The organism is Veillonella sp. KGMB01456, assembly GCF_023051165.1.
Lineage (GTDB): Bacteria > Bacillota > Negativicutes > Veillonellales > Veillonellaceae > Veillonella_A.
This window is the reverse complement of the sequence record NZ_JALKIG010000017.1, coordinates 1-41,698: the sequence shown is the minus strand read 5'-3', so window position 1 is coordinate 41,698 and position 41,698 is coordinate 1. Positions and strand designations below refer to the sequence as shown.

At 42.1% G+C, this 41,698-nt stretch carries 51 protein-coding genes and 3 tRNA genes; 52 read left to right on the top strand and 2 right to left on the bottom strand.

Going from position 1 to position 41,698, the window contains the following annotated elements:
- Positions 1-164: 164 nt before the first annotated feature.
- Positions 165-548 (bottom strand): helix-turn-helix domain-containing protein, encoded by a 384-nt coding sequence (locus tag MXE28_RS06580; RefSeq protein WP_006555808.1) that lies wholly within the window; start codon positions 546-548, stop codon positions 165-167.
- A gap of 161 nt (positions 549-709) precedes the next feature.
- Here MXE28_RS06580 and MXE28_RS06575 point away from each other — a divergent pair, with 161 nt between their 5' ends.
- The 45 genes from MXE28_RS06575 (at position 710) to MXE28_RS06355 (ending at position 35,445) form a co-directional block, all read left to right on the top strand.
- Entirely contained in the window at positions 710-910 is a 201-nt protein-coding gene (locus tag MXE28_RS06575; protein ID WP_006555809.1) for a helix-turn-helix transcriptional regulator, read from the top strand.
- Positions 911-943: 33 nt separating this feature from the next.
- Positions 944-1,678: a phage antirepressor KilAC domain-containing protein gene (locus MXE28_RS06570; protein ID WP_156704239.1), complete on the top strand. Its 735-nt coding sequence runs from the start codon at positions 944-946 to the stop codon at positions 1,676-1,678.
- Between the two features lie 4 nt (positions 1,679-1,682).
- A complete protein-coding gene (locus tag MXE28_RS06565) occupies positions 1,683-1,856 on the top strand; it encodes a hypothetical protein (RefSeq protein ID WP_006555812.1) in 174 nt (57 codons plus the stop codon).
- Between the two features lie 407 nt (positions 1,857-2,263).
- The gene (locus tag MXE28_RS06560) at positions 2,264-2,599 is read left to right on the top strand and encodes a hypothetical protein (protein WP_156704240.1); all 336 of its coding nucleotides are present in this window, start codon (positions 2,264-2,266) and stop codon (positions 2,597-2,599) included.
- Between the two features lie 12 nt (positions 2,600-2,611).
- On the top strand, positions 2,612-2,833 hold the full coding sequence (locus MXE28_RS06555; RefSeq protein WP_247239977.1) for a hypothetical protein: 222 nt from the start codon (positions 2,612-2,614) through the stop codon (positions 2,831-2,833).
- Positions 2,834-3,016: 183 nt separating this feature from the next.
- On the top strand, positions 3,017-3,256 hold the full coding sequence (locus MXE28_RS06550) for a hypothetical protein (RefSeq protein WP_156704244.1): 240 nt from the start codon (positions 3,017-3,019) through the stop codon (positions 3,254-3,256).
- A gap of 12 nt (positions 3,257-3,268) precedes the next feature.
- A complete protein-coding gene (locus MXE28_RS06545) occupies positions 3,269-3,514 on the top strand; it encodes a hypothetical protein (RefSeq protein ID WP_021841367.1) in 246 nt (81 codons plus the stop codon).
- A complete protein-coding gene (locus tag MXE28_RS06540; protein ID WP_021841366.1) occupies positions 3,511-3,837 on the top strand; it encodes a hypothetical protein in 327 nt (108 codons plus the stop codon). Before MXE28_RS06545 ends, MXE28_RS06540 begins: the two co-directional genes overlap by 4 nt.
- A gap of 489 nt (positions 3,838-4,326) precedes the next feature.
- On the top strand, positions 4,327-4,839 hold the full coding sequence (locus MXE28_RS06535; RefSeq protein ID WP_021841364.1) for a hypothetical protein: 513 nt from the start codon (positions 4,327-4,329) through the stop codon (positions 4,837-4,839).
- The gene (locus tag MXE28_RS06530) at positions 4,832-5,983 is read left to right on the top strand and encodes a DUF2800 domain-containing protein (protein WP_021841363.1); all 1,152 of its coding nucleotides are present in this window, start codon (positions 4,832-4,834) and stop codon (positions 5,981-5,983) included. The genes MXE28_RS06535 and MXE28_RS06530 overlap by 8 nt, the downstream gene beginning before the upstream one ends.
- Positions 5,984-5,999: 16 nt before the next feature.
- Positions 6,000-6,560 carry a DUF2815 family protein gene (locus tag MXE28_RS06525; RefSeq protein WP_021841362.1) on the top strand — a complete coding sequence of 187 codons (561 nt, stop codon included), beginning with the start codon at positions 6,000-6,002 and terminating at the stop codon, positions 6,558-6,560.
- A gap of 11 nt (positions 6,561-6,571) precedes the next feature.
- Complete coding sequence (locus MXE28_RS06520; protein WP_247239976.1) at positions 6,572-8,512, top strand: DNA polymerase; 1,941 nt, start codon at positions 6,572-6,574, stop codon at positions 8,510-8,512.
- A gap of 14 nt (positions 8,513-8,526) precedes the next feature.
- Positions 8,527-8,865, top strand: coding sequence for a hypothetical protein (locus MXE28_RS06515; RefSeq protein WP_021841360.1), 339 nt, complete (start codon positions 8,527-8,529; stop codon positions 8,863-8,865).
- A 281-nt stretch (positions 8,866-9,146) separates the two neighbouring features.
- Positions 9,147-10,544, top strand: a complete 1,398-nt coding sequence (locus tag MXE28_RS06510) for a PcfJ domain-containing protein (RefSeq protein WP_247239975.1) — start codon at positions 9,147-9,149, stop codon at positions 10,542-10,544.
- On the top strand, positions 10,541-12,958 hold the full coding sequence (locus MXE28_RS06505; protein WP_247239974.1) for a virulence-associated E family protein: 2,418 nt from the start codon (positions 10,541-10,543) through the stop codon (positions 12,956-12,958). Before MXE28_RS06510 ends, MXE28_RS06505 begins: the two co-directional genes overlap by 4 nt.
- Before the next feature lie 361 nt (positions 12,959-13,319).
- The gene (locus MXE28_RS06500; RefSeq protein WP_226974073.1) at positions 13,320-13,604 is read left to right on the top strand and encodes a VRR-NUC domain-containing protein; all 285 of its coding nucleotides are present in this window, start codon (positions 13,320-13,322) and stop codon (positions 13,602-13,604) included.
- On the top strand, positions 13,601-14,986 hold the full coding sequence (locus MXE28_RS06495) for a DEAD/DEAH box helicase (RefSeq protein ID WP_156704262.1): 1,386 nt from the start codon (positions 13,601-13,603) through the stop codon (positions 14,984-14,986). Before MXE28_RS06500 ends, MXE28_RS06495 begins: the two co-directional genes overlap by 4 nt.
- Positions 14,983-15,453 carry a hypothetical protein gene (locus MXE28_RS06490; protein WP_156704264.1) on the top strand — a complete coding sequence of 157 codons (471 nt, stop codon included), beginning with the start codon at positions 14,983-14,985 and terminating at the stop codon, positions 15,451-15,453. Before MXE28_RS06495 ends, MXE28_RS06490 begins: the two co-directional genes overlap by 4 nt.
- Positions 15,454-15,630: 177 nt before the next feature.
- The gene (locus MXE28_RS06485) at positions 15,631-16,071 is read left to right on the top strand and encodes a hypothetical protein (protein WP_156704266.1); all 441 of its coding nucleotides are present in this window, start codon (positions 15,631-15,633) and stop codon (positions 16,069-16,071) included.
- Positions 16,072-16,216: 145 nt separating this feature from the next.
- Positions 16,217-16,305 (top strand) — tRNA-Ser (locus tag MXE28_RS06480).
- Between the two features lie 3 nt (positions 16,306-16,308).
- A tRNA-Asn gene (locus MXE28_RS06475) sits at positions 16,309-16,383 on the top strand.
- A gap of 3 nt (positions 16,384-16,386) precedes the next feature.
- Positions 16,387-16,461, top strand: a tRNA-Ile gene (locus tag MXE28_RS06470).
- 99 nt (positions 16,462-16,560) lie between these two features.
- Entirely contained in the window at positions 16,561-16,995 is a 435-nt protein-coding gene (locus MXE28_RS06465) for a terminase small subunit (protein WP_156704268.1), read from the top strand.
- On the top strand, positions 16,988-18,268 hold the full coding sequence (locus tag MXE28_RS06460; RefSeq protein ID WP_156704270.1) for a PBSX family phage terminase large subunit: 1,281 nt from the start codon (positions 16,988-16,990) through the stop codon (positions 18,266-18,268). The genes MXE28_RS06465 and MXE28_RS06460 overlap by 8 nt, the downstream gene beginning before the upstream one ends.
- Complete coding sequence (locus MXE28_RS06455; protein ID WP_156704272.1) at positions 18,249-19,652, top strand: phage portal protein; 1,404 nt, start codon at positions 18,249-18,251, stop codon at positions 19,650-19,652. The genes MXE28_RS06460 and MXE28_RS06455 overlap by 20 nt, the downstream gene beginning before the upstream one ends.
- A complete protein-coding gene (locus MXE28_RS06450) occupies positions 19,639-19,896 on the top strand; it encodes a hypothetical protein (protein WP_156704274.1) in 258 nt (85 codons plus the stop codon). Before MXE28_RS06455 ends, MXE28_RS06450 begins: the two co-directional genes overlap by 14 nt.
- Positions 19,897-19,960: 64 nt before the next feature.
- On the top strand, positions 19,961-20,587 hold the full coding sequence (locus MXE28_RS06445) for a phage scaffolding protein (RefSeq protein ID WP_156704276.1): 627 nt from the start codon (positions 19,961-19,963) through the stop codon (positions 20,585-20,587).
- Positions 20,588-20,597: 10 nt separating this feature from the next.
- The gene (locus MXE28_RS06440) at positions 20,598-21,563 is read left to right on the top strand and encodes a major capsid protein (protein WP_247239973.1); all 966 of its coding nucleotides are present in this window, start codon (positions 20,598-20,600) and stop codon (positions 21,561-21,563) included.
- A gap of 12 nt (positions 21,564-21,575) precedes the next feature.
- On the top strand, positions 21,576-23,045 hold the full coding sequence (locus tag MXE28_RS06435) for a minor capsid protein (protein ID WP_247239972.1): 1,470 nt from the start codon (positions 21,576-21,578) through the stop codon (positions 23,043-23,045).
- Positions 23,032-23,289 carry a hypothetical protein gene (locus MXE28_RS06430; RefSeq protein ID WP_247239971.1) on the top strand — a complete coding sequence of 86 codons (258 nt, stop codon included), beginning with the start codon at positions 23,032-23,034 and terminating at the stop codon, positions 23,287-23,289. Before MXE28_RS06435 ends, MXE28_RS06430 begins: the two co-directional genes overlap by 14 nt.
- Positions 23,290-23,340: 51 nt before the next feature.
- Positions 23,341-23,715, top strand: a complete 375-nt coding sequence (locus MXE28_RS06425) for a hypothetical protein (RefSeq protein ID WP_247239970.1) — start codon at positions 23,341-23,343, stop codon at positions 23,713-23,715.
- Positions 23,708-24,067, top strand: coding sequence for a hypothetical protein (locus tag MXE28_RS06420; protein WP_156704280.1), 360 nt, complete (start codon positions 23,708-23,710; stop codon positions 24,065-24,067). The genes MXE28_RS06425 and MXE28_RS06420 overlap by 8 nt, the downstream gene beginning before the upstream one ends.
- Entirely contained in the window at positions 24,068-24,424 is a 357-nt protein-coding gene (locus MXE28_RS06415; RefSeq protein WP_021841343.1) for an HK97 gp10 family phage protein, read from the top strand. It abuts the gene before it with no gap.
- Positions 24,417-24,866, top strand: a complete 450-nt coding sequence (locus tag MXE28_RS06410; RefSeq protein ID WP_021841342.1) for a DUF6838 family protein — start codon at positions 24,417-24,419, stop codon at positions 24,864-24,866. Before MXE28_RS06415 ends, MXE28_RS06410 begins: the two co-directional genes overlap by 8 nt.
- A 1-nt stretch (position 24,867) precedes the next feature.
- Positions 24,868-26,013, top strand: coding sequence for a phage tail sheath subtilisin-like domain-containing protein (locus MXE28_RS06405; protein WP_247239969.1), 1,146 nt, complete (start codon positions 24,868-24,870; stop codon positions 26,011-26,013).
- Between the two features lie 20 nt (positions 26,014-26,033).
- On the top strand, positions 26,034-26,489 hold the full coding sequence (locus tag MXE28_RS06400) for a phage tail tube protein (protein WP_021841340.1): 456 nt from the start codon (positions 26,034-26,036) through the stop codon (positions 26,487-26,489).
- 12 nt (positions 26,490-26,501) lie between these two features.
- Complete coding sequence (locus MXE28_RS06395) at positions 26,502-26,864, top strand: hypothetical protein (RefSeq protein ID WP_247239968.1); 363 nt, start codon at positions 26,502-26,504, stop codon at positions 26,862-26,864.
- A 184-nt stretch (positions 26,865-27,048) separates the two neighbouring features.
- Positions 27,049-29,940, top strand: a complete 2,892-nt coding sequence (locus tag MXE28_RS06390) for a phage tail tape measure protein (RefSeq protein ID WP_247239967.1) — start codon at positions 27,049-27,051, stop codon at positions 29,938-29,940.
- A gap of 74 nt (positions 29,941-30,014) precedes the next feature.
- Positions 30,015-30,635: a hypothetical protein gene (locus MXE28_RS06385; RefSeq protein ID WP_247239966.1), complete on the top strand. Its 621-nt coding sequence runs from the start codon at positions 30,015-30,017 to the stop codon at positions 30,633-30,635.
- 2 nt (positions 30,636-30,637) lie between these two features.
- Complete coding sequence (locus MXE28_RS06380; protein WP_247239965.1) at positions 30,638-31,630, top strand: hypothetical protein; 993 nt, start codon at positions 30,638-30,640, stop codon at positions 31,628-31,630.
- A complete protein-coding gene (locus MXE28_RS06375) occupies positions 31,630-32,064 on the top strand; it encodes a DUF2577 family protein (protein ID WP_021841335.1) in 435 nt (144 codons plus the stop codon). Before MXE28_RS06380 ends, MXE28_RS06375 begins: the two co-directional genes overlap by 1 nt.
- Complete coding sequence (locus MXE28_RS06370; RefSeq protein ID WP_021841334.1) at positions 32,061-32,489, top strand: DUF2634 domain-containing protein; 429 nt, start codon at positions 32,061-32,063, stop codon at positions 32,487-32,489. Before MXE28_RS06375 ends, MXE28_RS06370 begins: the two co-directional genes overlap by 4 nt.
- A complete protein-coding gene (locus MXE28_RS06365) occupies positions 32,482-33,495 on the top strand; it encodes a baseplate J/gp47 family protein (protein WP_021841333.1) in 1,014 nt (337 codons plus the stop codon). The genes MXE28_RS06370 and MXE28_RS06365 overlap by 8 nt, the downstream gene beginning before the upstream one ends.
- The gene (locus tag MXE28_RS06360; RefSeq protein ID WP_247239964.1) at positions 33,492-34,127 is read left to right on the top strand and encodes a putative phage tail protein; all 636 of its coding nucleotides are present in this window, start codon (positions 33,492-33,494) and stop codon (positions 34,125-34,127) included. Before MXE28_RS06365 ends, MXE28_RS06360 begins: the two co-directional genes overlap by 4 nt.
- On the top strand, positions 34,114-35,445 hold the full coding sequence (locus MXE28_RS06355) for a hypothetical protein (protein ID WP_247239963.1): 1,332 nt from the start codon (positions 34,114-34,116) through the stop codon (positions 35,443-35,445). The genes MXE28_RS06360 and MXE28_RS06355 overlap by 14 nt, the downstream gene beginning before the upstream one ends.
- 403 nt (positions 35,446-35,848) lie before the next feature.
- Here the strand turns inward: MXE28_RS06355 and MXE28_RS06350 are convergent, their stop codons facing one another.
- Complete coding sequence (locus MXE28_RS06350) at positions 35,849-36,859, bottom strand: tyrosine-type recombinase/integrase (RefSeq protein WP_156704293.1); 1,011 nt, start codon at positions 36,857-36,859, stop codon at positions 35,849-35,851.
- A gap of 41 nt (positions 36,860-36,900) precedes the next feature.
- Here MXE28_RS06350 and MXE28_RS06345 point away from each other — a divergent pair, with 41 nt between their 5' ends.
- The 7 genes from MXE28_RS06345 to MXE28_RS06315 all read left to right on the top strand — a co-directional run bounded on the left by MXE28_RS06345 (position 36,901) and on the right by MXE28_RS06315 (position 41,523).
- Positions 36,901-37,326, top strand: a complete 426-nt coding sequence (locus MXE28_RS06345) for a hypothetical protein (RefSeq protein ID WP_156704295.1) — start codon at positions 36,901-36,903, stop codon at positions 37,324-37,326.
- A 2-nt stretch (positions 37,327-37,328) separates the two neighbouring features.
- Entirely contained in the window at positions 37,329-37,478 is a 150-nt protein-coding gene (locus tag MXE28_RS06340) for a hypothetical protein (RefSeq protein ID WP_021841328.1), read from the top strand.
- The gene (locus tag MXE28_RS06335) at positions 37,475-38,005 is read left to right on the top strand and encodes a phage holin family protein (protein WP_021841327.1); all 531 of its coding nucleotides are present in this window, start codon (positions 37,475-37,477) and stop codon (positions 38,003-38,005) included. The genes MXE28_RS06340 and MXE28_RS06335 overlap by 4 nt, the downstream gene beginning before the upstream one ends.
- Positions 38,006-38,015: 10 nt before the next feature.
- A complete protein-coding gene (locus MXE28_RS06330) occupies positions 38,016-38,537 on the top strand; it encodes an N-acetylmuramoyl-L-alanine amidase (RefSeq protein WP_021841326.1) in 522 nt (173 codons plus the stop codon).
- Between the two features lie 48 nt (positions 38,538-38,585).
- Positions 38,586-39,146, top strand: a complete 561-nt coding sequence (locus MXE28_RS06325; protein ID WP_247239962.1) for a hypothetical protein — start codon at positions 38,586-38,588, stop codon at positions 39,144-39,146.
- Between the two features lie 455 nt (positions 39,147-39,601).
- Positions 39,602-39,802 (top strand): helix-turn-helix domain-containing protein, encoded by a 201-nt coding sequence (locus MXE28_RS06320; RefSeq protein WP_021841324.1) that lies wholly within the window; start codon positions 39,602-39,604, stop codon positions 39,800-39,802.
- A 281-nt stretch (positions 39,803-40,083) separates the two neighbouring features.
- Positions 40,084-41,523 (top strand): WG repeat-containing protein, encoded by a 1,440-nt coding sequence (locus MXE28_RS06315; RefSeq protein WP_247239961.1) that lies wholly within the window; start codon positions 40,084-40,086, stop codon positions 41,521-41,523.
- Positions 41,524-41,698 lie beyond the last annotated feature (175 nt).

Genomic DNA, 41,698 nt, shown 5'->3' with positions numbered 1-41,698 from the left:
GAAGTTAAGAAGTTAGTGGATTTACAAAGTGTTCAATTTGATATTGCAATTTAGCCTTATAAATATTAAATATGTCGATAGGGTATTCACGTATATCTAAATCGGACAGTAATTCATAAGCTTTTTTCTTAGCATACTCGTACCGAGGGCGCCTAGGGAGAGGTTTAAATGCTCTTATCATTTTCTTCCTTTTTTTCTAATCCTTTTACTAATGCTTCAAGTTGGCTCAGTATTAACTCCTGATCTTGTTTAGGTAGTGTGCCAGCCCTAGCTAATATAGGCATAGAATTTGTTTCTTTTATAAATTCTAATGCCTTCTTTTCATCAGCATTCAAAGTTAAAGGAGTATCTTCTTCTGTTAGTCCCATAAGATAAGACGGCTTTACATTAAACAGTTGAGCTAACAGAGCAATTTTATCTCGTCGCATATTAGCAATTTCTCCTGATTCCCAACGAGATACAGTAGCGACATTCACTCCTACAAAATTAGCGACTTCTTGCAATGTTAAGCCCTTATTAAGCCTTAATTTTTTTATTACATTTTCCATAGCTCACCCTCCTTTTAAACTTATTATATACATAACTTTGCGTAAATGCAATATTTTTGATGAAAAATTTTATTTTTTTTGCATTTACGATTGACAATTTGCGTAAATGCGTATAAAATTAAAATGTAATTTGCGTATATGCAAAAAAGGAGGTGATTAATATGAATAAAAATTTACTTAAATATCATATCGCCAAAAATGATATGTCTTTAGAACAATTTTCTAAGGTATTAGGAATAAATGTTTCTACCTTATCTAGAAAATTAAATGGTGAAAGCGATTTTACTCGAAATGAAATAGTATTGATTAAGATCGCCCTTAAATTGTCGGCCGATGACATTGATACTATTTTTTTTATTTAAAAATTTGCGTAAACGCAAAAAAGGAGGAATCTTATGAATGAATTAATACCAATTAAAGTTAAGTCTGATGATAGTCAATTTATTAGTGGCCGTGATTTGCATATGTTCTTGGAAATTGGAACACAATACACAAAATGGTTTGAAAGAATGTGTGAATACGGTTTTAGTGAAAATGATGATTTCAGAACTGTTAGTCAAAAAAGACTAACAGCTCAAGGTAACGAATCTACCTTTTTAGATCACGAACTGACTATTGAGATGGCTAAACAATTGTGTATGTTAGCTCGAAATGATAAAGGCAAGCAAGCACGAGAGTATTTTATTCAAATTGAACGGGATTGGAATAGTCCAGAAAAAGTCATGGGGCGAGCGTTAAAAATTGCGGACAGAACAATCCAAAATCAAAAATTAGTGATTGCTCAGCAGTCTCAACAGTTATCTGAATTACAACCTAAAGCCACTTATTACGATTTAATTCTTCAAAATGACAGTTTACTGAGCGTAACTCAAATCGCGAAAGATTATGGTATGAGTGCTAAGAAATTGAACCGGTTATTAGAAGAAGAAAAAGTCCAATATAAACAAAGTGGACAATGGTTTTTGTATCAAAAATATGCCGATAAAGGGTATACCAGTAGCAAAACAACTGTGTTAGATGCAGATCGTTCGGTAATGCATACTTACTGGACGCAACAAGGAAGATTGTTCATTTATAGTTTATTGAAAAATAAAGGGCATTTACCTTTAATTGAACAAATGGGGAGATAAAATCATGAAAATAAACATTATTGCCAATACTGATTCTTTTAGAGATGCATACCTTTTCGTCAAAGGTACTAAACAATTAGAAAAAGCAGCGGGCATATCCTGTACTCTCACGATAGTAGCCAATACACAGGATATGATTAAGCCGATAGCAAAGACGGAGGGACTAAAAAATGATTAAGCCAATCACACAATTTTTTAAACTGCTTTATCAAGCACTATCCGGACGGGACTACGATACTGGGAAGAGACGAGAAACTGCTGAGGAACACTTACGGGATGCCCGGATTATATCACGAATTAACATCGTGATTATTTGGTTGGCCGTCCTTGTTACGATTTGTAATATAACTATATTTTTACTAAGGTGGTTCGGCCAAAGGTAAAAGAATTGAGAGAGGTAGTGAACAATGCCGACAAATGAAATGGAGCTGGAGTTATTGGAACAACTTCCGGACCACCAACGTATTAGATTATTAGAGGAACGGGTGATTGACTTAGAGCAAACTTTGTTAGAGATAAGGGATAACCTTATACTATGTAATTCACTCAATGCAGATGTTACAAAAGGAAAGGAGGAAACGTGAAATGACAATACAAGAGCTTGTTTATAACGTGTACCGGGATACGGACGTATACAAAAATACCGAAGTATCGGAGCTGCTTAACATCTCTTCAGCACAGGTCCGTATCGCTAAATCAAAATTAGCCCGGAAGGGACTTATATCGGTCGAACCGTGCGGTGGCGAAGTGAAGATACTCAAGCCGTTCCGGGAAGATATCATAGCACCTGAACCAACTTTTAAAGCTGCCATTTACAAAGAAATGCTGGAGCTTTATTTGGAAGATTTCCGGAACCAAGACACCTTTAGAGATCGTGTACTGGTTGGCCAAGAGATTCGCATGATTTTAAAACAGATTTAAGGAGGTAATAGTATGAGTGACAAGACTCTAAAAGTAAGTGAAGCTGCGGAATTAATGGGTGTAACCGAACAGTTTATCCGTGCGGCTCTAAAACGCGATAAGTTCCCTCTATGGGGAAAAGCTGTACGCATGAAAGAAGGCGGAAAGTGCTATCGCTACATTATCTTAAAGGAACCATTTATGAAGTACATTAAAGGTGATTGGGATGCGACGGAAGTCAACGCAGAAGGCTAATAAGGAAGTAGCACCAGCCTATCCGGTAAAAGCTATCGACACACCTATGCGAAAAGTATGCCACCAGTGCGGTAGAGAAATCACACATAGGCCTAATCGCTTGATGTACGACAGTAGCTATGGCGTCATGACTGTATGTGATGTGTGCTGGGCTGCTAATTTAAGGCAAAAGAGGAGGTTATCATGAGTAAAATTGTTACCCGCTTTTTACTAATCCGTGATGGTGATGAAGTAAAGCGACAGATTGAAGAGCAGTACGGTTCGGTAAATAAGTTTTGCGATGAACGTGGAGTTATTCGGAGAACATTAAATAAGGCATTGGCCGGTGAAGGTATCATGTTTGGGCCGGCTACTAAGATTGCATTAGGCATCGGAGCCTTTGAAACGTTCGATGAGTTTGAGTCGGACCAATATTACGAGTAAAGGAGATAGGAAATGACTATTGAATCGCTAATGACCAACATATGGCTAATGATGCTGGAAGCTTTTGTACTAGGTGCCGTGGTAACTGTTGTCGCCGGTTTGGTAATTCGGGAAGTGCTGAAACGTCGGAATTATCACGATGTGGTGGTCGACGTAGTTGAGCCGGAATCCCAAAATTGGGAAGTAAATTTAGCTAAAGCCTTTAATCAAGAAACATTAACCGATTGGAAAGGCGTACGGAAAGGAGCTCGAAAATGAAACGTAAAGTAGAATTGATGCAGTTACTCGAAAAACTTCGCACACATGCAAGTGAAGTTACCAAAACAGAAGGATTTGTACCTGCTGAAATAGCTTATACAATCTGGGACAGCTTAGTCGAGTTAGACGACGATGTTGAATTAAAGTTATCCGACGAGGAGTGTAACATGATGACGCTCGTAATATCGTTAGCGGCCGCTCTCGAAAATGCTTGCCAATTAATGGGAGCCGGTTACGAAAAATATGCTGTAAGTGTACTGGCCTTGTCGTATCAACTTACAGATGCCTTGTCTGATTTTTATGATTTAATCTCAAAGCATTAAGAAAGGAGTTGTAAACGATGGCACTAGCACAAGGATCGTACGCCTTACTATGTTTAGACTATTGGTATCTAAAGGCGTCACTTTCACTAAATGAGTTTTGCAAAGAACGAAAAATTAATCCGGTCCTTAGAAATGAAGCGTTCAGAATGTTATACAGGGCGCACGCAATGTATAGTTTAGAGCTTACACCGTATCCGATGAACAGCGTTATGCACCGGTGTGATTTTAGCAATTTGGCAGAGCCTACGTTGCCTAATATTATGCAGGCACTACAAGATGGGGAAATGCCAGATGATAGATGCCTTGTCGATTTTAAAGCCGGTATGGAAAGAGTATTTAAAAGATAGTAAAGGAGGTGGTTCCGATGCACGATGTAAGCCTTTTAGGCAAAAGAAAAAGTCCCTTAACTGCTGGAACAGTTAAAGGACAATAGAAAAATATCTACTTAAGCTCAGTATATCACGTTTTCACAAGAAAGGAAAACTAGCCATGATCGAAATTAAAATTTCCGGTAACACCGCCGAAGAAGTAAAAAGTAAAGTAGTATCCTTGTTTAATCAGTTAACTGCCACAACAGAGGCTTATGAACAGACTAAGCAGGCCTTTGAACAGACTAAACAAGTAGCACAAAAGAAAGCGACTCTTATTCCTAAGGAAAAAGCTCCAGACAAAGAAACTAAACCGGCTAAAGCTGAACCGGTAGTCGATACAGTATCGATTGAAGTACCGGCTGAACCTGAAAAACAGGAAGAGGCGAGTGCTATGGCTAAAGCATTCTTAGATGCCAAAGATGCCAAAGATGTTAAAGATGCTAAAGATGCTAAAGCCTACACCGTTGATGAAGTCCGTGCGGCTGCTAAAGAGTTTTTATTGGCCAACCCAAAAGAACGCAAACCTTTATTAACAGCATTCCTTCACGACGAATTAAAGGTTAAGGATATTACGACTATGGATCCTTCTTTATACGGTCGTGTGATGGACTTTGTAAAGAGCCATGAGTAAACACGCCCTATTGTCTGCGTCGAGTTCGTACAGGTGGCTGAGGTGTACTCCCTCAGCCTGCCTGGAACAGCAATTCGAGGATGAGCAGTCCCCTTACGCAGCAGAAGGGACAAAGGCCCACGCCTTAGCAGAAACACTCTTAAATCGTTTATTGTTTGACATGAACTACGATGAGAGTGAAGCAGAACCGGAACCCTATAGCCGTGAAATGTCAGAAGCCGTTAGCCAATATGTTGACATCTGCATGGAAAAAGCTAACGAAGCCCGGAAACGTTCAGCTGATGCGGAAATTATGATAGAAGCACGGCTCGACTATAGCGAATGGGCTCCGGAAGGATTTGGCACCGGCGATTTGGTTATCGTAGCTGATGAGGTACTGGAAGTCGTGGACTTAAAGTACGGAAAAGGCGTGCCGGTGTCAGCGATAAATAACTCGCAGATGCGTTTATATGCATTAGGTGCGTACGCGGCCTACAGTCTACTCTATGATATTAAAACCGTCAAAATGACTATCGTACAGCCCCGTTTAGACTCGGTAACTACCGATACTATGGCTATAGTAGATTTACTCGCATGGGGCGAATCGATTAAACCGGTAGCCAAACAAGCCTTCGAAGGTGACGGCGATTGTGTGGCCGGTAGTCACTGTGGATTTTGTAAAGTACGACATTTGTGCCGGGCTTTAGCGGATACGTGCCTTGAAGAGTTTTACAGAATGGGCGGTAAGAAGACCAACTTACTAATGGATAGTGAAGTAGCCCGCATCCTCGATATGTATCCGGTTATTAAGCGATGGCTTGAAGATGTGAACGAATACGCTATCCAAAAAGCTGTTAGCGGTGAAAAGGATTGGCCGGGCTATAAAGTCGTTGAAGGTACATCGAAACGTAAAATCACGGAGCCAATAAAGGCGGCACAGGCGTTATTAGCGGCCGACTATGAGGCATCGGAAATTTATAGACCACAGGAACTTAAAACCATTACGGATTTGACCAAATTATTAGGCCGTAACGGCTTTAATGAAATCGTCGGACCGTATGTAGTAAAGCCACCGGGAAAACCGACACTGGCTCCGTTATCGGACCCTCGGAAACCGATGGAATTAAATACTGTAACAGCAGAAGATTTTGATGATGATTTATAAGAAAGAGGTAATGATTATGTCTAAAGTTAAAACCCGTTTAGTTCGTTTATCCTATGTTACATTGGCCGAAGCCGAACCTGATATGCAGGGTAATAAATTTTACAGCACACAGATTTTAATCGACAAGAACGACAAAGAAACTGTGAAAGCCTTCCAGGATGCGGTCGAAGAATTGAAACGTGACCCGAAAGCATTGGCCAAAGTAAATAACAATGCGAAAGCTATCACTGTTCCATTCCGTGACGGTGATACTGATACAGCGGATTATGTGGCCAATGCACCGGACGTGTATGCTGGCAAGTACTTCTTAAATGCTAAAAACTCTAAACGCCCTCAAATCCTTGGCGTAAACAAGGAAGTGTTAGAGCCATTTGAAGTGGAAGATGAAGTATACAGCGGATGCTATGCACAGTGCATCTTAGGTTTGTATGTATATAACTCCAACGGTAATAAAGGTGTAGGTGTTGGTTTAAACGGTGTGCGTAAAGTAAAAGACGGTGACCGTTTAGGCGGTGTAACCGTATCGGCGGATGATTTCGACGATGATTTGGTAGAAGATAACGACGATATCTTATAAGAGGTATCGATATGGAACTCTCAATCGATATTGAAACGTATAGCGAATGCCCAATTAAATATAGCGTATATCGGTACGTTGATGATCCTTCGTTTGAGATTCTCCTATTTGGATATTGTTTTGATGACGGGCCTGTAGAGGTCGTGGATTTAACAAAAGAAGAGCTGCCGCCACAAGTAGTGGCGGCTCTTCACAATCCGGACATTACAAAGACTGCGTTCAATGCCGCCTTTGAGATGACCTGTCTGCAAAAAATATATCCGGATATGGACATTACAAACTGGGAGTGTACTTCTGTACTAGCGTTATATTGCTCTCTACCTACATCCTTGGACGCTGTATCTAAGGCGTTAAAACTTGGAGTCGAAAAAGACTCTCGTGGTAAATCACTGATTCAGTATTTTTCGGTTCCTTGTAAACCAACAAAATCAAACAAAGGACGTACCCGTAATTTACCGGAACACGATCCGGAACGGTGGGCTGAGTACATTGAATATAATAGGCAAGACGTTGTAGTTGAGCGGGCTATCCGTAACCGCCTACTACCCTTAAAACCGCCGGACATTGAACACGAGTATTGGCTCATGGACTTGGACATTAACCGTAACGGCATTGCCGTTGATAACAAAATGATAGACAATGCCTTAGCTTTCGACGATGAATTCAAGCGTAAACTAACTGCCGAAGCCAGTTCTTTGACTGGGCTTGAAAACCCGAACAGTCCGCTCCAACTTAAAGAATGGATAGAAAATCGACTTGGGCACGAAATCCCCGGTATGACTAAAGCTGTAGTGGCTGATTTATTGGCTGAGGATTTACCGGCTGACGTCCGTCGCGTATTGGAACTAAGGCAGATGCTTGGCAAAACAAGCGTGAAAAAGTATGCGGCCATGAGGAATGCGGAATGCTCGGACGGACGCATTCACGGTATGCTCCAGTTTTATGGAGCCATGAGAACCGGACGCTGGGCAGGGCGTATCGTTCAATTACAGAATCTGCCGCGTAACTACCTTGAGGATTTGGACACCGCTAGAGACGCCCTCAAGCAAGGCGATTTAGAGATGTTTGAGTTACTATATGGAGATGTGTCTGATACACTGTCTCAGCTTATTCGCACAGCCTTAGTGGCTGAACCGGGGCACCGTTTCATTGTGGCCGACTTCAGTGCTATCGAGGCCCGTGTGATTGCCTGGTTATGTAGCGAAAAATGGCGCCAGAAAGTATTCGCCGAAGGTGGCGATATTTACTGTGCATCAGCTTCTAATATGTTCCACGTACCAGTCGAAAAGCATGGTGTGAATGGACATCTCCGGCAAAAAGGAAAAGTGGCTGAGTTAGCCCTCGGTTATGGCGGTGGAGTAAAAGCATTGATTGCAATGGGCGCTCTAAAAGGCGGTATCGCCGAAGACGAATTGCCGGATATTGTTAGAAAATGGCGTGCTGCATCACCTCGAATCATTAAGCTGTGGAATGATGTAGATTTTGCGGCCAAGGAAGCTATTAAAAAAGGCGGTCCGGTAATTCTTATGCATCGAGGCTTACGATTTGAACGTAGAGACGGTGCCTTATTTATCACATTACCGAGTGGCCGTCGATTGGCATATACAAAACCACGCATCGGAGAAAATCGTTTTGGTGGAGAGTCTATTACCTGTATGGGCATGAATCAGATGGCCAACAAATGGGAACGCCTCGAAACCTATGGCGGTAAATTAACAGAAAACATTGTGCAGGCCATTGCGCGTGACTGCTTAGCCGGTGCAATGTACCGACTATATAAGTATGGCTATAAAATCTGTGCTCACATCCATGATGAAGTGGTCATAGAAGCACCGGTAGGCGTCGGTAGTTTGGATGAGGTAATTAAGATCATGTGTGAACCGGAACCGTGGTGTGACGGTTTGATATTAAATGCAGCGGGCTTTGAAAATCCATATTACATGAAAGATTAAGAGGAGGAATTATCATGATTGGCAAGACGCAGATTAAGCAACAAGAAGAAGCTATTAAATATTTACGTGAATTGGTGTTACAAGCTGAAGACGGTGATAGTAAACAAGCCGCTCTCGATTATTGCGACGGGTGCTTAACTGCTTGCAAGCTAGGGCTCGAAGTTCTGGCCAAACAAGAAGAATCCAAAAAAGCGGATGCTAAAGACACCGAAACTACGGCCGAAACAAAACCGAAAAAACGCACTACCCGGAAGAAAAAAACGGAACCTGTTGAAGAACCGGCTACTGCACCAGAAGCTCCGGCAGAACCGGAAGTTGCTCAAGAAACAGATGATTTTGATGATTTATTATAGGACGGTAGCAATGTATGAGTACGGTATTATTTCAGCTAAAGGTGCCACGGTTATTTGAAGTCGTACGACGGAAACAAATAGGAACGTGGAAACCGGCTATTCAATATCACGTTAATTGTGGAGGAAGTTTTACTTGTTATTGGCCAATGCATCCAAACGGTTTCTCTGTGCAAGTCGATTCCTATTATTCAGATAACTATCATTGCCCATTTTGTAGCCAAGAGGTAAATTGCGATACATTTACTATAAATGCTGAAGACGAGAATCGTATTCCTTTAACTATGGACCTATCTATAGTTAGTCGCAGAACCGAAATCGACGTGATTTTTAAATATGATTCGGTAATTGTTGATGGGGACCTAGGCCTTCGTCAAATTATAAAAGGGCATAAATCTAAACGAACGGATATAGTACGATTTGATTTTAAACAGCGTCGAGTGCTCTACATTCGGCGTGGCATTGCCCGCAGCAGTGTAATTGAAGTTATTCCAGATTTCAAACCACCGGGATACTTTGATTCTACTACACCGTTCTATTGGTTACGAGGTACTTATCAAAGCTTATTGGTAGAACATAAAGAAGAGTTAAAATCGTTTACGACCATTCTAAAAAAGGCTTTTTTGGAGAAGTTAAGTAAACGTGTTGGCTATAAGGTTCCGGGAATTCGTCAATCGGTTAGTATGTCGTGTTCCATTGGTGTGTTTAAAGGTCTGTTCGATACACTGGTATTTAGAATGGCTGCTCCGGACGGGCCTGCAGTAAGTGAAGAGCTTTTGTCGGATTATGTTGAAAATCAATATAGCCAGATAGCAAAACCTATGGATAACCTATTAGATTTAACTCGCACCGGTACTTCGTGGATTAATGCTTTAATTAAAGTCTATCGGCTAAAAAACAACAGGCTTACTCGCCAATTATTGTTGACTCGGCCGTTCTGGGCTATCAACGTACTATCGTTAATAAATGCTTTCTCAGATAATCCTAATTATGAACGCACCTTATCCTCTTTCTTTACGGCATCCCAAAATGAGGATGGACGTAATCATTGGCAGTTTATAGCTTGTACTCGATTGCCTGAGTTTTTATCAATTTATCGCTATGTTCGAGGCGAAAGTGCTGCCGTAAATTTAGTAACCTCTGTTAAGGACTTTTACCAATTGAGAGATGCGGCCGAAACGTATTTCCGCTTATCTCGTCAAAACCGTAAAGACTTTTGGTCGCAACGAGTTAAGGCAAGAGATGTGCATGATACGCTAGTTTTGATGTCTAAAAAAGAGAAGGTAAAAAATAAAAGTATCCAACAATCTGACATTTACAAACGCCTCGAGGCAACAATTGACGGTTACGAGTTTAGCGTGCCGAAGGAAACACACGCATTAGTGGACATCGGTACTAAGCTACATAATTGTGTAGCGACCTACACTGACCGAGTAATCAAAGGAGCTGTGGCTATCGTAGCAGTCTCTAAGAATAACGAGCTGCAAGCCTGTATCGAAGTGACACCTCGTGATGATGGGCAAGCCTTTGTGCTGATTCACCAGGCGAAACTATCTTGTAATCAACCGGTTAGAGAAGATCCGGTACTGAATAAGGCTGTTATAGATTGGGCGGATATAGTTAAGCTCGATGCGTTTAAGTATAATTACGACATTGCAAGGTTAGGAGGCACGGCGATTTGAGCGACATTGTTATAAAAATAGCTACGGGCACAAATCGCTACGCCCGTAGCTGGAAGACTCAAGAATTAAAATGGTCTGAACTCGTATCACAATTAAGCAAGGCTACTGTAACCAAAGAAACGGCATCCGAATATAAACGGATGAATAAATCACAGCAGGGCGATGTCAAAGACGTAGGCGGTTTTGTAGGTGGGTATATCCCCAAAAATGGCCGACGCGTTAATGGTGCCGTAAAACAGCGATATTTATTAACGCTTGATGCGGATAGCCCTGATGATGATTTCCTGATGATGCTCGATTTAGCACTTGATAGCTATGAATATGTGCTATATAGCACACATAGCTATACGGAAAAACAGCCACGATATCGAATTATTATTCCAACGGATAGACCAATGCTGCCGGATGAGTTTCAAGCGGTGTCACGGCGAATGGCTGAATCAATCGGTATAGAGTCCTTTGATCCGTCAACACACCAGCCGGAACGGCTTATGTATTGGCCAAGTCATCCGAAAGACGTGGAATACGTCTTTCAGCATCACGAAGGTTCACTGTTACCGGTAGACGATATATTGGCTACGTATACAGACTGGACAGATGTTAGCCTTTGGCCAACAAGCTCAAGAGCGGAAACGCTCATGGCACATAGTGCCAAAAAGCAAGGTAATCCGTTGGCCAAGTCCGGACTCATCGGTGCCTTTTGTCGCAGTTACAGTATAACAGCTGCTATCGATAAATTCTTACCGGACATATACGCTCCGTGTGATACACCGAATCGATATACCTATCGTGCCGGTTCTACCGTGGCCGGGCTTGTCGTATACGACAATGACACGTTTGCCTATAGCCATCACGGAACCGACCCGCTAAGTGGTAAGTTAGTCAATGCATTTGATTTGGTTCGCATCCATAAATTCGGCTCACTCGATGAAGACTGCGACGCTAAAATGAGGTCCGATGCAAGGCCTTCTTTCAAAGCGATGATGAACTTCGTTAACGAAGACGGAGCCGCCCCGGTGCTATTGGATAAGGAACGAGCGGCTAAGTATTCCAACGAATTTGATGATATTGCTTCTTTAACCGGAGATGATGCTGACGATAGCTGGATGCGTAAATTACAGCGTACGAAGTCAGGTGTGCCTGAATCGAACTCGTATAACTGTATATGGATAATGCAGCATGATCCAGAATTAAAGCAGCGGTTCGGCCTGGACGAGTTCGCACATCGAATTGTCGTGCTCGGTAATCTGCCGTGGCGTACCGTAAACGGTAGTGATTTATGGGGGGACACCGATGATGCTTGTATACGGAATTACTTATCTACGGTATATCAAATTAAGGGCAAGGGCATTATCGATGATGCGATTACCGAGGTCATGAACCAAAATAAATTTCATCCTGTCCGCGAATACTTAACAGCTCTAAATTGGGACGGTACGGAACGCGTCGATTCCTTATTCATTGATTTTATCGGTGCCGAAGATACTCCGTATATCAGAGCAGTTACGAGAAAATGGCTATGCGGAGCCATAGCCCGCGTTATGGAGCCCGGCATAAAGTTTGATACGGCCATTGTATTATACGGCGAGCAAGGGCTTGGTAAGTCGGTTATTTTGGAGCGGTTGGGCGGTAAATGGTTTAACAATACCTTACAGGATATCAAGACCAAAGACGCCTTAGAACAAATACAGGGTGCCTGGATTAATGAATTGGCCGAGTTATCGCCGACGTATAAAAACGATAACGAAATCGTTAAGGCATTCCTGAGTCGTACTACAGACCGATTTAGAGTCCCGTATGGCCGCCGAACGGAAGAATACCCAAGACAGTGCGTGTTCGCCGGCTCCACGAATAATTTATTGTTTTTAAAGGATCGCACCGGTAACCGACGCTTTTGGCCAATTAGTGGTAATAAGCAGCGGAAAGTGCGCAACTCGTGGGATTTATCAAAAGACGAAGTAGACCAAATTTGGGCGGAGGCGTTTATGCTGTGGGCTAATGGTGAGTCATTAGTATTGGATGAGTCACTGGAACAGGAAGCGATTAAAATACAGCAATCTCACACGGAAGGCTCAGAGCTTACAGGTCTTATCGAAGAATATTTGTCGGTACTGCTACCACCTAACTGGGATAGCAAGGACCTATATGACCGTAGAGCCTATCTTGAGTCATACGACGAAGAGAAGGGCGGTAAGCCACGAGAAAAGGTCTGTGCTCTTGAGATTTGGTGTGAAGTGTTGAACGGGGACCGTAAAACACTGTCAAATGCTAAAGCCCGTGAACTCATTGATATTCTGCAATCATTGCAAGGATGGGAGCCGTATAATAAGGGTTCCGGTAAATTACGTTTTGGTAAATTATATGGTGTGCAAAAAGCGTTTGTGCCCTCGGACAGAGGACACAATAAGTTGTGATTTTATCGAAAACGGTGTTCCAGAGGTGTAGCCAATTACCGTAGCCAATTGTTATATCTAATTTTATAGATTTAATAATTATACTTCTTTATACATAGAAGATTATAGATATATGCTATAAAATTGGATACGGCTACGGGATTGGTTACGGAATTGGCTACGGCTTAAAGTACGATTACTATTATATTTATATGTGTAATGTAGCCAATGTAGCCAATTATTACTAATTAATTATAAATATAATAATATTGTATATACGCGTGTATATATATTAGTGTATATCTAAAAAATAGCCTATATATAGTTTTGGCCAATAATTGGCTACATTGACTACACACAAATGTTCGAAGGAATGGTGTATATGGAATGGACTGAAAAACAGGTTGAGGTCTTTATGAAATCGGAGGCTCAAAAAAGAGGATGCCTATTTTATAAATTCGTGTCCCCCGGTAACGACGGTGTGCCGGATAGAATTTTAATTACCCGTACAGGGCAGGTGCATTTTATTGAGTTGAAAACTACAACAGGCAGGCTTTCACCTACGCAGCAGGTGCAGATTTTAAGACTGAAAGAGCATCACGCACAGGTCAGTGTGGTACAAGGTAAGGATGGTGTGATTAACTTCTTCACCGAGGCGGGCTTATGAAGTTTGTTCCGCACCCCTATCAATCGATAGCCATAGACCGGATTGTAACGAATACACACTACGGACTGCTACTCGATATGGGGCTTGGTAAAAGTATCTGCACGTTGATGGCCATTAATCAGTTAATCAATAACCGGTTTGAGGTTACCAAGGTTCTATTGATAGCACCAAAGAAAGTAGCTGAAAGTACCTGGGTGCAGGAAGCTGCTAAATGGGACGAGACGAAGAATCTTAAAATTGTAAAGGTGCTGGGTAGTGCCAAACAACGAATTGATGCATTACACACAAAAGCCGATGTGTATGTGATTAACCGAGAAAATGTAACATGGTTATGCGAATATTATGTACATAACATACGGCAATGGCCATTTGATATGTTGGTGGTGGATGAGAGCAGTAGTTTTAAGAATCCAAGAGCAAAACGGTTTAAGGCATTGCGTAAATTCCGCGGACTCTTTGATCGTGTCGTTATTTTAACCGGGACACCGGCGCCCAATACACTGATGGATTTGTGGTCTCAAATCTATTTATTGGATGGTGGCGAACGACTAGGACGTACGATTACCGAATACCGAGATAGATATTTCGTACCGGATAAAACGAATGGCCATATCGTATATAGCTATCGACTTAAGCCATCGGCACAGGCTGATATTTACAAACGACTACAATCGGTGTGTATGAGTTTAAAGGCTGCGGATTATTTATCGTTACCGGAGCGTATCGATAATGTGATTCGTGTCGAAATGACCGAAGCCGAACGGGAACTCTATCGTACGATGGAACGACAGCATGTGCTATCGTTACCAGATAGTGAATTATTTGCACTAACTGCCGCCGCTGTTGCGAATAAGCTGTTACAGATGGCCAACGGGTATGTATATGACGAGGAAAAACACTACGTTAAAATTCACGAACAGAAACTCGAAATGTTAAAAGAATTGGCTGATACGAATACCGGGAAGCCGATGCTAGTGTTTTACAATTTCAGGCATGACTTAGTGGCAATTCAAAAAGCTTTTCCAAAGGCACGTGAACTCAAAACGGATGCGGATGTAGAGGATTGGAATCAAGGGCGGATTGATATGTTATTGGCACATCCGGCATCGGCTGGTTACGGGCTTAATTTACAAGCCGGTGGGCATATTATCGTATGGTACGGATTAACGTGGAGTTTGGAGCAGTACCAACAAGCCAATGCACGATTATACAGGCAAGGACAGTCCGAAGCGGTTATTATACATCATTTAGTAACGGCCGGTACGATGGACGAGCAGGTTATGCGTGCTATCGCTAGAAAAGAAGCCGGTCAAAATGAATTATTAGATGCGATTAAATATAGAAGGTCGCTATATGAAACTATGAAAGGAGAATGCATATGAATTCAGAATTGGAAAGCACCAAAAAGGGAATCATGGCTATGCTGTGTAGCCTAGGTTATCAATTTATACTCCGTGATAGAGATGATAACCTATGGGCATATAGAATGGGTTCAAGACCACCGGTAGGAGCTACAAGAGAACTTAATGATTGTGTTAGTTTAAATTGGGCAAGAAATGTATTCACAAATATTGAAAAAGATAGAGTTATTAATATATTTGACAAAGCGGGAGACATGATATGGGCAATAGTTCCGGTTAACACACCGGTATTTGTTAGACATAACGATAAAGAACCCTGGGTGAGTCGCCATTTTTATAGATACAATCCACATTCAGACAAACCGTTTGAATGCTATTGGCAAGGTAAAAGCCAATTTACAATACGTGAGGAACCGAGAGAATGGCATATTACAGGGTGGGAACAGATTAAATTACCTTTCTCTGAGACGCCAAAGGGGGATTATTAAATGTGGCTATTTATATTGCAGGCAATAATGCTTGTCTTAAAACTCACAGGGCTTGTTAGTATGAGTTGGTGGTTAGTCTTATCGCCTACATTAATCCCTTTATTATTTTTAGTATTAGCCATAATCTTTGAAACACTGTTTACGTGAGTCATGTGGGTTTGGAGGATTTACTTGAGTATGGAACCAAGAGAAAAACGTCGTATAGCACGGTTAGAATTATCAAAACTTCGGGATATGGAAAAAGAGCGTAAAGCGTTAAGAGAACAATTCTGTGATTTATTGAGAGACGCAGCTCCGGACGGATTGCCGGAATGTAGTATCGGAGGTGAACGAGTGAGTGGTGGAGGAAGGGAACCGACACTAACGGTTCTTAAGAAAATAACGAAACTTCAAGGGCTTATTCAGGTCGAAAACGAACGAGTTGTGGAAGAACAAATTCGTTTATTTAATCTTATAGCTCGCGTACCGGATTCAAGACACCGTGCCTTATTGCGAAGTAAATACATTCAAGGCCATAGTTTGGAGCGTATAGCTGTGGAATGGTTTATGGCCTATGAGAGTATTAAGTATAACCATAAAAAAGCATTGGAAAGTTTCTACGACGTTTTGATGCAATAAAAGTTTACCTGTTTTTACCCCCTAGGTCTGTGATATCATGTAAACTGTAGAAAGAAGCGAATAAAGCTAATAATGATCTTACACTCCTCAACAAATGCCTATGGTGAGCAAGATGAGCATCCGAAAGGATGCTTTTCTTGTACATGGAAGAGTACCCAAGTGGATTAAGGAAGCTGTCTTGAAAACAGCGAGGCGTTAACACGTGCGTGGGTTCGAATCCTACCTCTTCCGCCACATTGCCTAGTAGCACAACGGTAGTGCAGTCGGCTGTTAACCGACTGGTTATAGGTTCGAATCCTATCTAGGCAGCCATATGGATCTTTAGCTCAGTGGTAGAGCACTCGGCTCATAACCGAATGGTCGTAGGTCCGAATCCTACAGGATCCACCAGTAAGCCGGAGATGTAATTTCATTTTGCGGTGTAAGAGGGCTACGGCCTGCAGCGGGAGAATACCCCGCATTTTTTATTGCCCAAAAGGAGGTGATGACGTGACGCCAAAACAAGAAAAATTCTGTGCCGAATATCTGATTGACTTGAACGGTACGCAAGCGGCTATACGGGCAGGATATAGCCCTAAAACAGCCGACAGGATTGCGAATCAAAACTTGAGAAAACTTGAGATTAAAAATCGCATTCAAGAATTAAGGGCCAAAGAGTTTAAGAAAACCATTGCCACCGCTGAAGAAGTGGAAGCGATGCTATCTAAGGCCATGCGAGGTGAGCTCGATGAAGAAGTGGTAGTAGTTGAAGGCTGTGGAGAAGGTCGCAGTGATGCCCGAATTATGATTAAGCAAATATCCGCTCGTGATCGGTTAAAAGCGGCCGAATTAATGGGTAAACGCCATCAACTCTTTACTGATAAGGTCCAAATGTCCGGGGAATTAATGCCAATATTTGTCGGAGAGGACGATATTAGTGATTAGCTATGATCCGACCAAATATCAACCGGTACGATTACCCGAGATATTCGGCGCAGGTTACGGTCAGTTTATACGGTTCCGAGGCCGGTATCGTGTTGTAAAAGGAAGTCGTGCCTCTAAAAAATCGGCTACGGCCGCACTGGACCTTATTAAAAATATATTAAAGTATCCCGAAGCGAATGCGTTAGTGGTGCGTAAAGTATTCCGCACCTTAAAAGACAGCTGCTACGCACAGCTTAAGTGGGCGGCTAGACGGTTGAAATGCTATCATCTGTTCCGGTTTACAGAAAGCCCTCTTGAGATTACAGTTATTGCTACCGGTCAAAAAATACTGTTTCGAGGATTAGACGATCCGCTTAAAGTTACTTCAGTGGCCGTAGATTCAGGGTCATTGTGTTGGTTGTGGATTGAGGAAGCCTACGAAATCACGAATGAAGAAGATTTTGATATGTTGAATGAATCCATTCGTGGTCAATTACCTCCGAATTTATGGCATCAAATAACGATTACCTTTAACCCGTGGAATGAGCGACACTGGCTCAAGAAGCGGTTTTTTGATACCCAAAATAGTGATGTTCTGGCTATGACAACGAATTACACCTGTAACGAGTTTTTAAGCCCTTCAGACATCAAAGTATTCGAGGATATGAAACGCACCAATCCACGGCGATATAAGGTAGCCGGTTTAGGTGATTGGGGTATTGTTGAAGGCCTTGTATACGAAAACTGGGAAGAATGTGTATTTGATGCCGCTGAAATAAGTAAGCGGCCAAATGTACAAAGTTACTTCGGTTTAGACTTCGGTTTTACCAATGATCCGTCGGCACTGTTTTGCGGGCTAGTTGATACAGTCGCTAAAGAGATTTATGTGTTTGACGAGATGTATCAAAAAGGCCTTACAAATGACGAAATCGCGGAAACGATTACTCGTATGGGCTACGCTAAAGAACGTATTCGAGCTGATTCAGCGGAGCCTAAGTCTATTGTTCATTTAAGGAGATTAGGATTGCGACGTATTACTGCGGCCTTAAAAGGCAAGGATAGCGTTAATGCCGGTATTCAGGTATTACAAGACTATAAGATTATCATCCACCCTCGCTGCGTGAATTTCATAACCGAAATCATGAACTACGCTTGGGATGAAGATAAATTTGGCAAAAAACTGAATAAGCCAATTGATGATTTTAACCATTTAATGGATGCCATGCGGTATGCCTTGGAACCGCTGATTAAAATTAGAAAAGGAGGGATAAGTTTTGGAAACGGGGACGAATGATAAGTTGGCCGGTGCGAAGAAACTACTCGAAACCTTCATTGCCGGTCACATAAATTTTGCAATGGCCGATGCAACTGCTCGCCGGTATTATGCAAATCAGAATGATATTTTGAACGAAAAGAAGAAAAGAGAAGCAGATAAAGAAAAACCGGAATTGCGAAATGCAGACAATCGTATTCCATCGGCATTTCATAGTTTACTAGTGGACCAAAAGGCCGGTTATATGTTTACCTCGCCGCCTAGTTTTGACGTAGGCACGGACGAGCAGAACAAACAAGTAACCGAGGTATTAGGTGATACATATGAGAAAAATGCGAAAGAATTATGCGTTAATGCGTCGAATGCAGGTATTGCTTGGCTCCATTATTGGATTGATGACAACGAATTCAAATGGGGTGTTGTACCGTCGGCACAAATTATACCTATTTGGGGAACCACCTTAGAGCATAATTTACAAGCGGCTGTACGTTGTTACGAAGAGCTTGATGTGGCTACCGGTGATGCGTATGATGTGTTTGAAATTTGGGATGATACGATATGCAGAGCCTATCGTAAGGAAAAGTCTCTGAGTATTAACGAAGGCTTAAATCCATACGATATGTTCTCTATATTTATGGAAAAGAATCAATCAGAAGCAGCCAATGAATTTGTTCATGACCTCGGTGAAGTACCTTTCATTCCGTTTAAGAACAATGGAAACTGCTATAGCGATTTAGACCGCATCAAACGACTAATCGATGCGTATGATAAAACATATAGCGGGTTTATTAATGACCTGGAAGACATTCAAGAGATTATCTTCGTATTAACTAACTACAGTGGTCAAAATCTCAATGAATTTATTCGGGACCTTAAGTATTATAAAACGATTCAAGTCGACTCCATCGGCAGTGAAGATAAATCCGGTGTGTCGACGTTAACAATTGATATTCCGGTCGAGGCTCGCGAAAAGGCGTTAGAGATTACTCGTAAGTCTATATTCACTATGGGCCAGGGTATTGATCCGGAAATGCAAGGACTCGACGGGACTAGCGGCGAAGCTATGAAGTTCTTATACGCGTTACTGGAACTGAAAGCAGGCCTCATGGAAACCGAGTTCCGGTTAAGCTTTAATCAATTTATCCGAGCGATATGCCGCTTTAAAGGTATAACGCCACATAATATTATTCAGACGTGGACACGCACTATGATTCGTAACGATGCCGAACTAGTGGATATGTGTTCTAAGTCGAAGGGCATTATTTCGGATAAAACCATTCTTAAGGCACATCCATTTGTTGAAGACGTGGAAGCCGAAGAAGAACAGTTGGGCAAAGAAAAAGAAGCCGAACTGGCATCGTATGAATTTAATAACACGGGAGGTGAAGAAGATGGAAACGCTTAGAGCTTATATTGAATCATTTGGAGAGGATGCACCGGTGAAACTCTTGTATGAAGTTTACGGTACGACTAGCGAAGTTAAATCCGTATTACAGTATTGTGTAACATCGTATAAAACGGCAGTCGAGGTAATGAAAGAGGAAAAGGTATATCCTGAACCTGAAGTCGAGTTGCCGGAAGAAACAGTTGAACCGGTAGAAGTAGTAGAAAAACCAAAAACAACTAAACGAACAACTAAGGCGAAATAATATATTTCGTCTTTTATTTTTGTCTCGAGGCAGGTAACCTCGGTAAAAACCGGAAAGGACAACAATGGAAGAATTGTTAAAACAATTAGGTATTACTGATGATAAAGTAGAAGCGGCGACGGCTGCTATTAAGGCATATCTCGACGGGGAATACGTGCCAAAAGGACGCTTTAACGAAGTAAACACCGCAAAAAAAGCTTTGGAAGAACAGTTAACAGTCCGCAATAAAGAAATGAAAGCATTACAAAAACAAGCGGAAGGTGCTAAGGATGTAGAAGGCTTGCAAAAGCAAATCAGCGAATTAACCGAGAAGCAGAAGGCCGACCAAGTGGAATATGAGTCTCAGCTCAAAAAGTTAAAGCTCGATAATGCCATTGCCTTACAAATTGCAGATAAAGCGCAGGACGTTGACATTGTTAGTGGTTTGATTAATCGCGACAAGTTAATTGTTAATGAAGATGGTAGTATTACCGGTTTAACGGAACAGGTGGAAGCGTTACAGAAAAATAAAGCATTTTTGTTTAAATCTACATCCGGGAGTCAGGGCTATACACCAAAAGGCGGTCAGACGCCTACAGTGAATCCGTTTGCGGCCGAAACGGAAAACTTAACAGAACAAGGTAAATTATTTAAGGAAAACCCAACAGAGGCACGTCGATTAGCGGCCGCTGCGGGGATTGTATTAGATTAGGAGGAACATAATGGGAACAACTTTAAGTGATGTAATCGTACCGGAGATTTTTACACCATATACTATCAAGCGAACTATGGAATTAAGTGCATTGGTGCAAAGTGGCATCGTGGTTAATTCCCCGGAATTTGACAAATTGGCAAGCGAAGCAGCATCTATCCACAATATGCCATTCTTCGCCGATTTGACCGGTGATGCGTCTGATGTAATCGAAGGTCAGGATTTAACCGCACAGAAAATTGAATCTAAAAAGGACCAATCCGCAACATTCCGTCGTGCACAGATGTGGTCCGCTACTGATTTGAGTGCACAATTAGCCGGCGCGGATCCAATGAAAGCTATTGGTACTTTAGTCGGTGCTTACTGGGCACGCGAACTTCAGAAAGACTTGTTAGCAACATTAAAAGGCGTATTCGGCGCTACTACAATGAAACAGCACGTGTTGGATATTTCCGATTCTACCGGTCGTGCGGCGGTGTTCAGTGCATCCAGCTTTATTGATGCTTGCCAGTTATTGGGTGATAGCAAGGCTAATCTTACGGCTGTTGTCATGCATTCTGCAACACATGCGTTATTACTCAAAAATAACTTGCTTGAAACTGAGCGTGATTCCATGAACGTGGAATTCGACACTTACCAGGGACGTCGCGTAATCATCGATGACGGGTGCCCGGTAGAAGGTGGCGTATACACGTCCTTCTTATTCGGTTCCGGTGCGATTGCATTAGGTAATGGTTCTCCGGTTGGCTTTGTTCCTACTGAAACCGACCGTGATAAACGCAAAGGTTCCGGTGTGGATTACTTAATTAACCGTCGTGTACAGATTCTTCATCCACGTGGGGTTAAATTCACCGCCACAACTCGTGCCAATATCGAAACTGTTAGCCGTGCAGAAATGTCTACGGCAACTAACTGGGAATTGGTATACGAACCTAAACAAATTCGTATGGTAGCGTTTAAGCACAAAATCGTTTAATAGAGGTGTTGTATGGGACAGGATTCGTATTGGGAACAACGTAGCCGGGAACGGGAGGCCGAATGGACTCAGATTAGTCAAGAGACAATTGAACGCGAGCTGGCGGAACAATACGCCCGTTCCTTGCAACGTATTCAAAATGAAATAAACGCTCTATATGGCCGGTTCAGTCAGGACAATGCAATGAGTATTGCCGAAGCCCAAAAGCTAATTACTGGACCCGAATTCAGAGCGTGGCGTATGGATATTGCCGAGTATATAAAACAAATAGAAGCTACCGGTAGTAAAGAATTGCTGCGAGAGCTTAATGTATTGGCCATGCGTAGTCGTATATCCCGGCTCGATAAGCTATATGGTGACACGATTAAAGAGTTGCTGTCGATGGGAATTATTGTCGATGATAAGATGACCGAGTTTTTAACAAGGGCTTACGAGGACAATTATTACCACGCACGCTACGATTTAGGAGTTGCCGGCATAGGCGTACCACGTAATTTAGTGAGCAAGGATGATATTGCCAAGGTGTTAGCTAATCCGTGGAGCGGTAAGAATTACAGTACACGGCTATGGGGAAATACCGAGAAGTTGGCCAAAGTAATTAAGCGTGAAGTTACCAACGGTGTGCACCGTGGAATAAGCAATACTAAGATGGCCAAACACGTACAACAGGTCATGGAATCCGGTAGAAAAGAAGCCGAACGCTTGGTGCGTACCGAGATGAACTACGTAAATAATCAGGCCAATCTTGATAGTATTCGGGATGCAGATATGCCGTATTATCAGTTCATCGCTGTCATGGACAGTCGTACTTCTCGTGTTTGTAAGGACCATAACAATGAAGTGTACAAAGTGGCCGATGCTATTCCAGGGGAAAATTTACCACCATTACACGCCAATTGCCGTAGTACGATAGCCGGAACGTTAACTGGGTACGACCCGGCTAAGGATAAAGGTAAGTTAACTCTGTTTAAGACTATGCCATATGAAGACTATAAACGAGTTTTTATCGAAGGTGATAAAGAGTATGGCATGGAGAAAAATTACTTACCTCCGACAGTAGAATTTATTGCAAAACTTGCCGCGGAAGGAAATCAGCCTTATAATAAAGTTAAGGAAGGTGTAGAACGATTTTATGACGATAATGGTGCTCCTATATATCCGCCAAACAATGGTGCGATAGGAGATGTTAGAATTATTACACTAAAACCCGGCACGGAAGTATTAACAAGGTATGGTCGCGATACGGGCTCATATGTCAGCCTTGGGGATATAGATTTTACAGCAAGAGCGTTACCCAGAACGGTTGATGTGAATGCATCTAATTATCATCGGTATAGAGTTATTAAGTTATTGGATAATGTAGAAGAAGGGCTAATTGCACCGTGGTTTGGCGAAAAAGGGCTGGGAATACAATACCGATTACCGGATAGGGTTAAGAACTTACTAGGCGAATTCCTGGAGGAAATTTATGAAGATGAATGACTTAGCTAAAATTATGGAAAAAGAGAATATTTGGACATACGATTATGCTATCGGGTCGTTACAAAAACCACTGAGTGAAACGCCTCTATGCTTAATCAAAGAAGGTAATAAATTTGTATATTTAGCCTTGGAGCGAAATAAAGAAGTAGACCGAATTGAGTTTTTATCAGAAGAAGAGGCTTGCAAATATTTCTTAAAGTCGTATGCCGCTTATGATAAAAGACTCAGAAAATACATAGCTTAAACCGCTTACATTATGTAGGCGGTTTTTTCATGCCCAAAATGAGGTGATACATTGGTAACGTATATTAGTGTTGAAACGGCGATTGAACAAATCGTCGATAAAGTTAAAATTAGCGCTGATGTGGAGGATATAACGCCTTTACAGCAGTTACAAATTGAGCAGTTTGTATACGATATTGTCGATTATTGCCACCGAGACGATTTTCCAACGACTCTCGTACTTACAGTGGCTAATCTGATAGCCATGCATTTTATAACAGAGCCGGAACATATGGGTACGGGCCCACTTAAGGCTCTTGAAGAAAATGACACACGGTTTGAGTTTGCTGTTGCGGATGCGGATACTACTGATTTATTAAGTAATCAGCTGTTTGGTAAAATACGGCCGAAACTGAACTTGTATCGAAAGTTGGTGCGCAATGGTTAACTATCAGGGCATATTGGAACGATATATGCGTAATGATCGTGTTACAGTAGTTAGGCAAGTAGAAGCGGTTGACGATATTGGAGCGGATATTTTTACCGAAACCGTAGTATATGCGGATATACCGTGTAAACTAGGGCAAGCCGGGAAGAATACCCTCGATAATACTCCAACCAATAGCGTAACGTTCGTAACGGCCGATTTACGGTTATGTTTAGCACCGGACTACACGATTCTGGCTAATGACAAATTAATTGTTAAGCACAAAGGTCAGACGTTTACGTTTTGGGCGACGCAAGCGTTCAAGTATATGACGCATCAGGAAATATCGGTATATGCTAAAACGGAGGCGTGAATGAAGATTACAGGCTTTGAAGAGCTGTATAAACGGCTTGATAAAATAGCGAATTCACAGGTCAAACTCAATCGCTTTGTCGCACAGCAGGGTGAAATATTACGCAGTGAAGCGGTTAAAAACACGCCTAAAGACACAGGACGGTTACAAGGTAGCTGGCGCCGTAGTCGAGCGGCTCAAAGCAAGTGTGAAGTATATAACAATACGGAATATGCGGCACACGTTGAGTATGGCCATCGCACACGAAATGGTGGTTTTGTGAAGGGACGTAAAATGCTCCATCGTGCTATTTTGACTCACAAAAAGAACTTTGAAGAAAACACGAAGGCTATTTTGGAGAATATAATACATGATTAGATTACGGACAATACAACAGGCTTTACTGGGGTTACTTAAAAAGAAATACCCTGATTATAAGGTGTTCTTTGATGATATTGAAAAATCCACTAAAAGCTATTTCTACATTGAAATGAATGTGGTATCGCATACGTTCGACCGCATCTATTTCGACAGGTATTTACAAATTGATATTGCGTTTAGACCGTTGGAAGATTCGCTAGGGCGAATTAAGCGGTCCGAATTATATGAAAAGGCCGATGAGTTAGAAGAACTCATCAGGCCTATTTTTTATGTCGAGGACCGGGCTATTACCGTTTTGAAGGCGGAACAGACCATCGTTGACGAGGTGCTGCATTATATTTTTAATCTCGACTTTACGGATTCGTTTACGCCGGAAGAAGAGTACGAATTGATGCAGAACTTGGAATTGGATATTGAGGTAAACAGAAAAGGAGAATAGTATGGCTAGACCTTCTGCAACAACAAATGAGACTAACTATGGGTTACCTTGGGTCTTAATTGATTTTAAGACTAAGGCAGCGACTGCCATTGCCCGTTCGGCGCGTGGTATTGTAGCTATGATTTTACACAATGAAACTAAAGACGTACAAAACTTTTATCGTATCAATGACATAACAGATATTCCCGAAACCGGATTGTCCGAAAAAAGTATTGCGTTAATTAAAATGTGCCTAAAAGGCACTCCGGCAAAAATCTTATTGTATACCATTCCGGACAGCACGGTTGAAAACGCAAAGATTACATTGGCCGATACGTTGAAAAAACTTGGACACATTAAGTGGAACTATATTTGTGCGCCGGACAGTACCTTCCAAGAGCATACAGATATTGCCACTTGGGTAAAGGCTATGTCTGAAAACAAGGATAAAACCTATAAGGCTGTATTGGCCAATAACAAGGGTGACCATGAATGCATCATTAACTTCACGACGGACGCGATTAACGTTCAAACGGGCATGGATGCCAAGAACAATCCGGAATATACGACTTACGACGCTACTGCGTATACAGCACGTATTGCCGGTATTTTAGCAGGTCTTTCACTCGACCGCAGTGCTACATATTATCGTTTGCCGGAAGTTGCATCTGTCGAACAATATGAAGATCCGGATGAAGCTGTTAAGAAGGGCGAATTGATTTTGTTTGATGAGGAAGACGGTAACGGCGTAAAGATTGGTCGTGCGGTTAACTCGTTTACTTCTTATACCAAAGAAAAAGGCAAGGAATTCCGCAAAATTAAGATTGTGGAAGGCGTGCATATGGTTAAAGATGATATTCGCGATACTTTCAAAGGTGGATATACCGGAGCGTACCTTAACTTCTATGAAAATAAGATGTTGTTCTGTGCGGCTGTTGAAGTATATTACAACAATCTTAAAGGTAACGTTTTGGATCCAAACGGCAACAATACTATTGACATCAATGAAGAATGGCAACGTAATTACGCAAAATTACAAGGTGAAGATGTTACTAAAATGTCTGCTATGGACATCCGTCGCTACAATACCGGTGACACATTGGCGTTAGTTGGTGATGTTAAGTTTGTAGATGCGATGGAAAATTTACAAATCGTCTTTACGATGTAATGGATGGAAAGGAGTAGCACATGAGCAGAAATAAAGAAGATGTAAAATACCGTGGTCGCCGCCGTTGGAATGGCTCGCATGGTCATTTATGGTGGGACGGCGAATTAATTTTCGAAATTGCCAAGTATGAATGTAAAGTAACTGCTGAACGTGAAGATGTAATTGTTGGTAACAGCAAAGACAGTAAAATCGTAGTGCTTGCCGGTGAAGGTAACTTTACGATTAAAAGCGTAATTAACCGCAATCTCAATAAAATGCTCGAAGCATGGAAAGCCGGTACAGACCCACGTTCCACTTTAGTAGCAGATATTGATGATCCGGATGCAGTAGACGGTCAGGCGGAACGTGTATCGGTTGATAACGTGTGGTTTAACGAACTCACTTTATTAGCCTTTGAAAAAGGGAAAGTCGTTGAAAAGGAATTTACCTTTGGCTTTACCCCTGAAGATGCTACATTTATTGAAACGATTGAATAGGAGGCTCACAATATGGCTATTAGCGTTAAAGATTTAATTGCAAAAAAAGAAGCGTTATCTAATAAGAAAAAAGAATTATACGACTTAACTACTTCTATCGGTGTCATTACCGTTGCAAAACCATCCGACACATTGGCTACCGAAGCTATGGAATTGACGGACGCTAGTGATGAATATCTCATCATTAATAGCGTAGTTGAACCAAATTTAAAGGACACGGCATTGTTAGAAGCCTATAATTGCGCATCTCCGTTTGATATTGTAGGCAAGTTATTTGATGCCGGCGAAGTGTATGCTATCTCTAAGGCTATTATGAAAACAGCGGGCTTTGGTGTGAACATCGAAACTAAGGTGCACGAAACTGTAAAAAACTAATTGAGGATGACTGGGAGGCGGCTACGGCCGCCTATCTTTTATTAAAAGGTCATCCTCTATCCTATTTTTTCAGTTTACCGTTGTTAGAGCGGATATTTTGTTATGAGGCAATGAAGCTAGAAGAAAAATATAAGCTCGAAGTAATAAAGGCACAAATGCAATTACAGGCGAAAGGGGGTAGCAAATGGCCGATGACGTAAAATTATCCGCATCGATAGAGCTGAAGGATAATATGACCATTACAGCTAAAAAAGCTAAAAATGGTCTTAAGCAGTTAGAGGAAACCGCCAATCGACTGAGTTTGAATGGCGTAAACAGTGCTACCTCAAAAGCCGGTAGTGCGGTAAAAGATTTAACAACTAAGACTACCAACCTTAAAACAAAACTTAGCGGCCTGAAAAGCGGTAGTTATAACGTCACATTAGGGGTTAAAGATAAGGCTACTAGCGTAGTAAATAGGGTTAAATCACAGCTCGAAAGTATTCGTGGTAAAGTGTATACGGCCACGGTTAATATCCGTCAGAATCAAGGAATTAATAAAATCAAACAATCGCTTACCGGAATCGGCTCCGGTATGTTAAGGGGCACATCTGCAGGCATGTTAGGAACAGCCGGTATTGGTTTTGGCGCCTATGAGAGTATCAAGCAATACGGCGAATTTGAACAGCAGATGTCGGCCGTAGGGGCGATTAGTGGTGCTGTCGGTGAAGATTTTGAAGCATTAACTAAAAAAGCCATGCAGATGGGTGCCGATACAAAGTTTAGTGCTAAAGAAGCAGCGGATGCATTAATGTATATGGGTATGGCCGGCTGGAATACGCAGGAAATGCTGAGCGGCTTAGAAGGTACTATGTATCTAGCGGCTGCTAGTAATGAAGATTTAGGTCTTGTTTCGGATATTGTTACAGATTCTATGAGTGCGTTTGGGCTGAAAGCGGAACAAGCCGGACATTTTGCTGACGTATTAGCTGCTACAGCGACTAAGTCAAATACGGACGTAGCCAAAATGGGCTACACATTTAAGTATGTCGCTCCGCTTGCCGGTGCCTTGGGATATACGATTGAAGATGCGTCTATTGCGATTGGTACTATGGCCGATTCCGGTATTAAAGGTGAACAAGCCGGTACCGCATTACGTAGTTTATTAACACGCATGGCCTCGCCTACAAAGCAATCTGCGGAGGCGATGGCTAAATTGGGCGTGTCACTTACCGATGCATCCGGAAACATTAAACCGTTCCGTACGGTACTAGATGACTTACGAAAAGGCTTCGCCGGATTGAGCAAGGACCAACAAGCGCAATATGCATCCATGTTATCCGGTCAGGAAGGTATGTCCGGCTTGTTAGCTATTGTTAACGCGGCGCCGGAAAAATATAAAACACTGACTGAAGCTATCGACAATGCCAATGGAGCCGCTAAACGAATGGCCGATAGACGCCAGGATAACTTATTTGGTGACTTAGAAGCCCTCGGTGGTGACTGGGATAGCTTTGTCATGAACTTGATGAAGGGCGATAACATTGAAGGTATACGCTCTTTCGTTAAAGAAGTGGATAAACTCTTATCTCATTTTAGCGAAGATGTCGAGAAGAACGGCTTGTCAATTAAAGCTGTGCTTAAAACCGTTGGTGAAGCGTTTGAAGATTTAGTTAAAAAAGCGACTAAACTAGATGGTGAGGGCTCTATATTAGCTATCGGAGCGTTAGCAGGTATTGGCTACGGTGCGTATAAAGGTTACAAAGGTATTAGAAATCTCTTCGGTGGAAGGGGTTCTGCTCCGGGCGGTTTAGGGGGTGGAGCTGATGCCGATATGGATACCATGACGGTTAATGCAACTAACGTAATAGTCAAGGGTGGCTTACCGGGATTACAACAGCCCGGTGCATCTGGAGGCGCCGCGAAAGGAGCGGCGGCTATGGGTCCTTGGCAAAAGTTCATGAAATTCATGGGCGGTAATGGAGGTAAGTGGCTACAACGTGGCGGAGCTGCCGTTGCTATAGGGGCTACTGCTTATAATATTGCTACAGCAGATGACAAAGCCAAAGCCACGGTAAAAGGTGCCGGTGGTCTGGCCGGTATGTGGGCCGGTGGTAAAGTCGGAGCAATGGCCGGTGGCGCTATCGGTAGCTTGTTTGGCGGTGTAGGTGCCGCACCTGGAGCCGCTATCGGTGGATTGTTAGGCGGTGCCCTCGGATTCATAGGCGGCGATGCAGTAGGTGATTGGCTTGCTAATATCGATTGGGAAGCAATGAAAACATCGCTCAATAATGGATTCGAAAGCATCAAAGATTTTGCTCAACCGTTAACTGATGGTTTTATTGATACTATTAACGTAATTGTCGGTATTGGAGCTACCCTGTGGGAAGGAATAAGCCCTTATTGGGATGCTGGGGTGCAATGGGTAAACGATAATGTGTGGACACCTATTAGCGATGCCGCCAGTGCCACATGGGACACTATTAGCGGATATGCCGGCGCGGCTTGGGATGGTGTAAAGGTTTATTGGGAACCTGTTGCGAATTGGTTTGACGGCAATGTTTGGCAACCAATATCCAGTGCGGCTGAAACAGCCGGTTCGATTATTGCATCCGGGATAAATGGCGGTATCGATATTATTAAAAGGGGTTGGTCCGGTGTGACAAGCTGGTTCGATGAAAATATTTGGACACCTTTAAGCAATAAAGTAGCTGAATGGAGAGACCGCGGTTCTAGTATCACGGGTTGGAATCCTAGGGGCGGTGCAGACCATAATGCTACCGGTACTACTTCGTTCCGAGGTGGTTGGACTGAAATTAACGAACGTGGTGGCGAGTTAATCGAGTTGCCGAATAAGTCTCGAATCTATCCACATGCGACTACGGTTCAATTGCTTCAAAAAGAGTTGGCCAACTTAGGTAGTTCACCAAATATTACGGTGAACGCTCCTACACCTGTTAGTCAATCAGGAAGTACAAGTGTGTCAATCTCCGGTAATACCTTTGTGGTACGAGAAGAAGCCGATATCGATAAAATCGCCTATAAGATTGTAAGTTTATTTGAACAAAGTAAGGCTAACTATGGAGGTGCGTATTAATGGCAGGATTAGGATCCATATTAAATATGCTATCTATAGCGCTATTAAGGGCTAGCCGTGAACGAGAAACTGTCGTGTTATCTTGTCAGGGCGAACGGTTTGTTCTGCCGGTTACGCCTAGCAAAATTAATTTAACGGACGGCCAAAACAACAAAGTAATGAACGTTACACAGGTGGGCGAAATCTTAGTGTTTGGAATGCCTAAGCTACAAACTATTTCCTTTAGCTCATTTTTCCCTAATCCTCGACGGGAGTATCCTTTTGTTGTTGGAGAAAATAAAGAGCCTGCCGAATGTATGGCTCTTATTAAAAAGTGGAAAGAACTACGACTTCCGGTACGAATTATTATCACAGGACTTGATGTTAATTTAGCGGTCGGTATTGGTTCTTTTGATTGCGATAAACGTGATGGTAGTGGCGATATTTATTACAGTCTAAGCTTAACCGAACATAAAGATTTAAACACACCGTTGGCCAACAACAGTAATCAAATCGAAGCGGCTACCGGATTGCGCACTAGACCAGGCGAGGTTAATGCAACGACGGCTACTATGGTTAGTAAAGCGGCGGATGTTTTGGACGTGGCCAAAAAAGCTTATGGTGATTATAAGCACTGGCGACGTGTAGTTGAAAGCAATAATTTGACGGGGTTAGTCATTAATAACGTAACGAAGATCCGAAAGTTGAAGGTGTAGTTATGATTATTAAATATAAATCTAGCGACACTGGCGCCGATGTGGATATGTCGACCGTAGTTCAGAAAGTAGAATGGAGCGGCTCACGTATTCAAGTGGCTAGAGTTTTGGAATTTTCATATGTTCAAGATGGGCGGGATGCGTTGATTCCCGTCCATTCTTTGGATTGTGGCCAAACGATTTATGGTTACGACGAAGATGGACAGTTACAATTCCAGGGCAATATATACTCAGTGGAACGCAATACTGAAAATTCATTAGTTTCCGTTCGATGCTATGACAATCTATTTATTCTTTGTAAATCCAAAACTACTAAGAAATTTGTTAATGTATTGGCCGAGGATATTGTAAAAGGCGTATGTGCTGAATTAGGGGTAAAGGTTGGTACCTTGCCCAAGACGGATAAAAAAATAAGCTATATTGCGGCCGAAAAAACAGGCTATCAGATAATTATGATGGCCTATACTCAACTATCCAAATCAACCGGTAAAAAGTACCAAATGCTTATGAAGGGTGATAGCTTAGACGTCATTGAAAAAGGAAGCCTTATTGAGTCGTTCGAGGCTAGTCAGTATGTGAATACTAATAACAGTACCTACCGGGAAAGCATCGAAAACATGGTTAACTCGGTCCGTATAACTGATGAGCAAGGAAACTTGGTCGGTTATCAGCAGAATACGGATGATATTAAGAAGTATTCCATGATTCAGGATGTATATAAAACGAATCCAAAGGTGAATACTCAAGAAGCTGTAAAAGCATTACTAAAAGGACCTGAACGAACCGGTGTGTTGGAATTACTCGGTGATTATGCGGTCAAGTCTTCGTATTCGATTAAGATTAGCGACAGTATCGCTAATTTAACCGGTCAATTTTGGGTTAAGTCCGACCATCATTCATTTAGTGATGGCGTACATACGATGAAGGTCGAGCTCGAATTTGAAAATCTTATGGATGAACAGGATCCTGATAAGAATAAGGAAGGAGGCAGCTAATGCCGGAACAAATTCCTACGGCCGCACAATCGGCGGCTAAGCTTGTTGATATGGTAACGGGGATTGCCCAAGATGCAAGGCCACGACAAACTATGATAGGTGTTGTGATAGCATCGCCACCTGATATAAAGGTACAACTTAACGACATCATTCTGACAAAAGAAGATGTGTACATCAGTGAATACTTGCTCGTAGGGTACGAACGTACTGCTAAGGGCGTGATTAAGTCGGAAACTCAACCACGAGCGGGCGGCAGTGGTATGCCTGCATTTGCAAGCCATACTCACGATATTGATAACCCGTACACGGATAATATCATTTACACCGATACACTTAAGCCCGGTGATCGAGTATCCGTTATTCCGGTTTATAATCCCGGTGGCCAAGAAGACCAATTGTACTTGATTGAGGATAAGGTGGTGCGATTAGTATGAGTGATGCCTATCCATTTGTGACAGGCTTTAATCCTGTTGAAGAAGCTAAAAAACTACCTACTTTTGTTGAATTTGATTGGGACTTCGACACCGATAATTTCAAATACGATTCTAACGGAAAGCAAAAAATCGTTACCGAAAATGACGCTATTAAGGTTTGGGTAGGCAAGGCGCTCCAGACGGAACGCTATCAGTATCTGGCTTATTCGTGGCAATACGGCATTGAAGTTAAACCGTTTATCGGTAAGGTAATGCAGGTCAAAGAACGGTACTTGGAACTTAAACGTGTTATCGTTGAGTGTTTAATGGTTAACCCGTATATCCTCAGTATTGATTCTGTTGAGTTTACCACTACTGATGCTGATACTGTGGTGGCCGACATCATATTAACTACTATATATGGAGAGGTGAACGTAAATGTATAAAGCGAGAGACCAAGCCGAAATTTTAAAAGAACTACAATCCTATTCGGAACTACCGGTTAGTAATATTGAAGGGACCTTCGAATATGATGTTTTTTCTTCAAATTCGATTGAATTCGGAAAAGTAGAAGTTGAACTGGAACAATTATATAATGCTGCCTTCGCTGATACAGCATGGGGAGATTTCCTGACAGCTCGTGCAGCGGAAGCCGGTGTTATTCGAAAATTGGCCGTAAAGGCTACGGGTACCGTCACTGTATCCGGCAGTGGCGAAATACCTAAAGGCTGCCAATTCGCTACTGAAACCGGCATACAGTTTGAAACTGAAGAATCTGTAACAGTTAATACTACGGCTACTATACCAGTAAAGGCTGTGGTAGCTGGGACAAACGGAAACGTGGCGGCCGGTGCGATTAATACTATATCCGTGTCAATTCCGGGCATACGCGATGTAACTAATTCGGAGGCTACCTATGGTGGCTATGACGGGGAAACCGATAAGGCACTCCTTGCTCGTTATTTACTCCATGTTCGCAATCCAGGCACTACCGGTAATAAATCGCACTATCTGGAGTGGGCGTTAGCTGTTCCGGGCGTCGGTTCTGCGAGTGTGTTGCCAACCTGGAATGGCCCGAATACGGTAAAGGTTATTATCGTTGATGCCAATCGTGATACGGCTAATGCTGAATTGATTAAGCGAGTAACCGACTATATTGAAACAGTCCGACCAATTGGTGCTCAAATTACGGTTATATCCGCATCAAAAAAAGTAATCGACATTTCGGTTAAAATTAACGGATTTGCTGATAAGGATAGTATCAAGGCCGCCGTAGTCGATTATTTCAAAAACATAACCACTAGCTATGTAAGTATTGCTAAAATCGGCGATATTATCTTCCATACTACCGGTGTAGAAGATTATACGGCGTTATTGCTTAACGGGAATGCGACGAATGTAGCCCTTTCAGATGAAGAACTGCCCGTAATCGGGGAGGTGCGTATTGAATGATATTTGAGTTGTTACGTACGTATAAAGTCGATGTTATGCGATACTTGCCTAAGTTCTTAGCAAAAGACAAATCATTTAATGCGGTGCAAGGTACTTTGTCGTATGAACATGAACAGTACCGATTAAAGGTTATCGATATTGCTAAGCAGTTTTTTGTTGAGACTGCAACCTGGGGGCTAGCGGATTGGGAGCGTGTATATGCGTTACCGTCTACCGGCACCATAGAAAACAGACGTATCGCACTATTGCGGAAAATCCGTGCTCGCGATACGGTGACAAATAACCGTATGCAGTCCCTGATCGATTCTGTAGTTTTCACCAAGGATGCTACTCTCGTCGAGAATGTTGCTCCGGGCGTGTTCCGGATTGACATGGAAACGATGATAGTCCTCGATGAATTACGGGCTATCGTGGATTTCTATAAACCGGCTCATCTGACATATTTAATTGCTCATGCGTTTTTTACGCAGGGGCAATTTTTTTATGCCGGTGCGGTCTCAGAATTTGATATTTTGTCCATCGAAAAAGGTGCCGATGGCGATATTGATACGGGCAGGGCACCGGTAGCCTATGCCGGCTCGGTTAGTGTTTTTGACAATGTATTTATAGGAGGTAATCATGAGTCAATATGATCCGATAGTGCCTACAATCCGAGGGCGTGCGATGATAACTCAGGCACTTGCTGAAGAGAAAGCACTTTATTTTACCCGCGTAGAGTGGGGCGATGGCGTCAAGCAACAAGACGCACAGCAGGAATTATTTACCGGCCTTATTCACAAGGTTATTGAGAGCGGTGTTACTAAGAAGCGTCGAGAAGAAGATACGCTATATTTAACGACTGTGTATGATAACTCTAAGATCAAAACGGGCTTCTATGTACGCGAATTAGGCGTATACGCTAAAGTAGGACAGAACGGGCAAGAATATTTATTCGCTTATACGTATGCATCGAATGCATCTTACACACCGGCATCGTCTCAATATAACGAGAAACGTGTAACGATAGCCCTTGGGGTTGATGCTCAAGTTAATGTAATCGTTAAATTCAACTCTCAGCAGTACGCTACTCGTGAGGAATTAGAGGATCATGATGCCGATACATCTTCCCACGAGGTTATTTTTAATAACTTTGTTAAAAATGTGACTCGTGTAAATGATGCCACATTCCAGATTACTAAAGGCGATAATACAAGTACGACTATTACGATTGATAATGTCGCACACGCGGGCAGTGCCACATCGGCCACTAACGCGACGTATACGACAACAGCGAGTTCCGGAGATAACTCGACTCGTATTGCATCTACAGCGTACGTGTTCCGAGAGATCGCATCGGCAGTAGCCAAGCTGATTAATTCGGCACCGGGAACACTGGATACTCTCGATAAGCTGGCGGCTGCATTAGGTGACGATCCTAATTTTGCAACGACTATTACTAATTTATTAGCCCTTAAGGCTCCGTTAAGCTCTCCGACATTCACCGGTACGCCACGAGTACCTACTGCATCATCTAGCTCTAATGATACGCAAGCGGCGAGTACGTCATTTGTTAAATCGGCTTTATTGTCGTTTTTGACAGACCGAAATTTTATCAAAGGTGTTATGGATGCTATCGGTTCGGAGACATTGTCACAGTTTGGAGTTAAGTACAATTTTGATAATCCGAATGCTTGGTCAATAAGCCTTGGGCGACTCTTTGGAGGGTTAATTATCCAAGGTGGATGGAATATAATTCCTGAACGGCAAGTAAAGACAATACCATTCCCAATTAATTTTACAAATAAAGCATTTAAGCCGCTGATTGCATGGGACGACCCGGCACAGGGGGCTAATCCATCATGGCAATTTGTAGCCGGAGCAACCGCTGATACTACATCTTTGCAAATCGGTTTACACACCCAAAATGGAGAAGGTGAACGCGGTGTAAATTGGTTGGTTGCCGGTATTTAAACAATCCATATTAATTATTGGCGTTTAATTCTGCCGGCTAAAAGCCACATAATAGCACGCCGGAGCGATAGCATCGGATGTACGGAATGTACAACTATTAGCCGTTTTATAGTCTTTTAAAACGTTAACAGTTAAGCTGAATTTACTGTCGCTTGCGTCAATAACGCCAACCGGAATAATAATATAATCCGTATTATTAAAAGCTATCGCAAAGTTTGCCGTGGCTGCATTATTAGCCGGTCGGCCGGTTGCTCCACCTTGGGTAAGGAGGTGATAATAAAAGACAGTAAGAAATGGATTGATAATGTCTTAGTAATAAACAAATTAGAAGCATGAGTAAAAGCTTATGCTATGGCAATATTAAGAAATTAAGAATGACATAATAATGAACATATTGTAAACATTATTTCAGTAATCTTATAGTTTTCCTCAGCTGTGGTAAGGCTTTGTGGGTATATACACCATCTGTAACATTATTAGCAGCATGACCAAGCAAACGCCTTTTAGCATTATAGTTTGCATTGGCATTATCTAATAATGTTGCAAATGTATGCCTACAGTCATGAGTGGTATGATTGGCTTTTATCGTAGTCATTACATCTTTAAATTTTCGAGAAAGCTGAGCATATGTAATTATAGTATCTCCAAGCAAGTATTTATTGTTATTGCTCAATAGGGTTTGGATAATAGGCCATAGTCTTTCATGTATGGGAATGATTCTAATACCGGCTTTAGTCTTAGATGTTTTAATGTCAAAGTATTTTTGCTTGATGTTAATATCTGAACGCTTTAAATGCCGTAGTTCAGTACTTCTCATACCGGTATAAAGCATAATCAAGGGTATGATGCGGTTAGGGTTGCTAGAACGCCATAACTTATTGATTTGAGCAGTGGTAAAAGGCTTATGTGGCCTAACCGGTGTATTTTTGCCGATAATTAAATATTCAGCTAGATTTTTATCGGTCCATTCGTTAATTATGGCAAAGGTATATAACTGATGTAATAAGGATCTAACTTTTTTTAAGCTAGCATAAGACAAGTTATTATTAAGCATGTTATCCATAACATCCTGTAATTGTCTATATTTAATAGCATTAATAGGTAATGTAGCTACTGCACCTAAATGTTTCAGACTATTAATATAACTATTAGAGGTTGAAGTGCTAACATGCTTTGAATGAGTGGGAAACCATAACTTATAAATTTTGGAAAGGGTGATAGTAGGCGTGGGAATGTCCGTATTATTGAATTTTGCTAGTGCATCTAATGCATCTGATTTACTAGCATAATAACCAACAATATGGTAAATGGCACAGCCCTTGTTTTCATAGCCGATTGTTTTTCTTACCATAAAAGGCCTTCTTCTATTGCCAGATAGTTTACAGATTTGGCCATAGTTGTTTGGTAACTTCATTTTTTATACCTCCAGTTTTAAAAGAAAGGAATGATAATGTCATGAATCAATATTTAATTATACTTGATACGCCTGACAAAAACGGAGAGAGTAAACGTTTAGCGTCTTATTGGATGGACGTTCACGGTTTTAGCTGGAAAGAGCTTGAAGAGAAAGCTCAAAAGAAATATCCTGGCAAGATTTACTTGCGTGATGAAGACGCTAGCATTCAGGCTAAGCTGGCTGATGGTAAATACGTCTGGGGCGGTGAAGAACCTGTTATTCCAACTCCATACGTACCTACCGAAGCTGAAAAGCGCAAGGCTAAGATCCAAGCGATTAAGGCCGAAACTGATGCGGCGAATGCACCGCTGCAGGACCGTATGTTGACAGCCCTGTTGCAGGGGAATGATACTTTGGCTGCTCAATTGCGTGACCAATATCAGGCTAATAATGCTGCTATGATCCAGAAGATTAAGGAGGTTTAAACATGGAGGATAAATTATATTGTGAATATTGCGCGGCTGAACTTACTGAAGACGGTCGCTGCCCAGATGTAGATTGTGTATATAACGTCTACATCGACGCCATCGCGGAATGTGATGCCGAAATCGAAGCGGAAAAGGAGGACAGTAAATGATATCTATACAGTATTTTCAGGACATGTGGGAATCCTTGATTGCCGCATGGTGGGTAAAAAGTGCCTTATCTGTTATCGCCGCAGTAGCTATTTGGTTAATCGGGCTTAAGCACGTACAAGTGTTAGGGATATTTATATTGCTAGTCGGTCTTGATTTGGTTACCAAGTGGGCTAGTGTGGCGTACCGTATGCTTGTCGATAATTTTGGTTACGATCCGGAACATATTGCGGCCTGGGAAAAGTACCGAGCCATACCGACAGCATTTGACCTGAATTTGATTAGAAGCGAATATATGCGAAAAGGATTTTGTGATAAAGTCCTTACCTATGTAACAGTCACAGCGGCTGCTTTTCTATTTGACTGGCTAGCAGGCGAAAAATCGTTTGCCGTTAATCTCGTGTGGCTGTATTTGGGCTCATCCGAATTTCTTAGCATCCTTGAAAATCTTCGAGACGGTGGCAATAAAAGCATGGGGCGTTTCTTGGAATTGGTACGTGATAAGATTGAGAACAAGGTTAAGTTTTAGGAGGTAGGCTATGAAAGTATTTGTAAATCCGGGTCACGCACCCGGAGGTATTCCAGATCCAGGTGCTGTTAATCCGGTTACCGGTACTCGCGAATGCGATATAGCGGCTAAAGCCGGACGTATGCTTGCCGGTTATTTAGAAGCCGCGGGTATAGAAGTTAAGGCATTACAGTCCGACGATTTAGGGGACGTGTGTGCCACTAGTAATGCGTGGGGAGCTGATATATTTATCTCGTTGCACTGTAATGCATTTAACACAATTGCACGAGGAACCGAGACTTTGTATAAATCCTTTTATGGCCAACGATTGGCCGGATTTATACAGTCTCAGATAATCCGGTCAGTTAACACGGTAGACCGCGGCAGTAAGCAACGGGATGGCTTATGGGTGCTTAATGGTACAAATGCGGTAGCAGTCCTCGTTGAATTAGCGTTCATTGATAACATGGATGATCTTCGATTATTGGAAACTAATTTGGATAAAATGGTGCGAGCAATTGCACGCGGGATTACCGATTACTGGGCTGAATAAAACTGACTAAACGATTAGTGTGTAAGTTACTAGATTGGGGGTGATTAGGTGGAGAATAAGCGATTACATTATGTCTTATATGCAGTTATCGCTGTAGTATTAATTATTGTATGTGTAGGCTACTATGTGAATAGCAATCAGAAGGAGACGGTACCAAAGGTGGTACCACAGGTGGTACCACAGTCTACTATGGCTAAACCGGAGGTATTGGCCAAAGATATTAAAATCACTCCGAAACAAGCTGATACGGTTGTTCATGAAATAGCAAAAGCAAAACCTGTTATATCCTATATAGTTAAGGCTCCAACAGTCACACAGGCCGCGGAAAAGACGGCCAAAGCAATTGAAGCTAAATCTCCGGAGTTGCCTGTCGTAGCCGTTACGCCAAGCGATAGAACAGTGGTAGTCGCTAATGAGGATAAACAAACCGTCGATGTATATAAGATTAGTTTGGATAAACCTCATAAAATTAAAACCGGTGTAACGGTATTAAATGATAAAATCTACCCGACAGTAGGATACCAAGCAGGCCGAGTAGAAGGTTTAGTTCAATTCGACGGAACGAAAATTAAGGGAGCTACGGTTATGTACACGGTGGCACAGTGGTAAGAAAGGTAGCGTGATCCAAATATCTCGTGGCGTACGACGTTATGTACGCAAAATGCCCGCAAGGTTAGAAAAAATCTAGCTTTGCGGGCATTTTTTTTATTTATTTTAATCGACGATTTAACCGAATAAGGTTATAATAAAACCATAGAGAGGAGGCGAAAAACATGATGGACGATATAGAAAAAGTCCTTACAATAATTGAAAAGATAGTGCTAATAGCCGTAGCAATAAAAACGCTTTTCAAAAAGTAAGGACTGTCCAAGGGTTAGGGGCGAAAGCCCCTAGCTCATCTATATCTTATCATGAAGTTATGAAAAATAAAAGTGTAACAGTAGTATTAGCTTTATTGAGTGTATCGGTCTATTTATCTATGGATAAATATGGCTGGGATTGGTTTGGCGGGTTGGCCTTAATTCTGGGGATAATAGCTATTATACAAGAGGTGAGAAAATAGTATGAAATTTACGGATGTCATGACAACCAAAGAAGCCGCCGAAGTATGGGGACTGTCACAGGTTAGTGTAAAACATTTATGCACGGGCATACAAGGTAGACCTCCACGTCTAATAATTGATGTGGAGTGTCGAAAAAGTGGAGGGACTTGGCTTGTTACGAAAGCCGGTATGACTCGATTATACGGTGAGCCGGAAGAGTGATATACTTATGAATATCAATTAAATTTAGTTCCCTTATGTTTATTTGGATTTACTTATTGCTCAACCGTTGCTCAACCTAAAAGGGTGAGAATGGCTTAACCACGCTCATTCTGTAGTGTATATAATATGAGTAACTAACAAGTGAGTGTGTAATACGTTTGTTGGGAGGTAGTTATATGAAAGTTTCAAAGCGAACAAAAACATGGCTGGTAGCAGCCGTTTGTACATTCTGTTTAGGTTAAGGTCAAAGTCAGGCGACCATAACCGACACGGTAAATTATTTGCCCCCTACAGTAGTACTCAGTGATGAAGTAACCTATGCAGCTAACGGTCAATTGTGGCCAACCTTGAAGCATGACGGCGTTGCCATGGCTGATAGTGCTGTAAAAGGGGATGATGCTAATGGTCTTAAAGAGATAAATCGCGCCATTGCCATTGTGCAAACCAAGGAAGGCTATGGTCTCTTGGACTCAAAAGGTGAATATGTTGTTCAACCGGCCTATAAAACGGTAAACAGTGCTAACCGTGGCCATGAATTAGTGTTCAGTAATCCAAAAGATAAAACGGCCGTAGGGGTTAAATTGGATGCACCTATGATTAAGCGCCAGGGCTATGCCTCCGATTTGTATTTTCCGTTCAAGGATGAAAGTACTAAACGGTATGGTTTTAAAAATGTAGGCGATCAAATTGTAATCGCACCGAAATATAAAGATGTAGTAGCTTCGTTCAGCGAAGACCGAGCTTTTGTTAAAACGGAAAAAGGCCAGATTGTAGGCATTGACGGCACGGGCAGTGAACTCTTTACGGTGGCGGCCGATTATGTATCGCCGTATAATGATGGATTAGCACAAATAGAACGGCGAGCATCGGGCTTTAATTTATTTGGCGGCTTTGGCGGCCTTGCCATTGGCGGTATTTTCGGCGGCGGTGACAGCGGTCTCGGTATCGGCATCGGCGTCGGTCATGGTCACGGCGGTTATTTGGGCTGGGGCGATTATGACGACGGCTTTTTCGGCTTCGGTGGTGTTGAAGTGGCGCGGGATAAGGTAAAGCGCGGTTATATCGATCGTGATGGCCGTATCGTGGTAGACAGCAAGCTTGACTATGTGTATCCGATGATGCCATTTGGGACTATTATCGAAAACGACAATCAGTTGGCTGTTGTCGATAAAAAAGGTAACTTCCTAATTCCGTTTGGTGATTATACCTTTGAAGGCATAAATCTTTCCGATTCGTATATTGCACTTAAGAATAAGCATACGGAAAAACGAGGCGTACTGAACTATTTGACGAACAAGAATGTATTGCCGTTTATTTACGACGGTATTGATTTTATGAATGACAGCTATATCGTGGCCACGACGGCAGATAACAAGCGGGTGTATAAAATGGAGCCGGCTCGTACAGAAATATTTAGTTTATCCAAGGGTGCTAAACATACCTATTACGGTGCCGAAGGATACGCTTGGGTTACGGGCGATTCACTCTTAGGTGATGGTTTTACAGGGTATAAAATCATCGATAAAACAGGTCAGGTCGTATATGAAGCTAAGGATATCAAAATTCAGAAAGTTTCTAATTTTATCGGCGATTATACAGCCGTAAAAGTAGGCGGTAAATGGGGGATTATGACGATTAACGGTCAGTGGCTCGTTGAACCGACTTACAAAGATATTCAATTTATTGTGCCTACGGGCGAAGCCGTGATGATATTCCGATAAGTTTTGTCCTATAACCCTAAGTTTTGAATCGGTTTATCGATAGTCCATATAACTAAAAAAGCTGAGGCAACGATTTGTTGTCTCAGCTTTTGTGTTTTTATGAAAATGTTATAAGATATGCAGGCTTATAGGACAAAAAGTGTGTGTGGCTTTTTTAGTTAATCCCAATAAATTG

What these genes read in the sequence shown, in the direction of transcription:
- MXE28_RS06365 (WP_021841333.1), top strand. Translation starts at nt 32,482, where the DNA reads ATGTATAAAGCGAGAGACCAAGCCGAAATTTTAAAAGAACTACAATCC.
- MXE28_RS06515 (WP_021841360.1), top strand. Translation starts at nt 8,527, where the DNA reads ATGATTGGCAAGACGCAGATTAAGCAACAAGAAGAAGCTATTAAATAT.
- MXE28_RS06405 (WP_247239969.1), top strand. Translation starts at nt 24,868, where the DNA reads ATGGCTAGACCTTCTGCAACAACAAATGAGACTAACTATGGGTTACCT.
- MXE28_RS06440 (WP_247239973.1), top strand. Translation starts at nt 20,598, where the DNA reads ATGGGAACAACTTTAAGTGATGTAATCGTACCGGAGATTTTTACACCA.
- MXE28_RS06560 (WP_156704240.1), top strand. Translation starts at nt 2,264, where the DNA reads ATGACAATACAAGAGCTTGTTTATAACGTGTACCGGGATACGGACGTA.
- MXE28_RS06530 (WP_021841363.1), top strand. Translation starts at nt 4,832, where the DNA reads ATGAGTAAACACGCCCTATTGTCTGCGTCGAGTTCGTACAGGTGGCTG.
- MXE28_RS06500 (WP_226974073.1), top strand. Translation starts at nt 13,320, where the DNA reads ATGGAATGGACTGAAAAACAGGTTGAGGTCTTTATGAAATCGGAGGCT.
- MXE28_RS06435 (WP_247239972.1), top strand. Translation starts at nt 21,576, where the DNA reads ATGGGACAGGATTCGTATTGGGAACAACGTAGCCGGGAACGGGAGGCC.
- MXE28_RS06510 (WP_247239975.1), top strand. Translation starts at nt 9,147, where the DNA reads ATGGACCTATCTATAGTTAGTCGCAGAACCGAAATCGACGTGATTTTT.
- MXE28_RS06550 (WP_156704244.1), top strand. Translation starts at nt 3,017, where the DNA reads ATGAGTAAAATTGTTACCCGCTTTTTACTAATCCGTGATGGTGATGAA.
- MXE28_RS06400 (WP_021841340.1), top strand. Translation starts at nt 26,034, where the DNA reads ATGAGCAGAAATAAAGAAGATGTAAAATACCGTGGTCGCCGCCGTTGG.
- MXE28_RS06380 (WP_247239965.1), top strand. Translation starts at nt 30,638, where the DNA reads ATGATTATTAAATATAAATCTAGCGACACTGGCGCCGATGTGGATATG.
- MXE28_RS06345 (WP_156704295.1), top strand. Translation starts at nt 36,901, where the DNA reads ATGAATCAATATTTAATTATACTTGATACGCCTGACAAAAACGGAGAG.
- MXE28_RS06545 (WP_021841367.1), top strand. Translation starts at nt 3,269, where the DNA reads ATGACTATTGAATCGCTAATGACCAACATATGGCTAATGATGCTGGAA.
- MXE28_RS06330 (WP_021841326.1), top strand. Translation starts at nt 38,016, where the DNA reads ATGAAAGTATTTGTAAATCCGGGTCACGCACCCGGAGGTATTCCAGAT.
- MXE28_RS06340 (WP_021841328.1), top strand. Translation starts at nt 37,329, where the DNA reads ATGGAGGATAAATTATATTGTGAATATTGCGCGGCTGAACTTACTGAA.
- MXE28_RS06565 (WP_006555812.1), top strand. Translation starts at nt 1,683, where the DNA reads ATGAAAATAAACATTATTGCCAATACTGATTCTTTTAGAGATGCATAC.
- MXE28_RS06410 (WP_021841342.1), top strand. Translation starts at nt 24,417, where the DNA reads ATGATTAGATTACGGACAATACAACAGGCTTTACTGGGGTTACTTAAA.
- MXE28_RS06390 (WP_247239967.1), top strand. Translation starts at nt 27,049, where the DNA reads ATGGCCGATGACGTAAAATTATCCGCATCGATAGAGCTGAAGGATAAT.
- MXE28_RS06495 (WP_156704262.1), top strand. Translation starts at nt 13,601, where the DNA reads ATGAAGTTTGTTCCGCACCCCTATCAATCGATAGCCATAGACCGGATT.
- MXE28_RS06490 (WP_156704264.1), top strand. Translation starts at nt 14,983, where the DNA reads ATGAATTCAGAATTGGAAAGCACCAAAAAGGGAATCATGGCTATGCTG.
- MXE28_RS06415 (WP_021841343.1), top strand. Translation starts at nt 24,068, where the DNA reads ATGAAGATTACAGGCTTTGAAGAGCTGTATAAACGGCTTGATAAAATA.
- MXE28_RS06485 (WP_156704266.1), top strand. Translation starts at nt 15,631, where the DNA reads ATGGAACCAAGAGAAAAACGTCGTATAGCACGGTTAGAATTATCAAAA.
- MXE28_RS06350 (WP_156704293.1), bottom strand. Translation starts at nt 36,859, where the DNA reads ATGAAGTTACCAAACAACTATGGCCAAATCTGTAAACTATCTGGCAAT.
- MXE28_RS06555 (WP_247239977.1), top strand. Translation starts at nt 2,612, where the DNA reads ATGAGTGACAAGACTCTAAAAGTAAGTGAAGCTGCGGAATTAATGGGT.
- MXE28_RS06540 (WP_021841366.1), top strand. Translation starts at nt 3,511, where the DNA reads ATGAAACGTAAAGTAGAATTGATGCAGTTACTCGAAAAACTTCGCACA.
- MXE28_RS06445 (WP_156704276.1), top strand. Translation starts at nt 19,961, where the DNA reads ATGGAAGAATTGTTAAAACAATTAGGTATTACTGATGATAAAGTAGAA.
- MXE28_RS06420 (WP_156704280.1), top strand. Translation starts at nt 23,708, where the DNA reads ATGGTTAACTATCAGGGCATATTGGAACGATATATGCGTAATGATCGT.
- MXE28_RS06520 (WP_247239976.1), top strand. Translation starts at nt 6,572, where the DNA reads ATGGAACTCTCAATCGATATTGAAACGTATAGCGAATGCCCAATTAAA.
- MXE28_RS06580 (WP_006555808.1), bottom strand. Translation starts at nt 548, where the DNA reads ATGGAAAATGTAATAAAAAAATTAAGGCTTAATAAGGGCTTAACATTG.
- MXE28_RS06570 (WP_156704239.1), top strand. Translation starts at nt 944, where the DNA reads ATGAATGAATTAATACCAATTAAAGTTAAGTCTGATGATAGTCAATTT.
- MXE28_RS06370 (WP_021841334.1), top strand. Translation starts at nt 32,061, where the DNA reads ATGAGTGATGCCTATCCATTTGTGACAGGCTTTAATCCTGTTGAAGAA.
- MXE28_RS06360 (WP_247239964.1), top strand. Translation starts at nt 33,492, where the DNA reads ATGATATTTGAGTTGTTACGTACGTATAAAGTCGATGTTATGCGATAC.
- MXE28_RS06395 (WP_247239968.1), top strand. Translation starts at nt 26,502, where the DNA reads ATGGCTATTAGCGTTAAAGATTTAATTGCAAAAAAAGAAGCGTTATCT.
- MXE28_RS06375 (WP_021841335.1), top strand. Translation starts at nt 31,630, where the DNA reads ATGCCGGAACAAATTCCTACGGCCGCACAATCGGCGGCTAAGCTTGTT.
- MXE28_RS06430 (WP_247239971.1), top strand. Translation starts at nt 23,032, where the DNA reads ATGAAGATGAATGACTTAGCTAAAATTATGGAAAAAGAGAATATTTGG.
- MXE28_RS06320 (WP_021841324.1), top strand. Translation starts at nt 39,602, where the DNA reads ATGAAATTTACGGATGTCATGACAACCAAAGAAGCCGCCGAAGTATGG.
- MXE28_RS06575 (WP_006555809.1), top strand. Translation starts at nt 710, where the DNA reads ATGAATAAAAATTTACTTAAATATCATATCGCCAAAAATGATATGTCT.
- MXE28_RS06450 (WP_156704274.1), top strand. Translation starts at nt 19,639, where the DNA reads ATGGAAACGCTTAGAGCTTATATTGAATCATTTGGAGAGGATGCACCG.
- MXE28_RS06525 (WP_021841362.1), top strand. Translation starts at nt 6,000, where the DNA reads ATGTCTAAAGTTAAAACCCGTTTAGTTCGTTTATCCTATGTTACATTG.
- MXE28_RS06335 (WP_021841327.1), top strand. Translation starts at nt 37,475, where the DNA reads ATGATATCTATACAGTATTTTCAGGACATGTGGGAATCCTTGATTGCC.
- MXE28_RS06535 (WP_021841364.1), top strand. Translation starts at nt 4,327, where the DNA reads ATGATCGAAATTAAAATTTCCGGTAACACCGCCGAAGAAGTAAAAAGT.
- MXE28_RS06355 (WP_247239963.1), top strand. Translation starts at nt 34,114, where the DNA reads ATGAGTCAATATGATCCGATAGTGCCTACAATCCGAGGGCGTGCGATG.